This window comes from Prevotella sp. RM4, from assembly GCF_000701965.1.
Lineage (GTDB): Bacteria > Bacteroidota > Bacteroidia > Bacteroidales > Bacteroidaceae > Prevotella > Prevotella ruminicola.
Map to the genome: position 1 here is coordinate 111,653 of NZ_JNKG01000013.1, position 46,262 is coordinate 157,914.

General features: G+C 49.9%; 38 protein-coding genes and 1 rRNA gene (1 of these 39 cut by a window edge). 29 read left to right on the forward strand and 10 right to left on the reverse strand.

Annotated features, from left to right (window positions below; genetic code table 11):
- On the reverse strand, positions 1 to 1,743 hold the 5' portion of the coding sequence (locus T499_RS0112565; protein ID WP_033151252.1) for a Tex family protein. The gene continues 453 nt to the left of window position 1, outside the view; the window shows 1,743 of its 2,196 coding nt (coding positions 1–1,743); its start codon is at positions 1,741 to 1,743; its stop codon lies beyond the left edge, outside the window.
- 92 nt (positions 1,744 to 1,835) lie between these two features.
- Between T499_RS0112565 and T499_RS0112570 the strand changes: the two genes are divergently transcribed.
- The 11 genes from T499_RS0112570 to T499_RS0112620 all read left to right on the forward strand — a co-directional run bounded on the left by T499_RS0112570 (position 1,836) and on the right by T499_RS0112620 (position 19,475).
- A complete protein-coding gene (locus tag T499_RS0112570) occupies positions 1,836 to 2,453 on the forward strand; it encodes a LolA-like putative outer membrane lipoprotein chaperone (RefSeq protein WP_177168195.1) in 618 nt (205 codons plus the stop codon).
- Positions 2,450 to 4,438, forward strand: a complete 1,989-nt coding sequence (locus tag T499_RS0112575; protein WP_033151254.1) for an ABC-F family ATP-binding cassette domain-containing protein — start codon at positions 2,450 to 2,452, stop codon at positions 4,436 to 4,438. The genes T499_RS0112570 and T499_RS0112575 overlap by 4 nt, the downstream gene beginning before the upstream one ends.
- A 13-nt stretch (positions 4,439 to 4,451) precedes the next feature.
- On the forward strand, positions 4,452 to 6,485 hold the full coding sequence (locus T499_RS0112580; protein ID WP_033151255.1) for a M13 family metallopeptidase: 2,034 nt from the start codon (positions 4,452 to 4,454) through the stop codon (positions 6,483 to 6,485).
- 118 nt (positions 6,486 to 6,603) lie between these two features.
- The gene (locus T499_RS0112585; protein WP_033151256.1) at positions 6,604 to 7,527 is read left to right on the forward strand and encodes a zinc ribbon domain-containing protein; all 924 of its coding nucleotides are present in this window, start codon (positions 6,604 to 6,606) and stop codon (positions 7,525 to 7,527) included.
- On the forward strand, positions 7,527 to 10,994 hold the full coding sequence (locus tag T499_RS0112590) for a serine/threonine protein kinase (RefSeq protein WP_033151257.1): 3,468 nt from the start codon (positions 7,527 to 7,529) through the stop codon (positions 10,992 to 10,994). Before T499_RS0112585 ends, T499_RS0112590 begins: the two co-directional genes overlap by 1 nt.
- A gap of 6 nt (positions 10,995 to 11,000) precedes the next feature.
- A complete protein-coding gene (locus tag T499_RS0112595; RefSeq protein ID WP_084163169.1) occupies positions 11,001 to 14,306 on the forward strand; it encodes an AAA family ATPase in 3,306 nt (1,101 codons plus the stop codon).
- 6 nt (positions 14,307 to 14,312) lie between these two features.
- Complete coding sequence (locus tag T499_RS0112600; RefSeq protein WP_073048214.1) at positions 14,313 to 15,071, forward strand: FHA domain-containing protein; 759 nt, start codon at positions 14,313 to 14,315, stop codon at positions 15,069 to 15,071.
- 15 nt (positions 15,072 to 15,086) lie between these two features.
- Positions 15,087 to 15,830, forward strand: coding sequence for a PP2C family protein-serine/threonine phosphatase (locus tag T499_RS0112605; protein ID WP_033151260.1), 744 nt, complete (start codon positions 15,087 to 15,089; stop codon positions 15,828 to 15,830).
- Positions 15,831 to 15,851: 21 nt separating this feature from the next.
- Positions 15,852 to 16,769: a homoserine O-acetyltransferase MetA gene (metA, locus tag T499_RS0112610; protein WP_013063445.1), complete on the forward strand. Its 918-nt coding sequence runs from the start codon at positions 15,852 to 15,854 to the stop codon at positions 16,767 to 16,769.
- A 5-nt stretch (positions 16,770 to 16,774) separates the two neighbouring features.
- Complete coding sequence (locus T499_RS0112615; RefSeq protein WP_033151261.1) at positions 16,775 to 18,559, forward strand: peptidase U32 family protein; 1,785 nt, start codon at positions 16,775 to 16,777, stop codon at positions 18,557 to 18,559.
- Positions 18,543 to 19,475 (forward strand): hypothetical protein, encoded by a 933-nt coding sequence (locus tag T499_RS0112620; RefSeq protein WP_033151262.1) that lies wholly within the window; start codon positions 18,543 to 18,545, stop codon positions 19,473 to 19,475. The genes T499_RS0112615 and T499_RS0112620 overlap by 17 nt, the downstream gene beginning before the upstream one ends.
- Here T499_RS0112620 and hemW read toward each other — a convergent pair.
- Positions 19,472 to 20,599, reverse strand: a complete 1,128-nt coding sequence (gene hemW, locus T499_RS0112625; protein ID WP_033151263.1) for a radical SAM family heme chaperone HemW — start codon at positions 20,597 to 20,599, stop codon at positions 19,472 to 19,474. The genes T499_RS0112620 and hemW overlap by 4 nt on opposite strands.
- A gap of 127 nt (positions 20,600 to 20,726) precedes the next feature.
- On the opposite strand from hemW, the gene T499_RS0112630 reads away from it, so the two are divergent.
- The 12 genes from T499_RS0112630 to T499_RS0112685 all read left to right on the forward strand — a co-directional run bounded on the left by T499_RS0112630 (position 20,727) and on the right by T499_RS0112685 (position 30,651).
- Positions 20,727 to 22,886, forward strand: coding sequence for an elongation factor G (locus T499_RS0112630; RefSeq protein ID WP_033151264.1), 2,160 nt, complete (start codon positions 20,727 to 20,729; stop codon positions 22,884 to 22,886).
- Between the two features lie 183 nt (positions 22,887 to 23,069).
- The gene (locus T499_RS0112635; RefSeq protein ID WP_033151265.1) at positions 23,070 to 24,632 is read left to right on the forward strand and encodes a sensor histidine kinase; all 1,563 of its coding nucleotides are present in this window, start codon (positions 23,070 to 23,072) and stop codon (positions 24,630 to 24,632) included.
- Positions 24,633 to 24,684: 52 nt separating this feature from the next.
- The gene (locus T499_RS0112640; protein ID WP_013063842.1) at positions 24,685 to 25,389 is read left to right on the forward strand and encodes a response regulator transcription factor RprY; all 705 of its coding nucleotides are present in this window, start codon (positions 24,685 to 24,687) and stop codon (positions 25,387 to 25,389) included.
- Positions 25,382 to 25,585: a hypothetical protein gene (locus tag T499_RS0112645; RefSeq protein WP_052173729.1), complete on the forward strand. Its 204-nt coding sequence runs from the start codon at positions 25,382 to 25,384 to the stop codon at positions 25,583 to 25,585. Before T499_RS0112640 ends, T499_RS0112645 begins: the two co-directional genes overlap by 8 nt.
- A 113-nt stretch (positions 25,586 to 25,698) precedes the next feature.
- Complete coding sequence (rpsF, locus tag T499_RS0112650; RefSeq protein ID WP_013063574.1) at positions 25,699 to 26,043, forward strand: 30S ribosomal protein S6; 345 nt, start codon at positions 25,699 to 25,701, stop codon at positions 26,041 to 26,043.
- A gap of 3 nt (positions 26,044 to 26,046) precedes the next feature.
- A complete protein-coding gene (rpsR, locus tag T499_RS0112655) occupies positions 26,047 to 26,313 on the forward strand; it encodes a 30S ribosomal protein S18 (protein WP_013064765.1) in 267 nt (88 codons plus the stop codon).
- Positions 26,314 to 26,335: 22 nt separating this feature from the next.
- Positions 26,336 to 26,926, forward strand: coding sequence for a 50S ribosomal protein L9 (rplI, locus tag T499_RS0112660; protein ID WP_013064329.1), 591 nt, complete (start codon positions 26,336 to 26,338; stop codon positions 26,924 to 26,926).
- A gap of 176 nt (positions 26,927 to 27,102) precedes the next feature.
- Positions 27,103 to 27,771, forward strand: coding sequence for a helix-turn-helix domain-containing protein (locus T499_RS0112665; RefSeq protein WP_033151297.1), 669 nt, complete (start codon positions 27,103 to 27,105; stop codon positions 27,769 to 27,771).
- 120 nt (positions 27,772 to 27,891) lie between these two features.
- Entirely contained in the window at positions 27,892 to 28,386 is a 495-nt protein-coding gene (locus tag T499_RS0112670) for an RNA polymerase sigma factor (protein WP_033151266.1), read from the forward strand.
- Complete coding sequence (locus T499_RS0112675) at positions 28,383 to 29,042, forward strand: hypothetical protein (protein WP_033151267.1); 660 nt, start codon at positions 28,383 to 28,385, stop codon at positions 29,040 to 29,042. Before T499_RS0112670 ends, T499_RS0112675 begins: the two co-directional genes overlap by 4 nt.
- Complete coding sequence (locus tag T499_RS0112680) at positions 29,032 to 29,994, forward strand: hypothetical protein (RefSeq protein WP_033151268.1); 963 nt, start codon at positions 29,032 to 29,034, stop codon at positions 29,992 to 29,994. Before T499_RS0112675 ends, T499_RS0112680 begins: the two co-directional genes overlap by 11 nt.
- Before the next feature lie 114 nt (positions 29,995 to 30,108).
- A complete protein-coding gene (locus tag T499_RS0112685) occupies positions 30,109 to 30,651 on the forward strand; it encodes a hypothetical protein (RefSeq protein WP_033151298.1) in 543 nt (180 codons plus the stop codon).
- Positions 30,652 to 30,668: 17 nt separating this feature from the next.
- Here the strand turns inward: T499_RS0112685 and T499_RS0112690 are convergent, their stop codons facing one another.
- From T499_RS0112690 to T499_RS14885, 3 genes are all read right to left on the reverse strand, one after another.
- On the reverse strand, positions 30,669 to 31,169 hold the full coding sequence (locus tag T499_RS0112690; RefSeq protein WP_033151269.1) for an STM3941 family protein: 501 nt from the start codon (positions 31,167 to 31,169) through the stop codon (positions 30,669 to 30,671).
- A complete protein-coding gene (locus T499_RS0112695) occupies positions 31,169 to 32,104 on the reverse strand; it encodes a TraB/GumN family protein (RefSeq protein WP_013064633.1) in 936 nt (311 codons plus the stop codon). Before T499_RS0112695 ends, T499_RS0112690 begins: the two co-directional genes overlap by 1 nt.
- 167 nt (positions 32,105 to 32,271) lie before the next feature.
- On the reverse strand, positions 32,272 to 32,442 hold the full coding sequence (locus T499_RS14885) for a PG1828 family lipoprotein (RefSeq protein ID WP_013064048.1): 171 nt from the start codon (positions 32,440 to 32,442) through the stop codon (positions 32,272 to 32,274).
- Between the two features lie 267 nt (positions 32,443 to 32,709).
- Here T499_RS14885 and mtaB point away from each other — a divergent pair, with 267 nt between their 5' ends.
- A complete protein-coding gene (mtaB, locus tag T499_RS0112700) occupies positions 32,710 to 34,035 on the forward strand; it encodes a tRNA (N(6)-L-threonylcarbamoyladenosine(37)-C(2))-methylthiotransferase MtaB (RefSeq protein ID WP_033151270.1) in 1,326 nt (441 codons plus the stop codon).
- A 17-nt stretch (positions 34,036 to 34,052) separates the two neighbouring features.
- A complete protein-coding gene (locus T499_RS0112705) occupies positions 34,053 to 35,075 on the forward strand; it encodes a glycosyltransferase family 2 protein (RefSeq protein WP_013063275.1) in 1,023 nt (340 codons plus the stop codon).
- Here T499_RS0112705 and T499_RS0112710 read toward each other — a convergent pair whose 3' ends face one another.
- Positions 35,076 to 36,329 carry a DUF4861 domain-containing protein gene (locus T499_RS0112710; RefSeq protein ID WP_033151271.1) on the reverse strand — a complete coding sequence of 418 codons (1,254 nt, stop codon included), beginning with the start codon at positions 36,327 to 36,329 and terminating at the stop codon, positions 35,076 to 35,078.
- A 203-nt stretch (positions 36,330 to 36,532) separates the two neighbouring features.
- Between T499_RS0112710 and T499_RS0112715 the strand changes: the two genes are divergently transcribed.
- Positions 36,533 to 37,336 carry a gliding motility protein GldB-related protein gene (locus T499_RS0112715; RefSeq protein ID WP_033151272.1) on the forward strand — a complete coding sequence of 268 codons (804 nt, stop codon included), beginning with the start codon at positions 36,533 to 36,535 and terminating at the stop codon, positions 37,334 to 37,336.
- On the opposite strand, the gene T499_RS0112720 is transcribed toward T499_RS0112715, so the two are convergent.
- Positions 37,309 to 38,250, reverse strand: a complete 942-nt coding sequence (locus T499_RS0112720; RefSeq protein ID WP_033151273.1) for a tRNA modification radical SAM protein MnmL/YtqA — start codon at positions 38,248 to 38,250, stop codon at positions 37,309 to 37,311. The two genes, T499_RS0112715 and T499_RS0112720, sit on opposite strands and share 28 nt — an antisense overlap.
- Positions 38,251 to 38,315: 65 nt before the next feature.
- Between T499_RS0112720 and T499_RS0112725 the strand changes: the two genes are divergently transcribed.
- Positions 38,316 to 40,526: a S9 family peptidase gene (locus T499_RS0112725; RefSeq protein WP_033151274.1), complete on the forward strand. Its 2,211-nt coding sequence runs from the start codon at positions 38,316 to 38,318 to the stop codon at positions 40,524 to 40,526.
- A gap of 42 nt (positions 40,527 to 40,568) precedes the next feature.
- On the opposite strand, the gene glyA is transcribed toward T499_RS0112725, so the two are convergent.
- Genes glyA through pyrB form a run of 3 tightly spaced genes read right to left on the reverse strand, consistent with a single transcriptional unit; the run spans position 40,569 to position 43,323 of the window.
- Entirely contained in the window at positions 40,569 to 41,849 is a 1,281-nt protein-coding gene (gene glyA / locus T499_RS0112730; RefSeq protein ID WP_033151275.1) for a serine hydroxymethyltransferase, read from the reverse strand.
- 60 nt (positions 41,850 to 41,909) lie between these two features.
- Positions 41,910 to 42,356 carry an aspartate carbamoyltransferase regulatory subunit gene (locus T499_RS0112735; RefSeq protein ID WP_013065436.1) on the reverse strand — a complete coding sequence of 149 codons (447 nt, stop codon included), beginning with the start codon at positions 42,354 to 42,356 and terminating at the stop codon, positions 41,910 to 41,912.
- 19 nt (positions 42,357 to 42,375) lie between these two features.
- Positions 42,376 to 43,323, reverse strand: a complete 948-nt coding sequence (gene pyrB, locus T499_RS0112740; protein WP_033151276.1) for an aspartate carbamoyltransferase — start codon at positions 43,321 to 43,323, stop codon at positions 42,376 to 42,378.
- Positions 43,324 to 43,430: 107 nt separating this feature from the next.
- On the opposite strand from pyrB, the gene T499_RS0112745 reads away from it, so the two are divergent.
- Both T499_RS0112745 and T499_RS0112750 read left to right on the forward strand, forming a co-directional pair.
- Positions 43,431 to 45,755 carry a transglycosylase domain-containing protein gene (locus T499_RS0112745; RefSeq protein ID WP_033151277.1) on the forward strand — a complete coding sequence of 775 codons (2,325 nt, stop codon included), beginning with the start codon at positions 43,431 to 43,433 and terminating at the stop codon, positions 45,753 to 45,755.
- 349 nt (positions 45,756 to 46,104) lie between these two features.
- Positions 46,105 to 46,262 (forward strand): 16S ribosomal RNA (locus T499_RS0112750); the annotation flags it as partial.

Here is a 46,262-nt window from a genome sequence, read left to right on the forward strand (position 1 = left end):
ACTCTCAGGGTGTACAGCGGTGCCGTCAAGCGGGTTCTTGGCGTTGTGGATACGCAGGAATCCAGCACACTGCTGATAAGCTGAGGGACCCAATCGGGGAACTTTAAGAAGCTGGGCACGCGAGGTAAAAGCACCATGTTCGCGGCGATAGTCAATAATGTTTTTGGCCAGTGTGGCGCCCAGTCCACTCACGTACATCAACAGGTGCTGCGAGGCTGTGTTCAAATCTACGCCTACCAGGTTTACGCAACTCTCTACGGTTTGGTCGAGAGAATGCTTCAGCTTAGTCTGATCTACATCGTGCTGATATTGGCCTACACCGATGCTCTTAGGATCGATTTTTACCAGTTCGGCCAGTGGATCCATCAGTCGTCGACCAATAGAAACGGCACCACGAACGGTTACATCCTCATTGGGGAATTCATCGCGAGCCACTTTCGAGGCAGAATAAACTGAGGCACCAGCTTCGGAAACAACAAAGACCTGTGGGGTGGGAGCATTTTTGTCATCAGCTTTCGCTTTGGAAGATTTTGAATCTGCTGCAACATTGTATTTACCAGCGAGTACATCTTTTACAAAACTATCTGTTTCGCGACTGGCGGTACCATTACCAATAGAGATGGCTTCTATCTGAAATTTCTGTATCAGGCGCTGCAGGGTGATAGCGGCCTCAGTACGTTTGTTTACAGGTGGGTGGGGCATAATCACATCGTGGTGCAGCAGGTTGCCTTGGGCATCTAAGCATACTACTTTGCAACCAGTACGAAAACCTGGGTCGATACCCAATACGCGCTTCTGACCTAACGGGGCGCCTAACAACAGTTGGCGTAGATTTTCGGCAAATACGTGGATAGCTTCTTCATCGGCCTTTTCTTTACTTTGTGCGGCAAACTCAGTTTCGATAGCTGGTTTCAACAAACGTTTGTAACCATCGTCGATAGCCTCGGCTACCAAGCGGCCGCATGGGGTGTTACCATAAACATAGTGGTGCTTCAGGCGCTCAAGGGCTTCATCATCGTTGGGCGAAATACTGATGCGTAAGATACCCTCTGATTCGCCTCGGCGCATGGCCAGCAGACGGTGGGACGAACAACGTTTTAGTGGTTCGCTCCAGTCAAAATAGTCGCTATATTTGGCTGCTTCGTCGCTATTGGCCTTGGCTTTTACCACTTTAGAGGTGATAACAGCTTGGCGGGTAAAGGCATTACGTAGCTGTTGGCGTGATTTCTCGTTTTCGCTTACCACCTCGGCAATAATGTCCTGAGCCCCTTTGATGGCGCTTTCTACGCTGTCCACATCGCCCTTTGCAAACTTGGCTGCAGCTGCTTCTGGATCACGCTCGCGTTGTTTCATCAGCAGCAGAGCCAGTGGCTCCAGCCCTTGTTCACGGGCCACTTGTGCGCGGGTGCGACGTTTTGGCTTGTAGGGTAGGTAGATATCCTCGATTTCGGTGGCATCCCAGCACTGATTAATGCGCTCTTGGAGTTCGGGTGTCATCTTATCAAGGTCGGTGATGGTTTTGATAACTGTTTCCTTGCGTTTCTGTATATCGAGCAGCTTCTCGTAACGGTCGCTGATAGCAGCTATCTGTACCTCATCCAGTCCGCCTGTACGCTCTTTGCGGTATCGGGCAATAAAGGGTATGGTGCAGCCCTCGTCGAGCAAAGCTAACGTGGCTTCAACGAACTTCTGACTGATGCCTAATTGTGTGGCAATTTGACAGGAAAAAACGTTCTTTTGCATAAATATAAGTAGTAATTACGTTAATTTGTGTGCAAATATAGTGATAAATCGTGAGAAATGTGTATTTTTGCAGTTCGAAAATGAAAAGATTAATGAGAAAAGGGATAATTTTAGCGGTAATCATGCTGATTGGCACCATTTGCAGCGTGCAAGCACAAGATAACGCCAACAGCCGACAGGCACGCCGCATTTTTAACAATGCCTACCAGCAGGTGTTTGGTGAACAGGGCGCTACGTTGCACTACGATGTGAATATTACTGGCATTTATAAAACCCGAGGCACCATCTGGTACAAAGGCAAGAAGAGTAAGTTCGATGAAGCGAGAATGACCTCGTGGAATGATGGCAAATACGTGTACACCTTTAAGAAAAAGAAACGTGAGGTGGAGCTGCACACTGCCAAGAACAATAAGAGTGATAAGTATTCGCAGAAGTTTAAGTTTGAGCCCGAAAACTATAACTACAGTATAGCTGAGGCCGATAATGGACTGCTGGTTACATTAAAGCTCATAAAGGGACGCAAAGGTATGAAGGAGATACACGCCTTGCTGGAGCGTAAAACCTATCACCCGATAAGCGTACGCATTAAAATCGCTTTTATATGGACTACCATTAAGATTAGCGACTTTCAGAGCGGAGGCATAACCGATGAGATGCTGCGTTTCCCCAAAGAGCAGTTTAAGGATTATAAATTTGTTGACAAGCGATGATATCAGTAGAAGGACTGAAAGTTGAATTTGGCATAAAACCCTTGTTTGATGGCGCCAGTTTCGTCATTAATGACAAGGACCGCATAGCCCTTGTGGGCAAAAATGGAGCTGGTAAATCTACCATGCTCAAAATACTGTGTGGACAGCAGAAACCTACCGCAGGCACTGTTAGTGTGCCTAACGATACAAAGGTGGGCTACCTGCCACAGGTCATGATTTTGCAGGACGATACCACCGTTCGTGAAGAAGCACAGAAAGCTTTTGCTGATAACACTCGTATGAAGGAGCGCCTGGATAAGATGAATCAGGAACTTGCTGAACGTACCGATTACGAGAGCGAGAGCTACATGCAGCTGATTGAGAAATATACTACCGAGCACGAGCGCTATATGATGATGGGTGCTGAGAACTATGAAGCCGAGATAGAGCGTACGCTCACCGGTCTGGGCTTTGAGCGTAGTGATTTCGAGCGTCCCACATCTGAGTTCTCGGGTGGTTGGCGTATGCGTATCGAGCTGGCCAAAATCTTGTTGCAGAAACCCGATGTATTGCTCCTCGACGAGCCTACCAACCATCTGGATATTGAATCAATCCAGTGGCTGGAGCAGTTCTTGGCGCAGAGCTCGAGTGCTGTAGTGCTAGTAAGTCACGACCGTGCCTTTATTAATAATGTATCTAACCGCACGCTTGAGATATCGTGTGGTAAGGTTATCGATTATAAGGTGAAGTACGATGAGTACGTAGTTTTGCGTAAGGAACGTCGCGAACAGCAGTTAAGGGCTTACGAGAACCAGCAGAAGGAAGTGGCTGAGATGAAGGCGTTTATAGAGCGCTTCCGTTATCAGGCTACCAAGGCTGTTCAGGTGCAGCAGAAAGTAAAACAGCTGGAGAAAATTGTGCCCATCGAAATTGACGAGGTGGATAATTCGGCCATGCACCTGAAGTTCCCTCCCTGTTTGCGAAGTGGTGATTATCCTGTGATTTGCGACGAGGTACGCAAGGATTACGGTGCGCATACAGTATTCGATCATGTGTCGCTTACAATCAAGCGCGGTGAGAAAGTTGCCTTTGTGGGTAAGAACGGTGAAGGTAAATCAACACTTGTGAAATGTATTATGGGCGAAATCCCCTTTACAGGTAACCTGAAGGTTGGTCATAATATCCAGATAGGCTATTTTGCCCAGAATCAGGCGCAGTTGCTGGATGAGAACCTGACTGTGTTCCAGACCATCGACTATGTGGCAAAGGGCGAGGTCCGCTTGAAGATTAATGATATCCTGGGTGCCTTTATGTTTGGCGGTGAGGAGAGTGATAAGAAGGTGAAGGTGCTGAGTGGTGGCGAGCGTAGTCGACTGGCAATGATCCGTTTGCTGCTGGAGCCTGTAAACCTGTTGATTCTCGACGAGCCTACCAACCACTTGGATATGCCTTCGAAGGATGTACTGAAAGAGGCCATCAAAGCCTTCGACGGTACAGCTATCATTGTGAGCCACGACCGTGAGTTCCTGGATGGACTGGTAACCAAAGTCTATGAGTTTGGAGGTGGTAAGGTACGCGAACATTTGGGCGGTATCTACGACTTCCTGAGAACAAAAAAGATTAACGACCTTAATCAGTTGGGTTCGCAGCCGCAGATGATGGCAGCTCCTAAGGTTGCCACCAAAGCTGCTGCAACTACAACATCGAGTGCATCGCCATCGGTTACCCCTGAGGGTGAGGCTGTGCTTCAGAAAACCCTGAGCTATGCCGAGCACAAGGAACTTCAGAAACGTAAGAACCGTTTGGAAAAGGCTGTTAAGCAGTATGAAGCCAAGATTGAGCAGCTGGAGCAGCGCCTGAAGGAACTGGACGAGCTGCTGATGCAACCTGAAAACGCTTCGGATATGACGATGGTAACCGAGTACACCGACATTAAGCGTGACTTGGATGAAGAGGTGGAGCGTTGGGAGAAAGCAAGCGAAGAATTAGAATCATTAACACAATAAACTCTAAAAAACAATGAAAAGATTTTTAACAATGATGACAATGGCATCTGTCTCAATGATGATGATGGCTCAGACTGAGCTGGGATCAGGCTTGAACGAGGCCGACTTTAACAAGAATGTGCGTCCGGGTGACGACTTCTATGAGTATGCCTGTGGTGGTTGGATGAAGAACAACCCACTGCCAGCAGCTTATTCGCGCTATGGTAGTTTCGACCGTTTGCAGGAAGACAACGACAAGCGCATTAACGGTATCCTGAAGGAGCTGCAGAGCAACACTTATGCTAAGGGTACTATCGAGCAGAAACTGAGCGATCTTTATAAGTTGGCTATGGACTCTACGCGTCGTAATAAGGAAGGTGTAGCTCCTGTTATGCCACTTATTAAGAAACTTGAGGCTGCTAAAAGTGTTAAGCAGTTGCTGGCTATCCAGCTTGAGCAGGCTCCTTATGGCGAGCAGGAGTTCTTCTATGCAGGCTTCGGTGCCGACGAGAAGAACGCCACACAGAACATTCTGAGTATTTATCAGAGTGGCCTGACACTCGGTCAGAAGGAGTACTACCTGGATAACGATAAGGCTACAGCCGGTATTCGCGAGGCTTTCAAGAAGCACGTGGTAAAAATGTTCCAGCTGTTTGGTTTCAGCAAGAGCGCTGCTACCAAGAAGATGCAGAACGTTATGAAGGTTGAGACTGCACTTGCTAAGGTTAGTAAGAGTCGTACCGAGCTGCGCGATCCTGAGGCTAACTACAACAAGATGACTCTGAAGGAGTTCGAGGCTAAGTATCCTAACCTGCCTTTGGTTAAGGTGATGAACGCTAAGGGCATCGACACTAAGTTCCTGCAGGAGATGGTTGTTGGTCAGCCCGACTTCCTGGAAGGCGCTAATAGGGTAGTAGGTGCCCTGAAGCCTGCTGAGTATCGCGACGTGCTGGAGTGGAGCCTTGTTGAGGGTTCGGCTAACTATCTGAACGATGCTGCTGCAGCTGAGAGCTTTGATTTCTATGGTAAGATTAAGGCTGGTCGCAAGGAGAATCATCCTCTGTGGAAGCGTAGCACTGGTCAGGTTGAGCGTGTGATGGGTGAGGCTCTTGGTAAGATTTATGCCGAGAAGTACTTCCCCGAGGCTGCTAAGCAGCGTATGCTTACTCTGATTAAGAACCTGCAGATTGCTCTTGGTGAGCGTATTGCTGCCCAGGATTGGATGGACGACAGTACTAAGGTTAATGCCCTGCTGAAGTTGAATACATTCTATGTAAAGGTGGGTTATCCTGATAAGTGGACCGACCTCTCTAAGCTGGAGATTGATCCTGCTAAATCTTTTTACGATAACATGCAGGCTTGCGCTAAGTTCTGGAATGCTCACAACATTGAGCATACAGTAGGTAAGCCCGTGGATCGCGACGATTGGCACATGACACCACAGACTGTGAATGCTTACTATAATCCAACAACCAACGAGATTTGTTTTCCCGCAGGTATTCTGCAGTATCCCTTCTTTGATATGACTGCTGATGATGCCTTTAACTATGGTGCTATCGGTGTAGTAATCGGTCATGAGATGACTCACGGATTTGATGATCAGGGTCGTCAGTTTGATAAGGACGGAAACATGCACGACTGGTGGAAGGAAGCTGATGGAAAGAACTTTACAGAGCGTACTGATAAGTATGCCGATTTCTTCAGCGCTATCAAGGTGCTTCCCGACCTGAATGGTAATGGTCGTCTGACACTGGGTGAGAACCTGGCCGACCACGGTGGTCTGCAGGTAGCATGGACTGCTTATAAGAACGCTACCAAGCGCAATCCTCTTGGCGAGAAGAACGGTCTGACAGCCGATCAGCGTTTCTTCCACGCTTACGCAGGTGTATGGGCTGGTAACATTACTGAGGCCGAAATCCGCAACCGTACCAAGAGCGATCCTCACTCACTGGGTCGTTGGCGTGTAAATGGCGCTCTGCCTCACATCGACGCTTGGTACGAGGCCTTTGGCGTGAAAGAGGGCGACAAGATGTTTATTCCTAAGCAGGAACGCCTCGAATTGTGGTAAAATACATCAAAAAATATAGATTTTTGCCGTCGTAAATGTAAATTTACGGCGGTTTTTTTTGTTTGATTCATTTTTTTATTTAACTTTGCACCTAACTTAAGTTAAAATTCCAACAACGATGAACGATATTACACAAAACCCAGATCGAATAAGCCGAGGTGCCGAGCCGCTTTATCGTGAGCACTCTGCACAGCAACCTCAGTATCAGCAAGCCATGCAGGCCAATACGGCTAATGGTATCCAATGTCCTCATTGTGGCGCACTCAACGAAGCCGAAGCACTTTTCTGTGCCTCGTGCGGCGAGCCTATCGGTATGGCCACCTGTCCCTATTGCGGGGCAGCTGTCGATGCCGACGCCGACTTCTGCGAGAGTTGCCGTCACTATATCCGCAAGGACGTGTGCTCATTCTGCGGCGCCTATCTGCATGGTGCCGAGGCCTACTGTCCTGAGTGCGGTAATCCGGTGGGTGGTATCGATTGTCCTGTTTGTGGAACCCACAATGATTTCTCGTTCTGCAAGCAGTGTGGTACAGCCCTTACCGAAGAGGCCCGTCTGATGAAGGAGAAGGTGATGGAGATGCCCGAGTACCAGCAGATGCAGAAACTGGCCGAGGAGTTGCAGAAGTTGGATTTGCAGATGCCTTATGTTACCGAGCAGGATAAGGAGCGCGACCGTAAGAGTCAGGAGCTGCGCCAGCGCGTACTCATGCTGTTGGCTCAGGATCGTGGTTTGGATCGTGTAGATGCCAACCTGGCCGACCATAAGGTGATGAGTAAAGACGAATACGACAAGAAGAAGCAGGAACGTATGGATATGCTGTCGCGACTGTTAGACCAGATGGCACAGCTGCCTCAGGAAAAGCCTGCTCAGGTGCGTAACTATGCTATGGCCTGCAAGCCTCAGGGTGTACGTCTGGCTTGGCAGTGCAACTTTAAGCACGCCCTCCACTCAAGTCCATGCGGATGTGCCAAGCCGCAGATGGGCGGAAAATGGATTATACTAGGTAAGGGAACAAGAAAAGAAATTAAAGACGATATCTAATGAGTACGGATCGAACTCCACAAAATAAAGTAAACGGAAACGAAGAGGTGAACGTAGATAAGACCGTACGTGCAACCAACTTTGATTTCCCACAGAATACTCCTTCAAAGGGTGAGGAGCCCGACAAACCGCTTGATGGCACCATCCGCATTGATATGCCGAAGATGGAAGCCCCCAAGCCTGCTGCTCCTAAACCACTTGACGGTACCGTGCGTGCACCTGGCCTTAATCAGCCTATTACACCACGACCTGCAGCGCCTCGTCCTGCAGCGCCTCGTCCTGCAGCTCCACGTCCAGCTGCTCCTAAAGCATTGGATGGTACTGTGCGTGCACCCGGCCTTAATCAGCCGATTACACCGCAATCTGCTGCGCCACGTCCAGCTGCTCCCAAGGCTTTGGATGGAACCGTACGTGCCCCTGGTATCAACCAGCCCATTGCACCACAGCCCGTTACCCCACAGCCTGCTGCACCTAAACCTGCAGCACCATCAATGGGTAGTACCGTTCGTGGTGCACAGCCCCAGCCTCAAGCACAGGCTCAGGCTCAGGTTCGTCCCAACGTCAACATCTCGATTATCTCATCGGCCAGTAATACCGACCGTGCCAAGAAACAGCGCCTGCAGCGTAACCTGATTGATGAGAATATCTATACGCTGAAAGGGCAGGAGTATCGTCGTGTATCGGTACTGAGCGAGAATACAGGCGAGGCCGAAGTTTTCCTGGTTGAAAAAGACAACAAGGAATATGTACTGAAAGTGTACTATCCCAATTTCGATGTGAACCGTAAGATATTGCAGACGGTTCTGAACTTCGACTTTGAAATGGTAGTAAAGGTGTACGACTTTGGTAAGACCTATGTGGATGGTAAGCACCGTTACTACGAGTTGATGGAGTACCTGCAGGGTGGCTCGATGGCCGAGTTCAATCTGGAAGGCGATATAAACAAGTTCCGTCGTATAGCTCTTCAGAGTGCTGCAGCCTTGGCTTACTGTCATCAGCTCAGAATTCTGCACAAGGATATCAAACCAGGCAACTTCTTCTTCCGTGATAAGGACCATAACCAACTGGTTCTGGGCGACTTTGGTATTTCGAGTATGCTGGAGGAAGACGGTAAGTCGCATAAAACCACCCAGGCCCGTACCCCAATCTATGCGGCACCCGAAATGTATGCCGACGTAATTGATGGTGTGGTAGAGATTTCGCCAAAGGCCGACTACTACTCTTTGGGTATCAGTTTGATGACGCTGTGGTTAGGCGAGAGTCCGATGAGTACCAACGAACGTGTGATGATGCGCCAGAAGAACGAGGGTCGCATACCACGCATGAACGAGTTACCAGAGCGTATCAAGTTGCTGGTAATGGGTCTTACGGTGGTTAACCCCATCAACCGCTGGGGTTATGAGCAGGTAGAGCAGTGGTTCTTAGGCGAGAGCCCGAAGGTCGACCTGTCGTCACCATTCCTGAAGTACCAGAGTTTCGTTGTCGATCCAGAGCGTAACCTGGTGGCCGAGAACGTACAGGAGCTGGTGCCCATGCTGCTGGCCAACGAGCGCTTGGCTATCGGTTATCTGTATAACGGACGTATCACCCAGTGGTTGGACGCTTGTGGTAACAACAAGCTGAGCACCATTGTTAAAGATATCATTTCCAAGAAATATCCTATCGATCAGCGTGCTGGTTTGATGGCATCGCTGTACGCTATGGATCCTGCCTATCCGTATAAGGATGTGCGTGGAACCAACTGCGAGGATATCCATGCGGTATGTATCTCGCTGCTGAGTAATCAGGACGAGTATGCCATATCGTTGGCTGCCCCGAACGATAACTTCTACCTTTATGTGGAAACCCACACCAGCTGCGATGTTGATCGTTTGCGTTCTTACTTTAAGGAAGTAGACCATAACAATAAGGAGCAGGTACGTGTGGCTATCATGAAGATAGTGCTCGAGGTTGATCCTGAGATACCATTTATGGTAAAGCATCCATCGGCTGCAATTAACGATATTGTTAGCGCCTTTGGTCATGAAGATATAACCGAAGACGAGTGGCATAGTCTGACCGACGGACGCTTGCTGGCCTGGATGTACAGTCACGAGGACCAGATGGCGTGCGAGAGTCTGCGCATCATGACGCTGGATCAGCCTTACTCACGCAACTTGGCTTATAAGGTTCTTTATAACCTGAATCGCGAATCGGCTTATGATCTGGCCGGCGCCTTTACTCCCATACAGGTGGGCGAACTGCTCAACGAGCGTTTGCATAAGGCGCAGAACCTTCCTGAGAAGGAGTTCGAGGAGGAGATGAAGGACTTTACTGAACTTGACGGTCGTTTTGCTTACTATGCCCAGCTGCACGGCTGGACCGAGATGTACAACGAGCATAAGCGCTGCTTCGACTTTAAGAGCGAGGAGAATACCGAACGTATGGGCGCTTACGATGTGAAGACGGCTGTTTACCGCTTCTGTCGTATCTTGGGCGTTACACCTACCTATATGATGGGCGACGGTATTGAGTACGCCGACGGCCGTAACCTGCAGGCAAAGAAGTTGCAGGTGTTCCGCAACGAAATCCGCAACGGCTCGATGGGGCAGTGGATGTCGGTGTTCTATCACGAAGACCCCAATGCCGACTTTACGGTAGAGTACTCGTACGAGCATGCCGTTGAGGACTGGTTGATGGCGATGGGAAAAATCGATCCTTCGCAGCGTTATTATAAGCGCTTTATCGATGCCCGCGACGAAACCCAGCGCCGTGTGGCCTTTGTAAAAGACAGTTGGAAGCGCGCCAAGACCAAGGAGAAGATCTGGCGTACGGCCTTCTATACCCTGAGCGGTATCTGGTTGGTATTCGTGCTGATATTCGGCGTTACCAATCCTGAGTATATCCTCACGCATACCTTTATCAGTATCGGTCTGCCTCTGGGTGGAATGACTGGTATGATTGTGGCCACCCGCTCGTTCTTCAAGGGCTACGACTTTATGTTCTCGTTCCTGTGGGGACTGGTGGGCGCGTTTACGTGCTTTATACCTATTATTATATTAAAGTATATTGGCGCATCGCACCCCATGCTGTTTAATATCGCCATTATCGTAATCACGCTTATCTACATGCTGGTTTGTCACCTCACAGATTTCCGTGGTAATGAGAAGGCCGACAGCCGACTGATATCCGAGGTGCTCGAAAACGATATGAAATCGAACTTGATAGAACCGTTGTACTACACCTTCAAGGCCCGTTCGTACAAGTTTAAAGGCTCTAAGTTCGGTTTGCTTAACGATGTTACCGATCAGGTTCGCTCTATTACGGGCGAGAGTGTGCTTCACTACGTGCTGTGGAGCCTGCTGATGCTGGTATTCGTGGTATCGTTTGTGGTATTCAGCCCATCGATGCTGAACATTGCCAATCCTAACAGTCACATGAAGGAGGCCCCTAAAAGTATTATTAAGAAAATAGATAGAGACGCATAATATAAAATGGTTTGTCAGAATTGTCATAAAGAAAACAGAAGCAAAGCAAAGTTCTGCAAGTGGTGCGGACAGCAGCTTGTTACTACTGACTTGCTTGATAAGCTGGTTGGCCTCGACGAGGTGAAGAACCAGCTGAAAACCATTGTCGATACCTATACGTTTCTGCGCTCTCGCAAGGATATCTCTAAAGCCCGTATCTCGCTCAATGCCATTGTGATTGGTGATACAGGTACGGGTAAGACGGCGCTGGCCGAGATTCTGCGCGATTACTTCTATCAGCATAAGATCATCGAGAAACCCCAGCTGATGATGGTAGATGCCGTAGATTACCAGCGATTCGTCGACAAATGGGATGAAAATATCAAGAAAGCAAAGAATGGTATATTGTTCTTCGACAATGTGCAGAAGCTTTTGCCCGATAAATACTCTAACCAGGTGAACCCGCTCGACAAGCTGTTTGTTGAGATGGACAAATGGGAGGATAACCCCATTGTGATTATATCCGGACTCTCGAAGGGTTTGGAGGACTTCCTGGAGAGCAACCCAGCCGTAGCCAACCGTTTCAAGTATACCTTCCGTATGACCACGCCAAACTTCCAGGAGCTTACCGAGATATGTAAGCTGAACCTGCAGTTGAAGTATGGCATACAGGATTTCTCGCCCGAAGCTGATAAACAGTTATTGCGTTTCTTTAAATATCAGGTTAAGATTAAGGACGAGACCTTTGGTAACGGACACCTGGCCCATAAAACAGCCGAGAATATCTTTACCCAGTATATCAGTCGTGGCGCCAATGCCACAAGGGTAGAGTTGAGCGACATCACGGGTTATGTACCCGAGGAGCGCTCGGTTGAGGATATCCTGCGTGATCTGGACAGCTACATTGGTATGGACGAGGTGAAGGCTGCTGTAAAAGAGATGGCCTACTCGGTACAAAACGCCATGCAGCGCGCCGAACGTGGATTGGGCGAGCAGGAGAAAATGTCGATGCACATTATTCTTACTGGTAACCCAGGTACAGGTAAAACCACCATTGCCCGTAAGTTGGGCGAAATCCTGGCAGCCATCGGCTATCTGGATAGCGGTCACGTAGTTGAGGTCGACCGTGCCAAGATGGTAAGTCAGTATCAGGGCGAAACACCTAAGGTGGTTGATGCCCTTTGCGATAAGGCCAAGGGCGGTATCCTGTTTGTGGATGAGGCCTACACCTTGGCTCCTGTGAGTGCGTCGGGCGATCGTGATGCCCAGGGCGCACAGGCTTTGGAGAAACTGATGAAACGTATGGAGGACGATCGCGGACAGTTTATCGTGATTGCCGCTGGTTATCGCACGGAGATGGAGAACCTGTTCCGTGTGAACCCAGGTTTCCGCAGCCGTTTCAATTATTTCCTCGATATCAAGGACTACTCGCCAGCCGAGCTGTTCGAGATTATGCAGGTATTTGCCAAGCAGAAGAAGTATATCTTCTCGCCGGATGCACAGGCACTTACTCAGAAGATGATCAAGGAGATGTACGACTCGCGCGACAAGGACTTTGCCAACGGTCGTACCATGCGTACGCTCTTCGACCAGATTTGCAAGAAACAGGCACAGCGCCTGCAGGGGGCAAATATTTCTGCGATGAGCAACGAGGAGCTCATGACCATTGTACGCGACGATATCCCATACGATGCACCACAGACCGTAAGCGTCGACGACTGTCTGAAGAAACTCGACGGTCTGGTTGGTCTCTCGGGTGTGAAGAAGGAGATTGCCAACCTGGCAGCCTTCCTGAACCTGCAGATTGCACGTGGCGAAACCAACACCTTCCAAGGCAAGCACTATGTGTTTACCGGTAACCCTGGTACGGGTAAAACTACCGTAGCCCGTATCATGGCCGATATCTTTAAGACGCTGGGCGTTGTGGCCCGCGGACAACTGGTTGAGGCCGACCGCTCTAAACTGGTGGCAGGCTTCTCGGGTCAGACAGCCATCAAGACCAACCAGCTGGTTGATCAGGCTATGGGCGGTGTACTGTTTATCGACGAGGCTTACACGCTGAAGTCGAACGATGGCGACAGCTTTGGCGCTGAGGCTATCGACACGCTGCTGAAACGTTTGGAAGATGATCGTGGTAAGTTTATCTGTATCGTGGCTGGTTATACCGACCAGATGCACGACTTTATCGATACCAACCCAGGCTTGAAGAGTCGCTTTACACAAACCATCCACTTCGACGACTATACGCCCGACGAGCTTACGGAGATTTTCCTGCATCTCGCATCCGGCAAGAACTTCACCGTCGACGAGGAGACCAAGGCGGCTATTCACCGTATGTTCGAGCAGCTCTATCTGCGCCGCGATAAGAACTTCGGTAATGCCCGTGAGGCACGCCGCATCTTCAACGAGGCTGTAGAGCGCCAGAGTCAGCGTCTGGTAAAGCAGATGACCAGTCCCGACTTCAAGGAGAGCGACATGTTTGCGCTCACCACCGCCGATCTTCCCCTGTCGCAGGGCGAGACCGCACGTCCGCTCGATGTGGTGCTCAACGAGCTCGAAGAGTTCATTGGTATGCGCTCAGTCAAGGATTCTATCCGTCGTCTGGCCGTACAGAGCATGTTCATGAAGCAGCGTGCCGCTATGGGTGCTGGCAGTGTTCAGCAGATGTCGATGAACTTTGTGCTTACGGGTAATCCGGGTACAGGTAAGACATCTATTGCTCGCAAGATGGGTGAGATACTCCAGGCCATGGACATTCTGCCCACATCGCGTGTCATCGAGGCCAGTCGTGCTACGTTGGTTGGTAAGTACATGGGCGAAACACCTAAGATTGTAAACAGCATGTGCGATAAGGCCATGGGCGGTATCCTGTTCATCGACGAGGCTTACACCTTGAGCGATGGCGGCGACATGTACGGCAAGGAGGCTATCGACACGCTGATGAAACGTATGGAGGACGATCGTGGTAAGTTTGTGGTTATCGCTGCAGGCTATAAGGATAAGATGGAGGAGTTCATGATGATGAACGCCGGACTGGCCAGCCGATTCACCCACAAGTTGCACATCGACGACTACGATCCTGATGAGCTGCTGGCTATTTACAAGCACATGGCCCAGAAGGAGCAGTACCAGTTTACGCCTGAGGCTGAGCTTAAGGCACTCGACAAGATCTATAAGATGGTTCTTACCAAGACCGAGTCGTGGGGTAATGCCCGCGAGATGCGCAACCTGCTCGATTCTACTATCCAGCACCTGTCGGAGCGCGTATCAGCGCTGCCGGCCGATCAGGTTACAAAGGAAACATATCAGATTATACTACCAGAAGATATTTAACGAAATATGATTATTTGTCCAGCTTGTAAAGAAGAAATAGAAGACGATTCACATTACTGCGACCAATGTGGACAGCAGTTGCTGTTCTGTAAGCAGTGCGGTCATGTGGGGCTTGGACGTCGTTGCACACGTTGCGGCGGCATGATGGCTTTGCCTGCAGGTAGCATGGCAGCAGCCAATGCCGGAGCAAATCCCATGGGCGCTCCTATGGGCAACCCGATGGCTAATCCTATGGGCAACCCAATGGGTAGTCCTGCTGGTAATCCTGGGGTAGGGGCAGCTGTGCGCCCTGGTGTAAACATCAGCGTTACACCCAGTGCCTCAGTATCGCGCGCCGCAAATGTACCACCAGCACAACAACAGCAGCCTGTATCACCACGCACATCCAATGCGCAGAACATTGCAGCCAGCATATCGGTAGGTCCTGCTATCTCTATTGCTCAGGCAGGTGCCGGTCGTTCAAGCATGCCGATGATGACGTTGGTTAACGAAAGTCTCAATATACGTATCACAGCTATGAACGGTGCCATTATCGGTCGCCGTAAGGGTCCGTACGTTCAGTTCTTCGAGCAGAATTCGTACGTATCGGGTATTCATGCCCAGCTCAAGTACAAGTCAGGCGCAGGTTGGTTCGTTATCGATATGAACTCGTCAAACGGTACCAGGATTAATCAGGCTCCTATCCAGCCCGAGACCGAGAACCCGTTAAAGAATGGCGACGTGCTGTCGATTGCCAATGTCAACCTTCAAGTAGTAATTAGATAGTAATATTTAAAAACAATGATAACAATACACATGACAGCAGCCAGCAAAGTAGGCTGCGTGCGTAGTCAGAACGAAGACATGGTGCTGCTTGGCAGTCATTTCGTGAGGAATGATGCTTTTAGTACACGCGTAGACCTGACCAATAGCGACCGTTATATCATGGCTGTGGCCGATGGTATGGGTGGACATAATCGTGGTGATGTGGCCAGCAGTGATGCGCTGCATAACCTGGAGTTCTATTTTCACGATCTGCCTACAGGTCTTAGCCCCGAATCCATCAAAGATAAGTTTGAGGATTGGTTAGTCTCCATCAACAACATCATCGATTCAAAGGGTCGCTCCGACGAGCAGTATAAAGGTATGGGTACCACATTGGTAGGCTTGGCCTTCTACGAGGGCCAGTTCTATACGCTGAATTGTGGCGACAGTCGCTTGTATCGTTTCCGCGATGGCGATCTTACCCAGCTTACATCCGATCACTCGCTCAGCAACATGCTCGGCTCTTCGCAGCATTCTAACGTTATCACTAACTGTATCGGTGGCGGTGCTACAAGCTCGTTTATCGATATTGTGAACATAACCGATGATATCAAGGAGGGCGATGTTTACATGCTGTGCAGCGACGGACTCACTGATATGTTGCCCGATTCCATTATCTACACACTTCTTGCCGAAGGTTCTGACGCCAACACCCTCTGCGATGCCGCTGTGGCCGCTGGAGGCTTGGACAACGTGTCGTGTTGTGTGTTGCAATTCTAAAAAAGAGAGGAAAAATAAGAAATGCCACTAAGATTACCAGACAGACTGCCCGCTATTGATATTCTGAAGAACGAGAATATCTTTGTGATGGATAACTCGCGGGCAACAACACAGGATATCCGTCCGCTGAAGATTGTGATTCTGAACCTGATGCCTCTGAAGATAACCACAGAGACCGATCTGGTTAGATTGCTTTCAAACACACCATTGCAGATGGAGATTAACTTTATGAAGTTAAAGAGTCATACCCCTAAGAACACGCCGATTGAGCACATGATGATGTTCTATCGCGACTTTGAGTCGATGCGCAACGAGAAGTTTGATGGTATGATTATTACAGGTGCGCCTGTAGAGACGATGGACTTTGAAGATGTAACCTACTGGGACGAGATTACCGATATCTTTGCTTGGGCCAAAACCCACGTCACCAGTACCTTATATATATGTTGGGCAGCTCAGGCTGGCCTTTATTACCATTATGGTGTGCCCAAGTACCCCTTGGAAAAGAAGATGTTCGGCATCTTCCCACAAACACCCGTGGATACCAAACTGCCCATCTTCCGTGGGTTCGACGATGTGTTTATGATGCCTCACAGTCGTCATACCGAGATACATCGCGAGGATATTCTGGCCAACCCCGAGCTTACGTTGCTGGCCGAGTCACCCGAGAGTGGTGTCAGCATGGTGATGGCGCGTGGCGGTCGTGAGTTCTACATTACCGGTCACCTGGAGTATGCGCCAAACACACTCGACAATGAGTATAAGCGTGATCGTGGTATCCGCGACGATGTGGATATGCCAAAGAATTACTATCGCGATGATAATCCTGACAACGCCCCAGTAGTAACCTGGCGTGCACATGCCAACCTGCTGTACAACAACTGGATTAACTACTACGTTTACCAGGAAACACCGTATAATATCGACGAAATTAAATAAGCTTAGTGACTGCATTAGAACTTTTAGCTCCAGCCAAGAATTTGGCTTGCGGCATAGCTGCCATCGATCATGGTGCCGATGCCGTTTATATCGGTGCGCCCAAGTTTGGCGCCCGTGCAGCCGTAGGCAACAGCATCGACGATATTCGCCAACTTTGTGATTATGCTCATCAGTTTGGTGCCAAAATCTATGTTACGCTCAACACCATCGTTTACGATCATGAGCTCGACGAGGCGCAGAAACTGATTGATCAGCTGGCCGGGATAGGCGTTGATGCCATCCTGGTGCAGGATATGGGCTTGCTGCAGTTTATGAACGGTAAGCCTTTCGAGATTCACGCCTCTACGCAGACCGATAACCGCACAGCCGGCAAGGTACGTTGGCTCAAGCAGGTAGGTTTTTCGCGTGCCGTTCTGGCGCGTGAGCTCTCGGCCGAAGAGATTGCCGAGATTCATCGCGAGGTGCCTGATATCGAACTCGAGGTGTTTGTGCATGGTGCCTTGTGCGTTAGCTATTCGGGCATCTGCTATGCCTCGCAGCATTGTTTCCAGCGTAGCGCCAACCGTGGTGAGTGTGCCCAGTTCTGTCGTATGCGTTTCTCGTTGGTCGATGCCGATGGCGAGGAGATAGAACACGAGCGTTACCTGCTCTCGCTCAAGGATATGAACCAGAGCGATAATCTGGATAAACTCATCGAGGCGGGTGCCGTATCGTTTAAGATCGAGGGTCGCCTCAAGGATGTTACTTACGTTAAGAACGTAACCGCTGCTTATAGCGAGCGCCTTAACGCCTATATCCGTAAGCATGCCGACCAGTATTGTCGTGCGTCAAAGGGCCGTTGCGAATACACGTTTACACCCAATCTCAATCGTACGTTTAACCGCGGCTACACCACTTACTTTATGAATGGTCGCCAGCCTAATATCGCCTCGTTCGATACACCAAAGGCGGTGGGCGAGTTTGTGGGTAAAGTTAAGGAGATTCGGCACGATAGCTTTAACGTGGCCGGTACCGCCAGCTTTGCTAACGGCGACGGCTTGTGCTTCCTGAATCAGGATCGCCAGTTCGAAGGCTTCCGTGCCAACCGCGTGGTGGGTAATCGCATCTATCCTTTTAAGATGCCTGCTGGTTTGCGCCCGGGCATGTCGCTCTATCGTAACAACGATCAGGAGTTCGAGCGTATTCTCTCTAAGCCCAGCGCTACCCGTAAGATTCCTGTAAGCATAGCCCTGCGTGCTGTGGCTGATGGCTTTGAGTTAAGTGCCGAAGGTGTAACGGTACACTTTGCGGCCGAACATCAGATAGCCCAGAAGTCGCCTCGCGAGAATCTGGTTCGTCAGCTCTCAAAGCTGGGCGATACCATCTATGAGTGCCAGGAGGTTAACGTACCCGACGATTTTAATTATTTCATCCCCAATAGTCAGCTCACCGACATGCGCCGCCAACTGGTCGAGGCCCTTGTACAGCCCCAGCGCCAGGTAAAGCAGGCCAAGGTGGGTGCTAATCCAGGTGTAGACAAGCTCAGTTATCAGAATAACATCTCCAACCGCCAGTCGGCTGCCTTCTATGGTACCGATAAACTCTCGGCCTATGAGCTGAAAGGTGGCGACGGACCTATCATGCAGTGCCGTCATTGCATCCGTTATTCGTTGGGCTACTGCGTAAAGCGCGGCGGCAAACGCCCCACGTGGCACGAACCGCTTTCTCTCGTATTAGGCGATGGACGCCGATTCCGTCTTGAGTTTGATTGTCAACATTGTCAGATGAACGTCTATGCGTCGACTCGTTAGTCTCCTGTTCGTCTCCATCCTGTTATGTGGCTGCTATAACCGTGGCCCCATCACGCCCGATGCCTGGGATCTGACAGAGAAACAGCTCGACTCTATCTCGTTCTACACCACCCATCATTACACCCAGAACTACAATTTTGTGGTAACGGGCGATTCGCTGGTGGTGGTTGAGCAGCAGCCCGAGGATATGTCGGTGCCCGATGTGGTAACGTTCGAGCTGCAGTCGATGGGCGAGGAGATGAAGAAGGATTCTATCACCCTGCGCCGTAACGAGCATGTGGTGGTGGCCGATATCAAGACGGTACCCACCGACACCATCGATTCTGTGTGGGTAAAGGTGGCGCGCGATCAGCTTACTTTTGGATGGGTACACGAAAACGAGCTTCTCTCAAAGGTGTCGCCCGATGACCCAATCAGTCAGTTCATCGATTACTTCTCCGATAAGCACCTGCTGGTGTTTATGGCCTTCTGCGTGCTTACGGGCGCCGCTTATGGTTTGCGCCGCTTGATGCGTAAGGGTTGTAAGATTGTGCATTTCAATGATATCGCCTCGTTCTATCCCACAGCGCTCTGTCTGCTCATAGCCTCGTCGGCTGTGCTGTATAGTAGCATCCAGCTGTTTGCCCCCGAAACCTGGCGACATTTCTATTATCACCCCTCGCTCAATCCGTTTGCGCTGCCGTTCTGGCTGGGCGTATTCATCTCGTCGGTATGGGCGCTCATCATCTGGTCGTTGGCAACCGTCGATGATGTGTACCACCGTTTGCCCCTGGGCGAGGCCATCATGTATCTGGTAGGATTGGCAGCCGTGTGTGCTGTTATCTATGTGGTGTTCAGCATCACTACCTTGTATTATGTAGGCTATCCGTTGCTGATAGCATACTTCTATTTCGCCATCAAACGTCTGAAGCTTTAAACCAGCATCAGGTCGCTCATAATCATATCGCTTACAAAGAGTCCTTCTTTTGTGAGCGATATTTTTTGGTCGTTGAGTTTCAGCAATCCCGCCTCCAAATGGCGCTGGGCGTTTTTCAGGCAGTAGGTACGCTGCTGGTCGGTCAGCGTGCTCAGGTCTAATCCCTCGCAGGTGCGCAGGGCCACGGTCACGGCATCGTTATATCGTGTGTCCTCGTCCAGCGTCTCTGCCTCAAAACTTCGCTCGCCTTGCTCCATGCCGTTGATGTACTGCTGGATATCGGCCACGTTCCAGCTGCGTGTCTGGATGTCGAACGAGTGGGCAGCGGCGCCGATACCGATATACGGTATGCCCTTCCAGTAGCTGCTGTTATGGAGCGAACGATAGCCCGGGCGGGCAAAATTAGATATTTCGTAATGCTCGTAACCGACTGATTCCAAGCTGTTTATTAATGTAAAGTACATCTTTCGCTCTAACTCCTCGTCAATCTCGGCCACCTTGCCTTGCTCTAACAATCGGTAGAGTGGGGTGCCCTCTTCGTACATCAGGCAGTAGGTAGAGATATGCTCCACGTTCAGCTGCAGCGCCTCGTCGATATCCGCCTGCCATTCTTCAAGTGTCTGGTTGGGAAAGCCGTACATCAGGTCGATGCTGATATTCTGGAATCCTGCTTGGCGCAAGGTTGCTACAGCCTGATGCACCTGTGCTGACGAGTGACGGCGACGCAGAAAATGCAGACGTTCATCGTTAAAAGTCTGTGCGCCCATGCTCACACGGTTGATGGGCAGCTGCTGCAGGGCAGCAGCCAATTCGGGTGTTACGTCATCCGGATTCACCTCGATGGTCACTTCGGCATCGTTTTCCACCTTATTATATATATAGATGGCATCGAAAATCCGGCGCAACTGTGGAATGGTAAGCTGACTGGGTGTGCCGCCGCCAAGATAAATAGTGCCTAAACTCCCCTCCTTTTGGGGAGGGGTTGTGGGTAGACTTCTCATTTTTATCTCCTGGCAAAGGGCATCAACATAGCGCTCGCGAAGCGCCAGCCCCGTGGTAGAATAGAAGCCGCAGTACACACATCGGCTGCTACAAAACGGAATATGTACGTATAAACCTGCCATTATTTTCGAATTTTGCCGGCAAAATTACAAATTTAGTTTAAAATTTGGAAGAAAGTTTTGGTGTTTTCTCAAAAAATAACTAATTTAGTCCCCGATAAAATAAGTATTCACCTAAAACTGAAACGATATGAAAGTATATCAAACTAACGAAATCAAAAACATTGCACTCATTGGCAGTGCGGGTAGCGGCAAGACAACTCTTGCCGAAAGTATGGTCTACGAAGCTGGCATCATCAAGCGCCGCGGTTCTGTAGAGAGTAAGAACACCATGAGCGATTACTTCCCCGTTGAGCAGGAATATGGCTACTCGGTGTTCTCAACTGTTTTTCATGTAGAATGGAACAACAAGAAGCTTAACATCATCGACTGCCCAGGTTCTGATGACTTCGTAGGTGGTTCTATTACTGCAATGAACGTAACCGATCAGGCTGTTATTCTTATCAACGGTCAGTATGGCCCCGAGGTAGGAACGATGAATGCCTTCCGCAATACCGAGAAACTCAAGAAACCCGTTATCTTCCTGGTAAACCAGCTGGATCGCGAGAACTGCGATTTCGATCAGATTCTCAACCAGCTCAAGGAAATCTACGGTCCTAACTGTGTGCCCGTTCAGTATCCTATCGCCACAGGTCCTGGCTTCAATGCTGTTATCGACGTGCTCCTGATGAAGAAGTACTCTTGGAAACCCGAGGGTGGTGCTCCTATCATCGAGGATATCCCAGCCGATCAGTTGGAGAAGGCTAAGGAGATGAAGGCAAAGCTGGTTGAGGCTGCTGCCGCTGGCGACGATACACTGATGGAGAAGTTCTTTGAGAGCGAGGACCTGAGCGAGGACGAGATGCGTGAGGGTATCCGTAAGGGTATGGTAACACGCAGCATCTTCCCTGTATTCTGCGTTTGTGCAGGTAAGGACATGGGTGTTCGCCGCTTGATGGAGTTCTTGGGTAACGTGGTTCCTTTTGTAAGCGATATGCCTGTTATCCAGAATGCTGCCGGTCTGGATGTTCCTGCCGATGCCAGCGCACCTGCATCACTCTATTTCTTCAAGACAGGTGTCGAGCCCCATATCGGCGAGGTATCTTACTTCAAGGTAATGAGCGGTAGCGTTAAGAGCGGCGACGACTTTACCAATGCCGATCGTGGTTCAAAGGAGCGCATAGGTACTATCTACGCTTGTGCCGGTGCCAACCGTATTCAGGTTGATCAGCTGGTAGCTGGTGATATCGGTTGTACCGTTAAGCTCAAGGATGTAAAGACTGGTAACACCCTGAATGGTAAGGATGTCGAGAATAAGTTCAACTTCATTAAGTATCCTAACTCTAAGTTCTCTCGTGCCATCAAGGCCGTTAACGAGAGCGAGACCGAGAAGATGATGACCGCTCTGCAGAAGATGCGTCAGGAGGATCCTACATGGGTTGTTGAGCAGTCAAAGGAGTTGCGCCAGATTATCGTTCATGGTCAGGGTGAGTTCCACCTGCGTACCTTGAAGTGGCGTATGGAGAACAACGAGAAGATCCAGATCGAGTATATCGAGCCAAAGATTCCTTATCGTGAGACTATCACTAAGATGGCCCGTGCCGATTATCGTCATAAGAAACAGTCGGGTGGTGCCGGACAGTTTGGTGAGGTACACCTGATTGTAGAGCCTTACACCGAGGGCATGCCCGATCCTACATCGTTCAAGATCAACGGTCAGGAGTTCAAGATGAACATCAAGGGTAAGGAAGAGGTTGCCCTCGACTGGGGCGGCAAGCTGGTATTCATCAACTCGGTTGTTGGTGGTGCTATCGATATGCGATTCATGCCTGCTATCCTTAAGGGTATCATGGAGCGCATGGAGCAGGGCCCACTCACCGGTTCTTATGCCCGCGACGTTCGCGTGATTGTTTACGATGGTAAGATGCACCCAGTTGACTCTAACGAGCTTTCGTTCATGCTGGCTGCCCGTAACGCCTTCTCGGCTGCCTTCAAGGAGGCCGGTCCAAAGGTGCTCGAGCCTATCTACGATCTCGAGGTGCTCGTACCAGGCGACTACATGGGTGATGTAATGAGCGACCTGCAGGGCCGTCGTGCCATCATCATGGGTATGGATTCTGAGGCTGGCTATCAGAAGCTGAGTGCTAAGATTCCTCTCAAGGAGCTCTCAAGCTACTCTATCGCCCTCAGTTCTATCACCGGTGGTCGTGCATCGTTCTCTACCAGCTTCTCAAGCTACGAGCTCGTGCCAAACGATATCCAGCAGGCACTGATCAAGCAGCACGAGGAGGAGATGAAGGACGAGGATTAATACGCCCCTATTATTTGTACATTGAATATGGTAGAATCCCTGCTATTTGGTTAGCAGGGATTCTTTTTTAATTGCATATTCGCAACTAAAATGTCATAATCTTGTTAAATTTGCGAAATCAGCCCGAAATAATTAACAAATTCGGTACGTCGTTTTAAGAAATAGCTTATCTTTGCAATCGATATGAAGAAAAGTACGATTTGGATCATAGCAATAGTCATGGGCCTCTCATTTGTAGGGCTTCTGTACCTTCAGATCTCGTACATCGAGGAGATGGCGAAGATGAAGAAGGAACAGCTCGACGAGTCGGTTAAGCGTAGCCTCTATCAGGCATCGCGTAACCTGGAGATGAACGAGACCCTGCGTTATCTCGAGAAGGATGTGAAGGAAACCGAGCGCAAGGCCTATAAGCAGGACTCTGTGATGGTGGATGGTCTCGACGGCACCATTAAGCACTCACACCAGTTTGCTGTAGCTGCCGACGATGGTACCGTTTACTCAAGCTTCGAGCTCAAAACGTTTGCCATCCGTCCCGCCAACGTGCCCAAGGCCATGATTCTGCGTACCGATAAGAACAGCATCTCCGAGGCCTCTAAGTCGCTGCAGGAGATTGTGCGCAACCGTTATGTATATCAGAAGGCGTTGCTAGACGAGGTAGTTTACAACATCCTCTATACCGCCAGCGATAAACCTCTGAAGGAGCGCATCAACTTCAAGCTGCTCGATCAGGATATCCGTACCGAACTGCTCAACAACGGTATCAACATCCCATACCACTTCCGCGTGGAAACCGCCGATGGTCGCGAGGTGTACCGTTGTCCCGAATACTCATCCGAGGGCGAGGAGAGCGTTTACTCACAAACGCTGTTCAGTCACGACCCCTCATCAAAGATGGGTGTGGTAAAAATCCACTTCCCCGACATGAGTTCGTACATCTTCTCAAGTGTGCGTTTCATGATCCCGGCAGTTATCTTTACCTTCGTGCTGCTGCTCACGTTCCTATTCACCATCGTGGTCATCTTCCGTCAGAAGCGACTCACCGAGATTAAGAACGACTTCATCAACAACATGACCCACGAGCTCAAGACGCCTATCGCCTCTATCTCGCTGGCCGCCCAGATGATGAACGACCCCAGCGTAGCCAAGTCGGAGCAGATGGCCAAGCACCTGGGAGGAGTGATTTCCGACGAGTCGAAGCGTCTGCGCTTCCTGGTTGAGAAGGTGCTCCAGATGTCGATGTTCGATAAGAAGAGCATTGTATTCAAGAAGAAGGAGCTCGACCTGAACGAGATGGTTGAGAATATCGCCCAGTCGTTCACGCTCCGTGTAGAGCATACCGGCGGTAAGATCTATACCGATATCGAGGCTGTTGATTCAGCTATCTTCGTGGACGAGGTTCACTTCCAGAACGCTATCACCAACCTGATGGACAACGCTGTGAAGTACCGTAAGCCCGATGAGCCTATCGATATCTATATCAAGACCTGGAACGAGAAGGATCGTCTGTGCTTCTCAATCCGCGATACCGGTCTGGGCATCAAGAAGGAGAACGTGAAGAAGATCTTCGAGAAGTTCTACCGCGTTCATACAGGAAACGTGCACGATGTGAAAGGCTTCGGTCTTGGCTTGGCCTACGTGAAGAAGATTATCAACCTGCACGAGGGCGAGATCAAGTGCGAGAGCGAGCTGGGCAAGGGTACCACCTTTACTATCTCGCTGCCCATCCTGAAGGAGGACGAACAATAAACGTGATAATACAAATAAAATTTAATTAATAACACTTTAAAATTTAACGATGATGGACGACAAAATTAAGATTTTGCTTTGCGAGGACGACGAGAACCTCGGAATGCTGCTCCGTGAGTATTTGCAGGCCAAAGGCTTTGTTGCAGAACTCTGTGCTGATGGTGAGGCAGGCTTCAAGGCTTTCCTCAAGACAAAATTCGACATCTGTGTGCTCGATGTGATGATGCCTAAGAAGGATGGCTTCACACTCGCTCAGGAGATTCGTTCTGCCAACACAGACGTGCCCATTATCTTCCTCACAGCTAAGACCCTGAAGGAGGATATCCTCGAAGGTTTCAAGCTGGGTGCCGACGATTACATCACCAAGCCTTTCTCAATGGAGGAGCTCGTGTTCCGTATTGAGGCCATTCTGCGCCGCACTAAGGGTAAGAAGAGCCGCGAATCTACTGTTTACCGCCTGGGTCAGTTCACTTTCGATACCCAGAAGCAGTTGCTGCAGATTGGCGAGAAGCAGACCAAGCTTACCACCAAGGAGAACGAGCTGCTGGCTCTGCTCTGCAGTCACTCAAACGAGATTCTGCAGCGCGACTTCGCTCTGAAAACTATCTGGATTGATGATAACTACTTCAATGCCCGCTCTATGGATGTTTACATCACTAAGCTGCGCAAGCACCTGAAGGACGATCCACAGATCGAGATTATCAATATTCATGGTAAGGGCTACAAGCTCATTACTCCTGAGGTAGACGATGAGTAAACCGGGCATGGTGAAAAGAGGAATCATAAAAGCATATTTGGGAGTAGCACTGGTTTTGGCCGGTGCTCTCCTTTTATTGGTTAGTTATCTTACCGGCTTCACCCGTTATAACCTGGTGTTGCTTACCGGTCTGATTTTCATTGTTTTAGGCGTTGTTTTGCACGTTCGGCAACAGAAAAGAGGTGAAAAGTATTAAATATTCTTAAATCATAGGAATGTTCAATGTTCAATGGTCAATGTTCAATAAAAATTTTGTACCTTTGCACCCGCTTTAAGCAATAACATTATTAATTTATTTTATTAAGTAGTATGAATCAATACGAAACCGTTTTCATTTTAACTCCCGTTTTGTCTGATGAACAGATGAAGGAAACGGCCGCAAAATTCAAGAAGGTTCTCACCGATAAGGGTGCAGAGATCATCAACGAAGAGGCCTGGGGATTGAAGAAGATGGCTTATGCTATTCAGAAGAAGTCTACAGGTTTCTACTGCCTGGTAGAGTTCAAGGCTGAGCCAGAAGTGATTAAGACATTGGAGACTGCTTTCCGTCGTGACGAGAAGGTAATTCGTTTCCAGACTGTTAAACTTGACAAGTATGCAGTTGAGTACGCCGAGAAGCGTCGTGCAAAGCTTGGTAAAAAAGAGGAGGCTTAAACTATGGCAGAACAGAGTGAAATCCGTTATTTGACAGCTCCTTCTATCGACACAAAGAAGAAGAAGTATTGCCGTTTCAAGAAGAGCGGTATCAAGTACATCGACTACAAGGATCCCGAGTTCCTGAAGAAGTTCCTCAACGAGCAGGGTAAGATTCTTCCCCGCCGTATCACTGGAACATCTCTGAAGTATCAGCGTCGTGTGGCTCAGGCCGTTAAGCGTGCCCGCCAGATCGCACTGCTGCCTTACGTAACCGATTTGATGAAATAATTAAAGAGGAGGACGCAAGATTATGGAAATTATACTGAAAGAAGATATTATCGGTCTGGGATTCAAGAACGATATCGTGAATGTAAAGTCTGGCTATGGCCGTAACTACCTCATCCCTCAGGGTAAGGGTGTTATCGCTAGCCCTTCAGCTAAGAAGATTCTCGCAGAGAACCTGAAGCAGCAGGCTCACAAGCTGGCTGCCCTCAAGGCTGCTGCCGAGGAGAAGGCTGCTCAGCTCAATGGTGTAGTTGTAGAGGTTGCCGCTAAGGTAAGCGTAACTGGCCAGCTCTATGGTTCAGTTGGTGCTGCTCAGGTTGCCGATGAGCTCGCTAAGCTGGGTAAGGAGGTTGATCGCAAGATCATCACCATGAAGGATGCCAAGAAGGTTGGCGACTATGTAGCTCTGGTACACTTCCACAAGGAGGTTATCGTTGAGCTCCCTGTAAAGGTAGTTGCTGAGAATGCTGCTGAGCTGCAGGCTGCTGCTGACGCTGAGGCTGCCATCAAGGCTGCTGCTGATGCAAAGAAGGCTGCTGCTAACGAGGCAGAGGCTGCTGAGGCTGCCGACGAGGCTGAGGCTCTCGAGGCAATCGATGCTCCTGCTGAGGCATAACTCAAAAAGATTAAATCATAACAATTAATAACATGCTGTAAGGCATCATTATTTATTATGACACAGCGTCCCGAGGGTTCTCCCTCGGGATTTTTTTGTGCCAAATAATGTAAAAGCCTTGCTTAACTGCCCGAAAGTGATTATCTTTGCAACCATAATAATAAACCTTGATGAAGATGAAACAGAAATACGCCGTATTAGTGTTCCTCATGCTGATTGCCGCATCGGCAGTTACAAGTTTCAGTAGTTATCGTGCTACCGAGAGTCTGGTCCAGAAGGATATGAGTCAGGCTTTGGCTTATGCCCTTGATGAGCAGCAGAGCGATGTGATTACTGCCGATACCATTAAAGTGTTTAACCGCCATCTGCAGTTGGATGCCCTGCGCGGTCAGGCCCTGCTGGCTGTCGATACCCGTCAGCATGCGTTCCGTTGCGAGGCCCAGTGCTCGGCTGCTACCATTTTCTCGATGTCGGAGCAGCGCCCTGCCTTGGCTCTATGCACCTTGGCCATGCTGTGGGGTATGTTTTGTTTGTATCAGCACCGTCGTCAGATGGTCGGGGGTCTTTATGGCGGGTTGGCTTTGCTGGATGGCCGCATTGTTGATGCCAAAGGCAGCGTGGTAAAACTCACGCCCATGCAGCTGCAGCTGATGGAGATGTTTTTCCGTTCACCCAATCACAGCCTGTCGAAAACCGAAATCTGCGACACGTTATGGCCTAAAAAGGATGATGCCAGCGAAACGCTTTACACGCTTATCCGTCGTTTAAAGCCCATCATCGAGGCCCATTCAGATTTAAAGATAGAGGCCGATCGCGGAAAAGCTTACGAATTGAAAATCAAATAGTTATCATATAAATTCCTTGTCTCTTCATACCATGTATGGGGAGATTTTTTTGTTAAATACAGTTAATGTTTGTTTGGTTTCGGACCGTTTATGTGTCTAATGAGTGTAAAGCAAAAGTAAATGGAAAAAAATGCATTCGAACAGATAGCCCGCACGTGGCGCGAAAAAGCCATCAGCGTAAGTCTCCACTATGGTGCGGGTAAGGAAGAGGCCGAGGACATCGCACAGGATGTGATGCTTCGTCTGTGGCAGATGCACCATGAACTGGAGCAATACCAATCGGTAGAGGCCATCGTGTCGCTGATGTCGAAACATCTGCTGCGAAACCACCAAAGGCGAAAACCTACCGAGGCGCTCAACGAGGCCACCGTGGTGGGGCTAACAACCAGTCCACACGAAGAGCTGGAGAGCAAGGAGAACGAGCAATGGCTGCAATCCCGGCTGGCCCAGCTGCCCACAACACAGCGCACCTTACTTTACATGCGACAAGTAGAGCGGCGCAGTCATGAAGAGATAGCCCAACTGTTAGGCATCGAGCCCACATCGGTAAGTACCCTGCTGGCCAGAGCCCGACGAACATTATTACAAGAAATCAAACAGCGAAACGAGTTATGATACAGTACACCAAGGAATACATTCAGGAGTTGCTTACCAAATATATGGACGGCACTTCGACGCTTGACGAGGAGGATATCCTGAGCAGCTACTTCAAGGGCGATAACATCCCCGAGGAGTGGACCTGCTACCAGCAGCTGTTCCAGGAGATCGAGGCCATGCAGCCCGTTGCAGAGCCTGCTGATATTCAGCCTGCCGCAGAGCAGAAACCCGAAAGCCGTCGCCGTTGGATGGTTTGGAGCCTGGCTGCTGCAGCTGTTGTTGCCGGTGTGGTGTATCTGGCCGTTCCCTCTCATCAGTCGGCGTTTGTGCCCGCAGCACCGCTCACCGCCCAGACCGATACCACAACGGTACAGTCGGAAACCGAGATGGTACAGCCCCGCAACGAGACGGTTCATACCGATACGGTGCTGGCACCCAAGGCGGCTGCCCAGCCTGCCCCCGCCAAGAAGCGCAGTAAGCGCAAGATAGTACCCACTATCCACGATATCGATAAGGCATACGCCCTGATGGCGCAGGTTGAAGCCCAGGTACAGGCCGAAGATGAGATGATCGAGGCCAAACTGGCCGCTTATGGCTACATTCCCGTGATGCAAGAAGATGGTACCATAGTATATATTAACGAACAAACAAATTTTATTGCATATGAAGAGTAAAAACTTGATTTTGTCGGCCATGCTGATGGCGCTGCCCTCAACCTTGATGGCACAGCAGAACATTCAGAAGGCATTTGATGCCCTGCTGAAGGATAAGATAGTAGAAACCAAGACGCAGCACACCTTGGAGCGCGACCCGGAAACGGGACAGAAAACTGCCCAGGCCGATGTGTACGATTTTACTTTGCCTACACTCTATGCTCGTAAGCATATCAAGGAAATCCAGGAGGCTTTCGAGAAGGATAAGGATGTTGCTTACACCTATCGTACGGGTACACATCGCCAGGATGAAGTGAATGAAAGGGTTGATAAGAAAAGGCACGAAACGGTGCTTAGCGTTATTCACTATAGTCGCATTCAGATTGCTGTAGGCGATGGCAAGCAGTCGGTAGCTATCGGCACCAAGGAAGGAGCTAATTATGTCTATGCCTGCTTTAATGATGAGGATGACGCTACCAAGAAATACCGTTATTGCTATGCGATGGACTGGGTAGAGCAGAATGGCGAGACTATAGTCCGACTGGCCGTCACCTATGCCCTGAAGCCCGAAGCACGCAAATCCTATGGAAAGGGGCGCATAACAAGCGTTACTCTGAATGGAAAGCCGCTGAAGATCGACGAGATTATGGATGCTGTAGGCGACCAGCTCGAGAATATCAAAGGTTTTAACGATCGCTTTGAGTTCGATCTCGATTCTATCGATGCACCCAAGTCGTCGTATATCTGGCTCAGCGAGTTCAACACCTACAAGAAGTTCTTCCTGAAGAATCCCGATGGCAATACCGCTACCCATCACGCCACCTCGATTTATAATCTCTGCAAGAACGCAGATGGACTTGAGGCCGACGAAAAGAAGTTGGTTATCAGCGAGATCAAGAAGCTGAAAGAGGTCACCGGCGACGATTTTATCCAGAATCTGTTCGATATGTGCATCGAACGACTCGGTAAATAACCTGTTGAAAATTAGATGGTTAGCTCGTTGTCAGCGAATTGTCAGACAAATGTCAGCCAAATAATTCTCTCTCTTTATATTCTCTTCATACCTTTGCAGTCAAAAACTACAGGTATGAGGAGATTCTTATTTTTAGCGTTTGGTGCGTTTGTGATTTTTATGGTATATATGTCGAACTGTGGTGGATGTAATGACCGTCCGTTGGCCGAGAAGCTGGAGCGGGCGATGACGCAGACACGGCTGGTGACTTATCACGATGATGATTACGATTATACCATTAAGCACCCGATGTTTTTTGAACCGACCGACGATTCGCTGATGGAGAAAGGTAGCTGTAGGTTCAGCTTCTGGCAGGACAGCATCGAGATTGTGCTGGCGGCCTTTGTGCAACGTAATGCCGACTCGCTCAGCGTCGATCAGGCTGCCAACAAATACGCAGCTGAGCTGCATGCCACGCATCAACGCACGGGTAAGGACTTCTTTATTCTTTCAGGCTCGCTGCATAGCGACACAGGTCAGATTACCGGGCGCCGCTTTTATGCCAAGTTTGTACGTCATCGTAAACTCTGGTTTGTACAGAACCTTACGTATCCCGAGGATTGCGAACACTCTCTAAGCCGACTGCTTAAAGAGATTGACGCCTGGCAGGTTTGGTAAGCACAAAATAAGCCGCACTATTCTGTGCGGCTTGTTATTTTCTGAAGATGTAATCTCTCGTTTAGTTGCTTCAGTAGCTCTTGGGGCTTGATGTCCAGGTAGCGCGTGGGGATTTCGTAGGGAGCACCGGGACTGAGTTTATAGCCCATGCGTGTTTCGCGGGTTTCGTCCAGGTATTCGTCGGTACGATAATTCTCGTGTTCCTGCTTGTAATGTATGCCTATAAGATACTGGCCCTTGTAGGTAACAGGGTAGAAATCCTCTACGTCGCGGAAGCAGACCGTCCACTGATACCTGCTTTTTACCTCTATGCACTCGTCGTTGACAACGATGCGACGCCAACCTCTGATCAGTTCGATCGCTAAATTAACGAACATGACAGCAGCGAATGCACTAACGAACCTGAAGGCGTCTTTGTTGCACATAGAAAAGTATGCCACAACGCCAACCAATGGAACAAGAATCAGCAGTCCTATGGCGGGCAACTTTTTTGAGTAGTTGATCTTTAGTACTTTCATTATTTTCTCTTTATTAGTTCTACTTTATAGCCTTCTTTGCGCAGTAGTTGGATAATGCCCGACTGACCAATCAGATGTCCTGCGCCGAATACAAATAGGGTTGGTGTTTGGCTGATGGCGGTTTTGATTTTGGGCAACCATCGCTCGTTGCGGGCCTTAAACAGTTCGGGCTGCTTGTTAACCTGCGAAATCCAGTAGTCTGATTGTGCAAAACTATCGTAATCGCCCTCTTTCCAATAGGTTCCGGTCTTGGCTACCGTGTTCAGCTCGTCGGCTATCATCTGTTTGCGATGCTCCATGTCGCTCAGAAAAGCCACCAGCGAGTCAACCTGCACGTCGATCTTGGCATTCAGCGAGTCGCGCATCTTTTTCAGCTTATCCTCGGGCTGTACCTCGTCGAGCTGTCCGAAGCTTAATCCGCGCTCCTTGGCACGATTGATACAGAACATGTCTATCGGTGTGCCGGTCATGCCTAACTCGGGATGTTTCTGCATCTCCTGACTTGTAAATATCAAGCTGAATGTGGTAATCAGCACGTTAGGCTGATAGTTCCATACGCTTTTCATCACCGAGTCGGTAAAGTTCACTTGGAAAGTCTCTTTAAAGCGCGTGTTCAGCAGGTCTATCTGGTCCTGATTCAGTACGTCAAAGATGTTTTTCCCTTCGGGCAGACTGATAGCCTGCTGTCCTGCAGCCTGTGCCTGGGCCATGGATTGCTGACTGCTGATATCGTACTCGGCATAAAGCTGACGGCATTTCGATTCGGCCTCGACAAATTCGGGGATACTGTCGAGCAGAGAGCCGGGCAATGTATGTACTGATCCGAGGATATAAGATGGCTCTTTGATTTTCTTGCCGCTGATGCGGAACAGGAACTGAGCGTTGGCACTAACAGCTGTAAAGGCTATGGCCAGGATAAGGAAGGTTTTCTTCATAACTTTTTTGGTTTATAAGTTTCACGTTGCAAATATAAGCAACAAATTTTGATTGTGCAAGAAATGCGCGCGCCTTAACCTAATAATAACATAGGGTAGGGGCTGGCACAAAAATAAAGCCCGCAGAACTGAGTTCTACGGGCTCTTTCTCTCAATCGTTCGTTCAATTACTGAGCAACTGAATCAGCAGCAACTGTGTCAACAGCGAGGCTGTCAGCTACAGTGTCAACTACCTCGGCGATAGAGTCAGTGTCCTGTACAGGAGCCTGAGCCTTGTTACCACATGATGCGAAAGAGATAGCAGCAACTGCTACGAACATGAATACCAATTTCTTCATTTTTTCTAAGCTTTTAAAATCTGTAAAACAATCATTTGTTTATTAAAACGATGCAAAGGTAAGCATTATTTTAATACAACGTATCATTTTTTTCGATTTTTTTTTAGGGGTTTTTGTAACTTTTTCGCAAAACGCTGTAAATCAACCACTTACGAAATGTTAAATTTAGTGTATTTTTCGCACATAACTTAAAAATGGCTCAAAATGCGTGTTTTTTGCAAAAAATGTCGTACCTTTGTGCCCGCAAACAATACACCTATTTTATATATGATAGATACCTCAGCATTTCAAGGCAAAAAGGCTGCCTATTTTACACTCGGATGTAAGTTGAACTTCTCAGAAACATCTACTTTTGGTAAGATGCTTCAGGACCTGGGCGTAAGTACTGCCCAGAAAGGCGAGCAGGCCGACATCTGTTTGATAAACACCTGTTCGGTAACCGAGGTGGCTGATAAGAAATGTCGTCAGGCCATTCACCGCTTGGTGCGCGAGAATCCCGGTGCCTTTGTGGTGGTAACGGGATGCTATGCCCAGCTCGAGGCCGACGAGGTGGCAAAGATCGAGGGTGTAAGTCTGGTGTTAGGCTCTAACGAGAAGGCCAACCTGGTTCAGTTCTTGTCGGATGCCTGGACAGGCGCCCCCACAGCTAAGTATTATCGTGAGAAAACCAAGGATATCAAATCCTTTGCGCCCAGCTGCTCAAAGGGTAACCGCACGCGCTATTTCCTGAAGGTGCAGGATGGTTGCGATTATTTCTGCACCTACTGTACCATTCCCTACGCCCGTGGTTTTTCGCGCAACCCAACGATTGCCTCGCTGGTAGCGCAGGCCCAGGAGGCCGCTGCCGAGGGTGGTAAGGAGATTGTGCTCACCGGTGTGAACATCGGCGACTTTGGTAAGACTACCGGCGAGAAGTTTATCGACCTGGTTAAGGCGCTCGATGGGGTAGAGGGCATTCAGCGTTACCGCATCAGCTCGCTCGAACCCGATCTGATTTCGGACGAGCTCATCGAGTACTGCGCCAAGAGCCGTGCCTTCATGCCGCACTTCCACATCCCCCTGCAGAGTGGTAGCAACACGGTGCTCAAGCTCATGCATCGTCATTACGATCGCGAGCTGTTTGCCGAGAAGATCCACCGTATCAAGGAGTTGATGCCCGATGCCTTTATCGGCGTGGATGTGATGGTGGGCTGCCGTGGCGAAACACCCGAGTGCTTCGAGGAGACCTACACGTTCCTGGATAGCCTGGATGTTACTCAGCTGCACGTGTTCCCATACTCCGAGCGCCCAGGCACATCGGCCCTCAGCATCCCCTACGTGGTTCCCGAGAAGGAGAAGAAGCTGCGTGTAAAGCGCCTGCTGGAACTCTCTGATCAGAAAACCCATGCTTTCTACGAGCGTTATATCGGCCAGCAGGCCGAGGTGCTGTTCGAGAAGGCTACCCGCGGTCGTGCCATGCACGGTTTTACTAAGAACTATATCCGTGTAGAGCTGCCCGCCAAGGATGCCAACCCCGATTTCGACAATCAGCTTATCAGTGTGAAGCTGGGCGAGATGACCCGCGATAAGGAGTCGTTAATGTGTATTATATAATGTACGCGCGCGAAAAAATGGAAAAAGTAGCAATAGTCATACTCAACTGGAACGGTCGCCAGATGCTCGAGCAGTATCTGCCCTCCGTGCTTAATTACTCAAAGGACGAGGCCACGGTTTATGTAGCCGATAACGCATCAACCGACGATTCGTTGGCGTTCCTGCAGCAGCATTACCCCGAGGTAAAGCTGGTTGTGCTGGACCAGAACTGGGGCTTTGCCGAGGGTTACAACCGGGCTTTGGCACAGATCCAGGCCGAGTACTACCTGCTGCTCAACTCCGATATCGAGGTTACCCACCATTGGCTCACCCCGATGATCGAGTACCTGGATGCCCATGCCGATGTGGCTGCCTGTCAGCCCAAGCTGCTCTCCATCTTTGATAAGGACCGCTTTGAGTATGCCGGTGCCAGCGGTGGCTATCTCGACCGCTTTGGCTATCCTTTCTGTCGTGGTCGAATCTTCGATACCGTCGAGGCCGACAACGGACAGTACGACGACGTAGCCGATATCCTGTGGGCCACAGGCGCCGCGCTCCTCATCCGCAGCACCGATTACTGGGCTGTAAACGGATTGGATGCCCGGTTCTTTGCCCATAACGAAGAGATTGATATGTGCTGGCGATTGCGCATTCGTGGTCGCCGTATCGTCTGCATTCCAGATAGTTACGTGTACCACGTAGGTGGCGGCACGCTGCCTAAGGGTAACCCGATGAAGACCTTCCTGAACTTCCGCAACAACCTGACGATGCTGTATAAATGCCTGCCCGATGGCGAGCTGCAGCACGTGATGCGTTGGCGCTGGTTCCTGGATTACCTGGCCGCCTGGGAAACCCTGATTCTGGGTCGTAACTGGGGCGACTTCAAGGCTATCTACCGTGCCCGTCGCGCTTTTAAACGTTGGAAGAAAGATTTTGAAGCCGACCGCCAGGCCATTCAGGCTTCGCGTCAGACCATAAAAATACCAGAGCAAAAATCGTTCTCTTTGCTCTGGCAGTATTACGCTAAAGGTCGCAAGCTGTTTAGTGCCTTGCCCCTTTAGTTATGGCTGGGTAATCACCACCTTTACGGGCTGTTCAACCTCCTTGCGCCACAGCTTCAGGAAATTGAACCAATCCTTAGCGGTATGATAGCCAAATGTCTCGTTATCAGAGGTATACGCTATCTTGTACTTCAGTATATTCTGGTTGGCTTTTACCACAAAAGCATAGTTGTCTTTGTTGGCTGGCTCCTCGCTGGCCATGTACTGCTGGGGTATCAATATACCCAAGCCCACCGTTTCGCGCTTAAAGTTGATGGTGTCGCCTGTGGGGAAGTCGCTGCCCCAACAGCCGCGCAAACCCTTATGGTCGGTAAACTCCTCCGAACCCTTTACGTTAATCACACCGGTAGAGAATCGGTAGTTGCTCACGTCGGTATGCTTCTTGGTGAAATATACTTCTACATCGGTGTCGCGATGACCGGCATACTGGATGTAGCGTATCGTTAGGTTGATGGGTGATGGGTGGTAGGTGTTGGTGGATGGTGCCTGCCAACCTTTATCTACTAACTCTACGATGGTGCGCAGCGGACCGTACGAGATGATGCGCTGTGTGCGCGAGGCCACGGGCTCAATCATCGTGGGCTGCTTTCCGTCCCAACCGCGGAACGCACCCAGTCCAAAGGTGTTGCCCACCCACAGCACATCGTCGCCGTAACCTTGTGCCTTCTGCTCAGGCTGGGTGTAGAACTGGGTTTCCTCCAGCTCCAGGCGCTTCTGGAACTTACCGTACAGGTCCAGTGTCTGACGTTTGTCGAAGTAGATGCGGATACCGTTCAGCTCGCTCTCAAAATCCACGCCGTGATGGTGCTGCAGGTTGTACGAGTTAGCGCAGTCGCCGCGCGCGGTGATGGCCTCGATAAAGTTGTTGTGCTTGTTTTTCTCCTTCACCTTGTCGTTGCGAATCAGCATTTCGGCAAACACGCGGGCAGGGTATTTGGCAGGCTCGTCGCACAGGTCGGTAAACAGCTGTACCTGGTACTTCAACTGCTGTTTGCCCTTCAGATCGGCCAAAAAGCACAGCTCGTCGAACACCTCGTCCTGGTCCAGATCATCTAGCTGACAGGGTATCTCCTTGCCCTCGCAGGTAACCAGCGCGCGGCGCACTTCGCCGTAGCTGTTAAGGGGGATTATCACCGCCTGATCGGTGCGTGCGGCAGCCGATGGGTTAGTAACGCTCACGGTCAGCTGCTGCTGAGCCTGGGCGGTCATCACACTGATGGCAGCAAGTGCCAACGTTATCATTTTCTTCTTCATCTTTTTATTTGTCTTAGCAGAGAGCAAAAGTACACAAAAACCATCAAACGGCCCCCGATTTTTACACAAATAAACAAAAATGTGCAGGTTTTTATACTTTTATTTAAATATTTTAGGTTAAAATTTGGTTTTTAAAATATTTTTTAGTATATTTGCAACGATTTTTTTAACATAAGTATATCATTACCCCACAAAAATAGCCCGTGCGCAAGGTATATTATTTCCTGTTGATAGTGCTCTTTGGATGCATTAGCTGTGAATGGCAATTTACAGCAGGCGACGACCTTATAGTTAAGGTTGATCGCTACGACCGTATCCAGAGTCTGTACCTTACCACCGGCGATTTTTCGGCTTTGCAGCAGATGAACACCGCTTATCCGATGCAAACCCGCACGCTTATCGAGGATGTGCTGCGTATCGGTAAGGTGGATGATCAGCAGATTAACACTAAGTTCCTGCGATTCTATCAGGATTCTACCTTGCAGGCGCTCATTTCCGAGGCCGAGCAGCAGTATGCCAGCATGGATGATATCAATGCCGATTTTACCAAGGTGTTCAAGTATCTGCGCGAGCATATCCCTGGCATCGAGGTACCCGAGGTGTATGCCCAGATTGGTTCGCTCGATCAGAGTGTGATTGTGGGCAACGGCTCTATCGGTATCTGCTTGGATAAGTACCTGGGCAGCGATTATCCCCTTTACAAGAATCCACTCTACGGCTATTCAAAGAGTCAGCTGGCCACGATGACCCGCAGCTACATTGTGCCCGATTGCGCCGGGTTCTACCTGCTCAGTCTGTACCCCATGCCGCAGGACCGCGCCCTCAGTCAGCAGGAGCGCGACATGCATATCGGCAAAATCCAATGGGTCATCAATCAGGCTTACGGCAAGCACGTGTTCAACACCGTTTATACCCGTATGGTTGATCGCTACATGAAGAGCCACAACCTTACCATCGACCAGATGCTGCGAAACAACAACTATTCTGAGTTCCGCAAAACCAACTGACCTTGGTGTATATCATTCTGCTTCAGGTAGTTTACCAGTTTGTTGGTAAAATCGTAGTTCTTTAGTCCCCAATGCGGTGCTATCAGCAGTTCCTTAGGCGATTGCGACACAAAACGCTCCAGCACCATATCCGGTCGCAGGCGCTGTATGTATTGGGCAATCAGTTCGATGTACTCATCCACGCTGTAGATGTGGAACGGCTCGCGTTCGTACATCTCGGCCAACTTGGTGCCACGGATAATCTGCATCTGATGAATCTTCAGAATGTCGATGGGCAGCTGCGATAGGATAGGGGCCTGGCGCAGACTCTCGGCCGCATCCTCGCCCGGCAGTCCCAGGATGATGTGCGCGCCGGTGAGCAATCCGCGTTGGTGGGTGCGCTCCAAGGCCGATACCGACTGCTCGAACGTGTGTCCGCGATTGATATGTTGCAGCGTTGCGGCGTTGCAGCTTTCCAGTCCGTACTCCACCAGCACAAACGTACGCTGGTTCAGCTCGGCCAGGTAATCCAGCAGTTCGTCCGATACGCAATCCGGGCGTGTGCCAATCACAATGCCCACGATATCCTCAACCGCCAGCGCCTCTTCGTACAGCGCTTTCAACTGCTCGATAGGGGCGTATGTATTCGTAAACGCCTGGAAATAAGCCAGGTACTTCATGTCGGGATACTTATGCGCAAAAAACTGCTTGCCCTCGGCCAGCTGCGCGCTCACACTCAGGCGTCGCTGACAGTACGAGGGGTTAAACGTGCGGTTGTCGCAGTAGATGCAGCCGCCCGTTGATATCCGTCCGTCGCGGTTCGGACAGGTAAAGCCGGCATCTATCGATATCTTCTGCACACGGTACGGAAACTGGCGCCGTATCCACGTGCCGTAGTCGTTATAATAGGGTGTATTCACTTTATTTAAATCCATCAGTGTGCAAAGTTAACGAAAAAAACGCTATCTTTGCAGTCTGAAACAGTAAAAACTCGAAAAATATGAAGAAATTAAGATTATTCTCGCTTGGCGTGTCGCTGGCGCTGGCTGTGAGTGCTTCGGCTGGCAAGCAGATTACGCTCACCGACATTACCAAGGGCGAGTTCCGCAGTAAGTCCATCAGCGCCGTTTACCCCTTGGCCGATGGCGAGACCTACGCGCAGATTAGCAGCGATGGTAAGCAGATTGTTACTTACTCGTTTAAAACCGGCAAACAGGTAGGCGTGCTGTTCGATGCAGCCACCGCCCGTGGCGCTGAGATCAGTGAGGTGGATGGTTACATCATGAGTCCCGATGGCACCCGATTGCTCATCCAGACTGGCACCAAGGCCATCTATCGTCGCTCGTTCACCGCCACCTATTATATATATAGCATCCGCAACAACAAGTTGGAGCCCCTGTCGGATGGCGGTCCTCAGCAAACGCCCGTGTTCTCGCCCGATGGCAACCAGATTGCCTTCGTACGCGACAACAACATCTTCCTGGTAAAGCTGCTCTACGATAATGCCGAGAGTCAGGTTACCAAGGACGGCAAGCGCAACGAGGTGATCAACGGTATCCCCGACTGGGTGTACGAGGAGGAGTTCTCAACCAACTCGTCGATGGTGTTCACAGCCGACTCTAAGCAGATTCTGTGGATCCGTTACGACGAGAGCGCCGTTAAGCAGTACTCTATGCAGCTGTTCAAGGGCCTGAAGCCCACCCGCACCGAGTTTGCCGAGTACCCTGGCGACTACACCTATAAGTACCCCGTGCCCGGTCAGGTTAACTCCAAGGTTAGCGTGTGGAGCTACGATATCAAGAGTCATCAGACCCGCAAGATCGACGTGCCCCTGGGTGCCGAGGATTATATCCCCCGTATCAAAGCTACCAGCGATCCTACCAAGGTGGCCATCATGACCATGAACCGCCACCAGGACGTGCTGCGTATCTATATGGCCAACCCGCTCTCAACCGTTTGCAAGCTGGCTATCGAGGATAAGGTTGATAAGTACATCAAGGAAGAGGTGCTCGACGACATCCAGCTCACCGATCAGCACATCCTGCTGCCCAGCGAGCGCGATGGCTACAACCATCTGTATCTGTACAACCTGAACGGACAGCTGCTGCGCCAGATTATCCACGAGAGTTTTGTGGTAAAAGCCGTTTACGGTTACGACGAGAAGACCGGCGACACCTATTTTGCCGCTAACCCCACTGGTGCTACCGAGCAGCAGGTGATGGTGGCCCACCAGAATGGCAAGGTAGAGGCGCTCACTCCTAAGTCGGGTGTCAGCAACGCCATTTTCAGCAAGAACTTCAAGTACTTTATCAATATCTGGAGCGATATCAACAATCCCGCCCAGTACACCATCTGCCAGAACAACGGCAAAAAGCTCACCACACTTATCGACAACCACGAGCTCAAGGCAAAGTTGGCCGATTACGAGCTGGGTCAGAAGCAGATGTTTACTTTTACCACCAGCGAGGGCGTGCAGCTGAACGGTTATATGGTTAAGCCCGCCAACTTCGATGCCAACAAGCAGTATCCCGTCATCATGTATCAGTACGGCGGTCCTGGCTCGCAGCAGGTGCTCAACCAGTGGGGCCTGGGCATGGCTGGCAATGGTGCCATCCTCGAGCAGTATCTGTGTCAGCAGGGTTATATTTGCGTGTGCGTTGATAACCGTGGTACCGGCGGTCGTGGCGCCGAATTCGAGAAGTGTACCTACCTGCGCCTGGGCGAGCTCGAGGCTCGCGACCAGGTAGAGACAGCCCTTTGGCTGGGTAATCAGAGTTATGTAGATAAGGATCGTATCGGCATCTGGGGTTGGAGCTATGGTGGCTGGAACACCCTCATGTCGATGTCCGAGGGTCGCCCTGTGTTCCGTGCCGGTGTGGCCATCGCGCCTCCTACCTGCTGGCGTTATTACGACTCTATCTATACCGAGCGTTACATGCGTACACCTAAGGAGAATGCCAGCGGCTACGACGAGGTTAACCCCATCGCCCGTGCCAACAACCTGCATGGTGCGCTGCTCATCTGCCATGGTTTGGCCGACGACAACGTTCACTATCAGAACACCGCCGAATACGTAGAGGCATTGGTACAGGCCGATAAGGATTTCCGTCAGTTAGTATATACCAACCGCAATCACGGCATCTCGGGTGGTAACACCCGCAACCACCTGTACCGCCAGGCCATCAATCATTTCAATGATAATTTGAAATAAAACAAATAAAAACCCCAGCCAATCGGCTGGGGCTTTTATTTATTAATAAGCGAACAAAGGATAATCCTTCATCTTCTCGTTAACGCGGGCGCGAACGCTTGCGATAACCTCTGGGTTCTCAGGATCGTTCAGTACCTCCTCAATCCAGGCTGCAATCTGAACCATCAGGTCCTCCTTAGCACCACGTGTGGTGATGGCAGGTGTACCCAGACGGATACCAGAAGTCTGGAAAGCGCTGCGGCTGTCGAATGGAACCATGTTCTTGTTAACGGTAATGTCGGCAGCAACCAGAGCGTTCTCAGCCACCTTACCAGTCAGCTCAGGATACTTAGAGCGCAGGTCAACCAGCATTGAGTGGTTGTCGGTACCACCGCTAACGATGCCGAAGCCACGCTTAATCAGCTCGTCGGCCAGTACCTTAGCGTTCTTCTGTACCTGCTTAGCCCACTCCTTGAACTCAGGCTGCAGAGCCTCGCCGAAAGCCACAGCCTTGGCAGCGATCACGTGCTCCAGAGGACCACCCTGCTGTCCGGGGAATACGGCTGAGTTCAGCAACTGACTCATCATCTTGGTTACACCCTTTGGTGTCTTCAGACCCCAAGGATTCTCAAAGTCCTTACCCATCAGGATGATACCACCACGAGGACCACGCAGAGTCTTGTGGGTTGTTGATGTTACGATGTGAGCGTACTTCACAGGGTTCTCCAGCAGTCCGGCTGCAATCAGACCTGCAGGGTGAGCCATGTCGATCATCAGCAGTGCGCCAACCTTGTCGGCAATCTCACGCATGCGCTTGTAGTCCCACTCGCGGCTGTAGGCACTACCACCACCGATAATCAGCTTTGGCTTGTGCTCCAGTGCCAGCTGCTCCATCTCGTCGTAATCTACGCGACCGGTCTCCTTATTCAGGTTGTAACCGATGGGGTTGTAGATCAAACCAGATGTGTTTACGCGTGATCCGTGCGACAGGTGACCACCGTGATCCAGGTTCAATCCCATGAATGTGTCGCCTGGCTTCAGTACGGCCAGCAGTACGGCAGCGTTAGCCTGAGCACCTGAGTGAGGCTGTACGTTAGCGTACTCAGCACCGAAAAGCTTGCAAACGCGGTCGATAGCCAACTGCTCAACCTCGTCAACCACCTGGCAACCACCATAGTAACGGTGTCCAGGATAACCCTCGGCGTACTTGTTAGTCAGGTAAGATCCCATGGCTTCCATCACCTGGTCGCTTACGAAGTTTTCACTTGCAATCAGCTCAATGCCTTTCAGCTGGCGCTGATGCTCTTTCTCAATCAACTCGAAGATTGTGTTGTCTCTGTTCATTGTTTTGTTTATTGGGGAAAAAATGTTCAATGTTCAATGTTCAATGCTCAATGTTCAATGTTAGCACAGTTCCACTTTGTTGATATCCTGCTCCTTCTCGCAGTAGTGGCAAGTCAGAATGCCGTTCTCAACGTGGAAGTGGGTCTTCATCGGCTCATTGTTGGTAATACACTTGGGGTTATTACACTTCACAATGCCCTTAATCTCCGATGGTGTAACCACACTGCGCTTCTCAACCACCTCGTAGTCGCGTATAATGCTCAGTATCACGTTAGGTGCAACTACCGAGAGGCGCGACACCTCGTCGTCGGTAAAGAACTTATCGCTCACCTTGATGATACCTTTCGAGCCCACCTTTTTCGAGGGATAGTTAAAACCGATGGTAACAGGTGTTTTCAGTGTAAACAGTCCCAGCAAGCTGGCCACCTGGTATGTCTTGTCGGTTGGAATATGATCAATCACAGTGCCGTTCTCAATCGCGGCAACCAATCGCTCCTTTTTATTCATAATGTTCAATGTTCAATGTTCAATGAATAATAGTTTTGTCGTTTTTAACTTCGTCGAGTGTAATTCCCAGCACATCGCAGAAGATGGCCTCGCGGGCAAACAGTCCGTTACCGGCCTGTTGTATGTAGTAAGCATGTGGGTTGTCGTCCACCTCGTAGGCAATCTCGTTTACGCGTGGCAGCGGGTGCAATATCTTCATGTTAGGTTTGGCGTTTTTCAGCAGGTCGTTGTTCAGCACATATACGTTCTTTACGCGTTCGTATTCCATCAGGTCGCTGAATCTTTCTTTTTGCACGCGCGTCATATATAATATGTCGGCATCGGCTATCACCTTCTCGTTAAACGCCGTGTGCTCCTGATACTTAATGCCGTGTTCGTCGCAATAAATCTTGTATTCCTTCGGCATGGCCAGTTCCTTCGGCGCCACAAAGTGGAAGGTGGGGTTGAAGTGCCTCATGGCCATAATCAGCGAGTGTACCGTTCGTCCGTATTTCAGGTCGCCCACCAGATAGATGTTCAGATTCTCCAGCGTGCCTTGCGTCTTGTAGATCGAGTAGAGGTCGAGCATACACTGCGAGGGGTGCTGATGTGCGCCGTCGCCGGCATTCACGATGGGCACTGGGGCTACCTCCGAAGCATACTGGGCAGCGCCTTCGATATAATGGCGCATCACAATCACGTCGGCGTAGTTCGATACCATCAGGATGGTGTCCTTCAGTGTCTCGCCCTTGGTGCCGCTGGTAATCTTCGGATCGGCAAATCCGATAACACGGGCACCCAGACGGTTAGCTGCTGTTTCAAAACTAAGTCGGGTTCGGGTTGAGGGTTCGAAGAAAAGGGTTGCCACAACTTTGCCCTTCAGCAACTCACGATTGGGGTGCTTCTCGAACTCTTGCGCCATCTCAATCATGTAGAGGATCTTCTCTCGAGTGAGATCGGCAATTGTTACAAAATTATGCTTTTTCATCAATAATTTAATTTTCTCGGCGCAAAATTACACAATATTTCTGATTTCCGTGCCGTATTTTGAAAGAAAATAGTAATTTTGCACCAAAAAGTAACTAAAAAGAGGATATGAGAAAGCTATTTGTCTATTTTCTATGGACATTATTGACATTAACCATCCTGGCCACGGCCGGTGCTTTTTACGCCATCGATAAGGGTTGGATTGGTTATATGCCACCTATCGAAGACCTTCAGAACCCCATCAGTCGCTTCGCCACCCAGATTTATTCTGCCGATGGCCAGCTGTTGGGCACCTGGAATTATAATCGTGAAAATCGAGTGATGGTAGATTACAACAAAATCGCTCCATCACTCATTCAGGCATTGGTGGCTACCGAGGATGTGCGCTTCTACGATCATTCGGGCGTGGATTTCATCGCCCTCGCGCGCGCGATAGTAAAAAGAGGTATCTTAGGTCAGAAGAGTGCCGGTGGTGGATCTACCATCACCCAGCAGCTGGCCAAGCAGTTGTATTCCGAACAGGCTCACTCCACCGTCGAGCGCCTGCTGCAGAAACCCATCGAGTGGGTGATAGCCGTCAAACTGGAGCGTACCTACACCAAGGACGAGATTATTACAATGTACTTGAATTATTTTGACTTTCTGCACAATGCGGTGGGCATCAAGACAGCTGCCAACACCTACTTTAGCAAAGAGCCAAAAGACCTGAGCGTTACCGAGTCGGCCACACTCGTGGGCCTGTGTAAGAACCCTTCTTACTTCAACCCCGTACGCAATCCCGAGCGCAGTCGCGACCGTCGTAACGTGGTGCTCGGTCAGATGGTAAAGGCCGGCTACCTTACCCCCGAAGCCTACGATTCGCTCAGTACCCAGCCACTCACTCTCAAGTTCCATGTGGCCGACCATAAGGAAGGTCTGGCACAGTATTTCCGTGAGTACCTGCGCCAGTACATGACCGCCAAAAAACCCGTCCGTGCCAACTATCCTTCGTGGAATATGGCCAAGTTCGTCACCGACTCAATTAACTGGGAGACAGACCCTTTGTTCGGTTGGTGTAACAAAAACAAGAAGCGCGATGGCGAGAATTATAACATCTATACCGATGGCCTGAAGGTTTACACCACCATCGATTCGCGCATGCAGGAGTATGCCGAAAAAGCTGCCTACCAGCACGTGGTAAAGTTCCTGCAGCCCGCCTTCGATAAGGAGATGCAGTCAAAGAAGAATGCCCCTTATTCGGCCAACCTCACCGCTGCCCAGGTAGAGCAGATTCTGAATCGTTCTATCCGTCAGTGCGAGCGCTATCGTGTGCTCAAGGAGAGTGGGGCAACCGAGGACGAGATCTACCGCTCGTTCCGTACCAAGACCAAGATGTCGGTCTTCACTTACCACGGCGAGGTGGATACCATTATGACGCCACTCGACTCGATAAAATATTACAAATCATTCCTGCGTACCGGCTTTATCAGCATGTGTCCACAGAATGGTTATGTAAAGGCCTACGTGGGTGGTCTTAACTACGAGCACTTTGCTTACGATATGGTGATGGAAGGTCGCCGCCAGGTTGGTTCTACCATCAAACCCTATCTGTACTCGCTCGCCATGGAGAATGGTTTTACCCCTTGCGACGAGGCGCCTAACGTACAGCAGACCTACATCGTGGCCGGTCAGTCGTGGACGCCACGCAACGGTAGTAAGGCCCGCTACGGCGAGATGGTAACCCTGAAGTGGGGCTTGCAGCAGTCAAACAACTGGATTTCGGCCTACCTCATGAGTAAGCTCAATCCCCGTGCCTTCGTCGATCTGCTTCACGAGTACGGTATCCGCAACCCCGATATCCATCCTTCGATGGCCCTCTGTCTGGGTCCTTGCGACATCAGTGTAGGCGAGATGGCCAGTGCTTATACCGCATTTGTTAACCATGGTATCCGCGCTGCGTGCATGTTTGTTACTAAGATCGAGGACAGCGAGGGTAATGTGATTGCCCAGTTCCAGCCCCGCTTGAACGAGGTGATTAGCGAGGAGAGTGCACATAAGATGATATATATGCTGCGCAATGTAGTTGATGGCGGTACCGCCAGTCGTCTGCGCTTCAAGTATAACCTCACCGGTCAGCTGGCAGGTAAAACAGGTACCACCAATAATAATAGCGATGCCTGGTTCGTAGGTCTTACCCCCACATTGGTTAACGCCTGCTGGGTAGGTGGCGACGATCGCGATATCCACTTCAACTCTATGGCCATGGGCCAGGGAGCCTCGGGTGCACTGCCCATTTTCGCACTCTACATGCAGCAGGTTTATAAAAATGCCCGTTTAGGATATCACCAGGACGAGGTGTTTGATGTACCTGCCGGTTTCGATCCTTGTCCGATGGGTGGTGGCGAGACCGACGATTCTGGTGGCGAAAACGACATCGAGGAGATTTTTGAATAAAAACCTCAAAAATATAGAATTTTGCATTTGTCTATATATTATATATAAGGTGTAATATAAAGAATGTAAACATTCCCGAAAACTTTCATGTTTTTGGGAATTTTTTTTGGAAAATGTTTGGTTGGTATTGAAATTTGTTGTACCTTTGCACCCGCAAATCAGGAACACCACCTGACAAGCACTGAAAGAAAGAGTTCTTTGAAAGATTTACATAAACAGAAGTAGTACAAGAAGCAAGAGCAGAAATGCTCTTGGGTAAATGAACAAACCGTTTCAATTTCTTGAATTTGGATAGTTGTTCTGAGACAGATATATTTCTATTTTAAATAGAAAAAACAAACAATTTTTTACAGTGAAGAGTTTGATCCTGGCTCAGGATGAACGCTAGCTACAGGCTTAACACATGCAAGTCGAGGGGCAGCATGATCGAAGCTTGCTTTGATTGATGGCGACCGGCGCACGGGTGAGTAACGCGTATCCAACCTTCCCTATAGTAGAGAATAGCCC

Bases quoted from the DNA above. Each gene is read 5' to 3' on its own strand.
- T499_RS0112570 (WP_177168195.1), top strand. From the start codon at position 1,836: ATGAGAAAAGGGATAATTTTAGCGGTAATCATGCTGATTGGCACCATT.
- T499_RS0112575 (WP_033151254.1), top strand. From the start codon at position 2,450: ATGATATCAGTAGAAGGACTGAAAGTTGAATTTGGCATAAAACCCTTG.
- T499_RS0112580 (WP_033151255.1), top strand. From the start codon at position 4,452: ATGAAAAGATTTTTAACAATGATGACAATGGCATCTGTCTCAATGATG.
- T499_RS0112585 (WP_033151256.1), top strand. From the start codon at position 6,604: ATGAACGATATTACACAAAACCCAGATCGAATAAGCCGAGGTGCCGAG.
- T499_RS0112590 (WP_033151257.1), top strand. From the start codon at position 7,527: ATGAGTACGGATCGAACTCCACAAAATAAAGTAAACGGAAACGAAGAG.
- T499_RS0112595 (WP_084163169.1), top strand. From the start codon at position 11,001: ATGGTTTGTCAGAATTGTCATAAAGAAAACAGAAGCAAAGCAAAGTTC.
- T499_RS0112600 (WP_073048214.1), top strand. From the start codon at position 14,313: ATGATTATTTGTCCAGCTTGTAAAGAAGAAATAGAAGACGATTCACAT.
- T499_RS0112605 (WP_033151260.1), top strand. From the start codon at position 15,087: ATGATAACAATACACATGACAGCAGCCAGCAAAGTAGGCTGCGTGCGT.
- metA (WP_013063445.1), top strand. From the start codon at position 15,852: ATGCCACTAAGATTACCAGACAGACTGCCCGCTATTGATATTCTGAAG.
- T499_RS0112620 (WP_033151262.1), top strand. From the start codon at position 18,543: ATGCGTCGACTCGTTAGTCTCCTGTTCGTCTCCATCCTGTTATGTGGC.
- hemW (WP_033151263.1), bottom strand. From the start codon at position 20,599: ATGGCAGGTTTATACGTACATATTCCGTTTTGTAGCAGCCGATGTGTG.
- T499_RS0112630 (WP_033151264.1), top strand. From the start codon at position 20,727: ATGAAAGTATATCAAACTAACGAAATCAAAAACATTGCACTCATTGGC.
- T499_RS0112635 (WP_033151265.1), top strand. From the start codon at position 23,070: ATGAAGAAAAGTACGATTTGGATCATAGCAATAGTCATGGGCCTCTCA.
- T499_RS0112640 (WP_013063842.1), top strand. From the start codon at position 24,685: ATGGACGACAAAATTAAGATTTTGCTTTGCGAGGACGACGAGAACCTC.
- T499_RS0112645 (WP_052173729.1), top strand. From the start codon at position 25,382: ATGAGTAAACCGGGCATGGTGAAAAGAGGAATCATAAAAGCATATTTG.
- rpsF (WP_013063574.1), top strand. From the start codon at position 25,699: ATGAATCAATACGAAACCGTTTTCATTTTAACTCCCGTTTTGTCTGAT.
- rpsR (WP_013064765.1), top strand. From the start codon at position 26,047: ATGGCAGAACAGAGTGAAATCCGTTATTTGACAGCTCCTTCTATCGAC.
- rplI (WP_013064329.1), top strand. From the start codon at position 26,336: ATGGAAATTATACTGAAAGAAGATATTATCGGTCTGGGATTCAAGAAC.
- T499_RS0112665 (WP_033151297.1), top strand. From the start codon at position 27,103: ATGAAACAGAAATACGCCGTATTAGTGTTCCTCATGCTGATTGCCGCA.
- T499_RS0112670 (WP_033151266.1), top strand. From the start codon at position 27,892: ATGGAAAAAAATGCATTCGAACAGATAGCCCGCACGTGGCGCGAAAAA.
- T499_RS0112675 (WP_033151267.1), top strand. From the start codon at position 28,383: ATGATACAGTACACCAAGGAATACATTCAGGAGTTGCTTACCAAATAT.
- T499_RS0112680 (WP_033151268.1), top strand. From the start codon at position 29,032: ATGAAGAGTAAAAACTTGATTTTGTCGGCCATGCTGATGGCGCTGCCC.
- T499_RS0112685 (WP_033151298.1), top strand. From the start codon at position 30,109: ATGAGGAGATTCTTATTTTTAGCGTTTGGTGCGTTTGTGATTTTTATG.
- T499_RS0112690 (WP_033151269.1), bottom strand. From the start codon at position 31,169: ATGAAAGTACTAAAGATCAACTACTCAAAAAAGTTGCCCGCCATAGGA.
- T499_RS0112695 (WP_013064633.1), bottom strand. From the start codon at position 32,104: ATGAAGAAAACCTTCCTTATCCTGGCCATAGCCTTTACAGCTGTTAGT.
- T499_RS14885 (WP_013064048.1), bottom strand. From the start codon at position 32,442: ATGAAGAAATTGGTATTCATGTTCGTAGCAGTTGCTGCTATCTCTTTC.
- mtaB (WP_033151270.1), top strand. From the start codon at position 32,710: ATGATAGATACCTCAGCATTTCAAGGCAAAAAGGCTGCCTATTTTACA.
- T499_RS0112705 (WP_013063275.1), top strand. From the start codon at position 34,053: ATGGAAAAAGTAGCAATAGTCATACTCAACTGGAACGGTCGCCAGATG.
- T499_RS0112710 (WP_033151271.1), bottom strand. From the start codon at position 36,329: ATGAAGAAGAAAATGATAACGTTGGCACTTGCTGCCATCAGTGTGATG.
- T499_RS0112720 (WP_033151273.1), bottom strand. From the start codon at position 38,250: ATGGATTTAAATAAAGTGAATACACCCTATTATAACGACTACGGCACG.
- T499_RS0112725 (WP_033151274.1), top strand. From the start codon at position 38,316: ATGAAGAAATTAAGATTATTCTCGCTTGGCGTGTCGCTGGCGCTGGCT.
- glyA (WP_033151275.1), bottom strand. From the start codon at position 41,849: ATGAACAGAGACAACACAATCTTCGAGTTGATTGAGAAAGAGCATCAG.
- T499_RS0112735 (WP_013065436.1), bottom strand. From the start codon at position 42,356: ATGAATAAAAAGGAGCGATTGGTTGCCGCGATTGAGAACGGCACTGTG.
- pyrB (WP_033151276.1), bottom strand. From the start codon at position 43,323: ATGAAAAAGCATAATTTTGTAACAATTGCCGATCTCACTCGAGAGAAG.
- T499_RS0112745 (WP_033151277.1), top strand. From the start codon at position 43,431: ATGAGAAAGCTATTTGTCTATTTTCTATGGACATTATTGACATTAACC.